Here is a 55,520-nt window from a genome sequence, read left to right on the forward strand (position 1 = left end):
TGCAGGACGCCGTCGCGGTGATCTACCATGACACGTTCGCCCCGGTGTTCCTGGGGCTCGCGCTCGTCTACGCCTGCGGGATCGTCTTCGCGCTGCTGCTGCCCGGAGGGCGCCTGTCCGACGAAGCGCCCGAGCCCCTCGCCGCAGTGTCCGACGCCGACCGACAGCCCGCGTGACCCCTCAGCCCGCCTGATCTCTCGACCCGCCCGATCTCTCAGCCCGCCCGATCTCGAAGGAGAGACCATGTCCGAGACCCCCACGATCGCCGTCGTCGGCAGCGGACCCATCGGCGCCGCGTACGCCCGCGTTCTGTTGGAGTCGCTTCCGCACGCGCGCGTCGTCATGTTCGAGGCCGGCCCGCAGGTGACGGAGCGCCCGGGCGAGAGCGTGCGCAACATCGTCGACCCCGACGAGAAGGCCCGCGCCCGCGAGCGATCGCAGGGACCTCAGGCGGGGGAGTTTCGCGACTCGCTCGGCATCCCGTCCGGCACGATCGTCGAGGGCATGTTCACCGCGCGCCAGGGCACGCACCTGCTCGACTTCGGCGGCGAGGGGTCGGCGCACGCCCCGACCTTCCCGGCGGCGGCCGCAGCGACGAACGTCGGCGGTCAGGGCGCGCACTGGACCTGCGCGATCCCGCGCCCGGCGTTCAGCGAGAAGCTCGACTTCATCGCGGACGACGAGTGGGAGGACCTCGTCTCGACCGCCGAGGAGCTGCTCCACAAGCAGAGCGCGGCATTCTCGGACTCGCCCGTGGGCGCCGCGATCCGCACGCTGCTCGACCGCGAGTTCGGGGCCGAGCTGCCCGAGGGCTACGGCGTGAGCACGCTGCCGGTCGCCGGCGATCCGCAGCCGGACGGCACCATGCGCTGGGCCGGGACCGACACGGTGCTGGGCCCGCTCATCGAGCCGGGCACCGACACCGCGGCCCGGTTCGAGCTGCGCGACCTGACCCTCGTCCGCCGCATCGAGCACGACGGCGCACGCGTCCGGGGCGTCTGGGTGGAGGACCTCCGCACGCACGAGGACGCGTTCGTCGAGGCGGATGCCGTCGTCGTCGCCGCCGACGCGTTCCGCTCTCCGCAGTTGCTCTGGGCCTCCGGCATCCGTCCGGCTCCCCTCGGCCGGTACCTCACCGAGCACCACGTCGTCATCGGCACCGTCGTGCTCGACGGCGAGCGGATGAGCGAGCTCGTCTCCGACGACGAGCTGCAGGCCGAGCTGGACCGCCGCGCGATGAACCCCGCCGATCCGGTGGCCGCGGTCAATCGCATCCCGTTCTCCGAACCCGAGCACCCGTACTCGGCGCAGATCATGTACGCCGAGACCCCGCCGTTCCCGCTCGACCCCGCGCACCCGGCCGCGGGCAACCGCTGGGGGTACATCAACATGGGCTTCGGTGTGCGGAAGTTCCCGCGCATCGAGGACGGCGCGATCGTCAGCGACGACGAGCTCGATTACCGCGGGCTGCCCAACTTCACGATCGAGTACGCGTTGACGGATCGGGAGGATGCCGAGATCGCCGAGGCCACCGAGCGGCTGCGGCGCGCGGGCGCGGCGCTCGGCTCGTTCATCGCCGAGCCGCGGCTGCTGCCGAACGGCTCGAGCCTGCACTTCATGGGGACGATGCGCGCGGGCACCGATCCCGCGACCTCGGTCGCCGACCCGTACTCCCACGTCTGGGGGTTCGAGAACCTCCTCGTCGGCGGCAACGGCCTCATCCCCACCGCGAACACGATGAACCCGACGCTGACGAGCGTCGCGATCGCCATCCGCGGCGCCCGTCGCCTCGCGGAGGAGTTGAACGCGTGAGGGGTCAAGATTTGTCGCTTCTCGCGACGCGAGGCGACAAATCTTGACCCCTCACGCGCGGGGATAATGGGGCGGATGGAGAGCTGGGAGACGCGCGAGTGGTTCCAGGAGTTCCTCGACGCGCTGAACCGCCACGACCCGGAGGCGCTGCGCGAGTTCCTCGCGCCGGACGTGCGCCGTGCGCACCTGCCCGCGGGGGCCGATGCGTGGGTGTCGGAGTACACCGACCTCGTGCGCGGCTTCCCCGACTGGCAGTGGCGTCGCATCCAGGTGCTCGTCGAGGACGACCGCCTCGCCGTCCACCTGCGGGGGAGCGGCGCCCACACCGGCGTCTTCCAGCACGTGCCGCCGACGCGGCGGCGCGTCAGCATCGCCTCGTTCGCGATGTACCGGGTCGTCCGTGGGCGCGTGGTCGAGGCATCCGGAACCGATGACGCCGGCGCGATCCGCGCGGCCGTGGTCTGAACGCGGGTCTGTCAAGCGACTGGCCCACGTCTCCGGCATGTGTACTTTCGGAACGGGGCCCCTGCCGGGGCGGAAGGACACGCCGAATGACTGTTGACGATCGCCCGGGTGCCGGGATCGTGTGGTCGCGGGTCGAGGAGGGGTTCCACGTCGCGAGTGCGCGCGGGGCGTTCCTCGGCTACATCGACCGCGAGGCCGATGGCACCTACTGGGCCTACAACGGGCGTTCCCGTCCCGTCGGCCGCTTCCCCGGGCTCGTCGCGGCGATGGCCGCCGTCACCCACGCGCACACCCAGGCGACGGCCGTCGCCGATCCCGTGATCGAACTGCGTCAGGTTCCGGACGCCCTCCCCGGATCGGCGGTGTCCTGATGCCTGACGACCTCTACTCGATGACGTACTCGAGTACGGCAACGGTGCCGTTCGACGACGACGACCTTGCGCGGCTCCTCGAGTCGAGCCGTGTCGCCAACATCGGCAGCGACCTGTCCGGGCTGCTGCTCTACCGCCGCGGGCGATTCCTCCAGGTGCTCGAGGGCCCCGAGTCCTCGGTTCGGGATGCGATCGACCGCATCGGCCGTGACCCGCGCCACCGGGACGTGCGGCTACTGGTGTCGGAGTCGATCGACGACCGCCGCTTCCCCGACTGGACGATGGGGTACGAGCCGCTCGGAACGTCGACATCGGCCCCGCCGGTGGGGTTCCGCGACAGCTTCGACGACCTCGATTCGACGGATGCCACGGTCACCGCGCGGGCGCTGGCCGAGCTGACGCTGTGGTTCCGGGTGCGCTCGGGGCGGCGCGCCGCGTAGCGGCGGAGGCCTCACCCGAGACGGGTTGCCGCCGCTTCGAGGCGGGTCTGCATGACTCGAATGCTTCGCCCGTCGGCACCGTGATGCTCGGCGAACCGCGGCATGGCCTCAAGGAGGGGGAGGAGCGCGTCGAGGTGAGTTCGAGCCTCGGCGGCGCTCAGCCCGAACGTCGACAGGGCTTCCTTCGTAAGGAAGTCGTTGACATCCAGGGTCGCGGCGCCGAAGAGGGCGAGTTCGTGATCATCGCCGTGGTCACGGGGTTCCGGGTTCACGTCGAATGCGGGAGAGAGTGCCCAACCGCCCCCTCGCCGGAGGAAGCCGTGGTTGCGCAGGTGATCGTCGAGGTTGCCGACCAGGACGCCGAAGACCGCACGCCGCCACAACTGTGTGACGTCCGCTCCGTGGGCGCGCGCGAAATCGGTGAGGTCGAGCCAATCACCGCCGTCGCCGTCCTGGGCCTCGAGCGCCGTCATCGCCGAGATGTACGGGATCCGGACCCCGCCCGCTCCCCGATCGAACCGGCGGAGGAAGAGGATCGTGCGGACGCTGCCGTCCACCGTGACCTGCTTCGTCCTCCGAACGGGAACGTCGATCCCCCAGCGGTCCATCGCGTCGAGCATGGATGCCTCCCATGCCATGACGTTCCAGTCATCGCCGAGGGGCTTGGGGAACTTCGCGAGCCACAGCTCTTCACCGAGCCGGACATTGGCCTTGGGTCGCGCCCCGCCCAGGGAGCCGGTCGCCCGAAACAGACGCCGCAGCGCGACCTCGTCGATGTCCGGATCGTCGCGTTCGATCTGGTCGGCGACGCGGATGATGTCGGACAGGTCCGCCTCAGCGGGCACACCATCACCGTCGGCGAGAGCCGTCCCGTTCCGCCAGAAGCGTGTCGCGCCCTGGCGTCCCTCGTCGTTCACCCCGAGCATCAGTGTGAGGTCGTCGAGGCGTCGGCCCGCGGCGCGGTTCTGCACCTTTCGTCCCCAGGTGTCGGGTGCGGAGTCGCTGAACGGGTTCGGCGGTCCGAGGCTCTGCGGGCCGGGGAACAGCCGAGAGCGGGGACGAGGGCGAAGGCGTCGCGGCGGCGCAGGTAGTCGGTGTCGTAGACGAACGTTCCGGACGTGCGCGCCCGGTACAGGGTTCCGGCGACGACATCTTCCCGCCCGAGCGTCGTCGTCACCATGTAGCCGTCAGCCATCGCCGCGGACTCGTACCCGTTGCGGCAGCTTCTCGTCGGCCATCAGCCGTCCGCGCGGGGTCTGGAAGGGATCGGTCGCGGTGACGACCGCGTCCAGCAGGCCGAGGACGCGCAGCACGCGCAGAGCGATCTCGAGTGTCGTGCCCTCGCCGTTCTCGAGCTTGCTGATCGTCTGGGGGTTGACCCCTGCCCGCTCGGCAACCATTTTGGCCGTCAGGTTCATCAGTTTCCGTTGATCGGCCACGTTCTGTCCGATCGTTCGCAGGCCGCGGGTGACGGGGACGGGGGTCGGGGTAGCCATGACCCCAACTTTACTTCGATCTTGACAGATCCAAAAGGACTTAAGAATTGTCCTCACCGTTCTTAAATGAGAACTCGGGTAGCGGCATCGCGGCGGTTTCAGAGGCCGAGCGCTCGGAGCTCGGCATCCATCCGCTCGGCGATGTGGGCGTAGCCGACGTCGTCCGGGTGGAGTCCGTCGCCGGCCATCCAGCTGTCGGCGTCGTCGGCGTAGTGCCCGTCGAGCCAGTGGCTCGCCCCGGCGATGTACTCGGCGCCGATCCGGTCCGCGGCGTCGTGCACCCAGCCGATGATGACGTCGACGGATGCCGGCCGGTCGGCGGTCCACCAGAACGGCTCGACCACGATGATGCGCGCGCCGGGGAGGCCCTGGCGCAGGCGGTCGAGGTCGCTGTCGATCGTCGCCCGGATCTCCGCTGCGGCACTGTCGTAGCTGAAGTTGTCGTTGAGGCCCATGGTCACGAAGACGATGTCGGGATCGTCGCGGATGATCTGTGCCGGGATGTCATCGAGCCCCGGCCCCATGCTGGCGCGGCGGTTGACGAAGCCGAGGCCGTTCTCGGCGCGGTTGATCTCGGTCCATCCGCGCTCGGCGCAGATGATCGTCGACCACCGCTTGTCGGACGAACTCGCGCCTGTCCCGCGCGTGTACGAGTCGCCGTAGAACGCGACCGTCGTGGCGCCCTCCGCGGGCGGCTGGGGCTGCGCCGGTGGCGCGCACGCCGTGAGGCCGAGCGCGAGAACGGCAGCGACCAGGATGCCGAGCGCGCGATACATGTGGAGGGGCTGACGGGAATCGAACCCGCGCTGTCTGCTTGGGAACTAGGGAGGTATCTGCTTGAGTGCGAAGTAACCGCACGGTGCCAGTCGCCCTCTACGGACGGTCCGAGCAGCCGCGGTCAGACGTGGGCCACGCGATGCGGTCTGAGTGGAATGTTATGGCACGCCGAGCGGCACGTTGGACCCTCGACCCCAAGACGCCAGCGGCGAGGCGCGCGGAGACCGGTAGGCCTCGTGCGCACTCAACCCTTGACTACCGGTGAGACTGCTGTGTAGGTTGCTGCCGAGAGGTCGAGATCGCGTCATGGCACCGCCTCTGAACCCCTGGCCCCGTGACCACTACGAATCGCGAGCAGCAGGTTACGTCCCTCGCGAGACCTGGCGGTAGGGCAGTCCTCATCTGTTTGAGAGGTATGCGCGCAACTGGACTCTGTCCCTGTGCCGCCTCTCACTATCCGCTGAGTGTGGCGTGAGCGCAGCCGGGCTCGTCCCTCTGCTGTCACTCTCGGCAGCCAGGAGTTCAGCTATGTCCACAAGTCCGCTCGCCACCTCATCGTTGCTCACGGTGGCGGAGGCCGCCCTATCCCTTCGCGTCAGCGAGTCCACGATCCGGCGTTTGGTCCGTAACCGCCGGATCGGCGTGGTCCATGTCGCGGCAGCCGTCCGGATCAGTCCGGACGAGTTGGCCCGTTTTCAGCGCGACAACGAACGGCCGGCGCTCTGATGGCTACGACCGAGGGGCAGACGCTCCGGGTGAGCGCCGTCGCGGAGGCGCTCGGTATCTCGGACGCCAGGGTTCGCCGGCTCATCCAGCGCGGTGATCTCGCGGTGGCGGGCCGGGACCCGATCGTCGTTGCGCCGAAGGAGGTAGAGCGGTGTCGTCGCGCTCTCCTCCGGTGCGATCTGCACCGCACACTGGATCCGGCTGTGCCGAAGGCGTGGGTGGCGATTCCGAGTCTGTTCGAGGTCGCCGCTGAGTTGGGGTTGCCGCGAGCTTTCGTTCTGCAGTTGATCTGGCTCGACTACCTGCCCCTCCGGCGGACCGAGACCGGGTTTGATATCTGCTCGACGTGCTTGGAGCGCTTTGCTGCGGCCCCGTACCGGAAGATGCTGGGTTTGCCGCGGGCGAGAAAGACAGCCGCGGGGCCGCAGAAGGTTGCTCCGGGGCCTGACTTGCTTGCGGTAGGGGGTGCGGGGCTACCGTCCGCAGCCTCGCAGAATGGCCGCGCCTCGTGAGCGAGCTACGTCGCCAGCGCGCGTCGGAGACGCATCGGAAGTACCCCTACTGGTGGAACGGTCGTCAGTGGGCACCGGCGACCGCATATCCCCGGTGGAACTCGATTCGGAACCTCGAGAGGTCAATCTGGCGTCCCACCAGATATGACGCGGAGTACCGAGTGCCGACGGCCTGGAACGGGCCGCGAGCTGTCTACAACTTGGTTCGGTTCATCGACGCGTTCCTACCTCCCGCGCCGGATGAGAATCACAGGCTCGCATTCAGGTGGGATCACGGCAAGCCACGGTTCCACTGGCGGGGGGTGCGTCTCGATCACCTGCATCGTCGTCGACCGTGGACAACCTTCCTATGTTGCAACGGTTTCACCGATGAGCAGTCTCAGCCCCGGCCTGTCCTCTGGCAGGAGCCCACCTTTTCCTTGCCGGACGGTGACCCGCGGTCTTACGTCTGGAATCCGCTGGCGCCGGTTGGTCACCCGGCCCACATCTCGGAGCCACCCACCCTTGGCTGGCGCGCAGACGGTGGCTGGTGCGACGAAGGGCAGGACTATCCGAAGGAGGGGACCCTGTCGCTGATCGAGCTGATGGGAGTTCCGGCCCCGTCGCTGTTCGAGCTGATGCCGATGGATGCTCCGAGAACGGGTTTAGGGACTTTCCCAGAAGATGACGTTCTGACAGAAGAACCCTGGGGCGGTAACTGGTGGCACAGGTGGGAGGCTCCCGACCTGTGCCTATGCGATTCGCGATGGCCATCACCCCAATGTTGGGTCGATCACGACCAGCGCTAGTACGACACGTGTGAATGCCCTAGCTCTGCCGGACTGCCATCGCCTACCCCGGGCGCATACCTAGTTCGCGGTGGACCCTTCCGGACGCGCCGTTATACGTGAGTATGACCAGCTGAATTGCCGGTTTTCGGCGTGTCCGGAGGGGTTGCTACGTGCTCCAGCCGATGAGACATGTGTCGGCTGCGGGGGTGATACCTGAGAGAGAGCCATAGTCCCTCCGAGCCCTGAGCGTCCCGCCCGCGGGCTTCCGGGGTCCCGGCGCCGCGCTGCCGTAGTTCCCAGTGAGGAAAGGAGTGAGATGCAGCGCAGAAACAACTGCCCCTGGTGCGTCCACACCCGGGCCATGGTCTGGGAGCAGCGGATCTGGCAGGGCGAGAACGTCGAGACGGTCGCGGCGGATACGCCGTTCAGTCTGGACGCGGCGCACCTTCACGTGCGGGACCACATGGGACTGGTGCTCTCGGCGGAGCCGCTCATCACGTCGGTGCCGTCGGTGTCGCAGGCCGCGCCGATCCCGGCCGCCCCCGCACCGGGCGCGCTCGCCTCCAGCGGGTCCGCACCGTCCGTAGCGGCCTACGCGGCTGATCTACTCAAGCTGGCATCGCAGGTGGTGGCCGCCGCTGACGTGGCCGCCGAGCACGGCTCCCTCGAAAGTGCAATGCGAGAGATCGAGATCCGGGCCTTGGCGCTAGACGAAGTCGCGGCCTCTCTCGGCGTCGACATCCACGAGGCCGAGCAGATGTTGAACGAGGTCACGGCCACCGTGCGAGGTGCTCTGCGAGCTGGTGCTGCCGGGCTGGGCAACGACCTTGAATTCCTCGCCGTCGCGATCCGCGAAGAGGGCGGACACCGCATCGCCAGCGACCTAGAACAGCGCATCCGCGCCCGCCAGCGAGCCTGAAGCCAAGGAGCAGAGATGATTCACCCCGACGACCTCCCGCCCCTCCGCACGACACCCATCGTCGAACCCCTCACCCTGAGCGCACCGCACGAGTATCCCTTCACGGTGCACTTCTTCTCCTCCAAGACCGTGCTGCTCACGGAGATGCGAGGGCACACGTTCGAGTTCGGTGACGAGCTACAGATCACCGCTGCGATCTACGAGCTATCCAAGGACCGCAACGGGCAGAGCTGGCTCGACCTCATCGATGACACCGACGCGCAGATCCAGCGGTGGGGGAAGGTGCGCTACGCGCGCGGACCCTGGCCCGACGCTCTTCCTCGTGTCCAGGCCGGCTCACCGGAGGAAGCCGACCTGATCGCCCACGAGTGGGCCGAGGCTTGGAAGCTCCCAACCGAGGAGGAGCGAAACGAGGCGCGAGCTGCTCTGTACCGCAAGTACGGTTCCCCGCCCCAGACAAGCCGGCACCTCGGGTTCCTACCGGGAGATGTCGAGTGACCAACAACCGCTCCACCAACGAGGCCTTTCGCCTCAAGGTGATGATCAACCTTCTCCAAAGCCATCTCCGAGTCCTCGTCCCCGACGACGAGCAATCGCCCTACCGCGCCCTCCTTGCCGACACGGATGCCCACACAGATATCGCTGGGCTCGCACCGTGGATCGTGCACGTCCGCACCTCTGCGAGCGGCGAAAAGCTCTCCGAGATCGTCACCGACGTCACCGACGCCGCCCGCGCGGCCGGGAGCGACTGGGCCGTTGCCATCATGAACCGGCGCGGGTACCCCGTCGAAGACAGCTACGCGATCATGCCGCTACACGTCCTCACACGCATCTTCCGCGGTGAGGCACCCCCACCCCTTCACCCCGGCACCGGCATCCCGGAGTGAAGGACAGAGGAGACAGGAGCTCCTCGAGCGGCGGCTGGACTTCTGCCCTCCGCAGCCCAGCCGCCGCTCACGCCTTCGCAGAAACCGAAGAAGGGTGCACCACCCAGGAGGCGATGCACCCTTCTTCTCTCTATGCAGAGATCAGGTCAACCGAACGATGTTCCCGCATCGACACCGGATGAGCCCGGGCCGGTACGAAGGCGAGAACGGGCCGAAGGTGCGTCGGCAGTGAGGGCAGGTGAGCGTCATGTAGCGCGTCATGATCGTCACCTACCGCGTCGGACGGATGATCTGGTAGGTCGTTCCGGGCCGCTGTCCCGGAGGGAACGGCTCACCCTGGACGCTGGTCACCTCGTTCGTGAGGCGGCCGCCCTGGAACTGGCCGTAGATCCCGCTCTGGGGGACGCTCTGACCGGGCCGGAAACTGGGTTTGCGAGTGGTCATATGACTACCCTTCTTTGCTTGGCCGAGCACCAAGAACCTCCACGGCGAGTCGATTGACCCGCCTGCATGTGGTGGTATTAGGGTAGAAGAACCATCACCTGGACAGTATTGGTGCCTTCGACCCCGAACCCGGTTCCCCCGGCTATCGGGGTTGTCGTGCTTCGGTACGAGAAAGTCTACCGGCGAGGTCTGTCGTTAAGAGCTACAAGTGGGGGCCGAAGTTACACTCGTGTGATTCGGGTCGTGACCCGGACGGGTTCTCCACAACTTCTCCACGACTTCGCTCACAGCTTCGCCCTCCCCGATCCCTTCTCTCGCCTGGGATCCGCGAAGTTATCCACAGGATCGACGTCAGCCGACCCCATCGCCAAAAATTAACCTGGCTCGGCGTGTCTTCGGCGTGTCGCGGGGTGCTTCCAATACGTTTATCGGCCCTCACCGGTTCCATAGATCGGCTTGAGTAGCTCGCCGAGGTCGACTTCGAGGGCCATCGCGAGCCGGTACCAAGTGATCAATGTGCCGCTCGTGGCGGCTCTGTTGGGGTCTCTGCCTGGGCCAATCCTCGGCTTGCCCGACTCCAACGCCACCAGCGTTGCGCGACCCACCCCGGCAGCGGCTGCGAGAGCGTCGTAGGACATGCCGCGGCTGCGTCGTAGCTGAGCTAGATGAACGCGAAGTGCAGCGAGGTCGGGTTCGGGAATCGGACCATCGCTTGGCACCTATTCACTCAACTGACACCCGGGCGCTGCTGTGTTATGTCTAGTCATCAGAAATGATGTCTAGTCGTCCTGATCCGAAGGAGCCTCATGTCAGGCGCAACACCAGGTCCTCCCGAAGGCTGGTATCTGAATCCCGAGTAGCCAGACACGCTTCGCTGGTGGGATGGTTCCACCTGGGGGCCGGTTGCTCCCAAGCCACCCCTGCCCCAAGCTCGCACATCGGTGAGTGCGCCCCATCCGCAGACGCAGGCCTACCTCTCGCCGCCCGCCCCACCGGCCCCGCGTGCGGTCCCAGGAACGCCGGCGCAGGGATCTCAGGCCTTCTGGCACGAGGGTCCGGAGGGGCCCCGTCCCTCTCTGCCCCCCAAGGTCAAGACTCTGAATAGCGCATGGGCCTTCGCCGCCGCTGCGATTCTCGTGCCCTTCATGATGGGCTCGCACCGCATGTATCTCGGTCGAATCGGAACGGGCCTACTGATGCTCGCTATCTGGCTGATTCCGTTCCTGGTGGTCACGTTCGAGATCGAGGAACTCCTCTTCCTCGTCGTCGTCGCTCCGCTGGTCGTATTCCCCTGGTGGGTGGTCGACGTCGTCAGGCTCCGTCGCTTGGTCGAGGACGCGAACTATCGGTGACTTCGTGTTAACCCCCAGTCGTTACCGTGCGCCTGTGGGAGTGATTCAGAGGCCAGAACCCGCTCGTCCGCCGGCTCATCGCTGCAATGCTCCCGACGGCGAGCCCTTCGGCACAGTCTGGCGGTGCGACGAATGTCGCCGCGCATGGGTTCTCGTGGGGTCTGGCCGATCGCAGCTTCCAGTATGGGTGCCAGCCATTCGAGGCCCATTCGGTCGTTGGGGTCCCGGCCTTGGGGCAGCTCTCGTCTCCTGGTTGGTAGTAGCCGGCCTAGCTGGGGCGGCGCTGGTCGTGACTTTGGCGATGATCGCGCTTCTATCCCGTGGACCGTACTAATGCGGGCGTCCTAATCCTTGCTTTTGAGAACGGCCGTCATCGGCCTTTCTCGCAACCGTCCGAAGTGCCCCCGCGTATCTAAATCCTGTATCCAAATTATTGCCGTCTCATCTGGGTTTTTCCTGACTTCTGATACCCCCCTAGGGTATAATTGGACGTGAGCAACCATCAGAGCATCGGCTACGTCCGAGTCAGCACGAACAAGCAGACCACCGACCAGCAGCGCGACGCCCTCGAAGCGGCCGGAGTCACCCGGATCTTCGAAGACGTGATGAGCGGCGCACGCTCAGACCGCCCCGGCTTGAAAGCCCTCCTTGAGTACGCCCGAGAGGGCGACACCATCACCGTTGTCGCACTCGACCGCCTGGGCCGCTCCATGACGCACGTCATCCTCACCATTGAGGAGCTGCAGGCCAGGGGCATCCTGCTTCGCTCGCTACGCGAGGGAGTCGACTTCACCCAGCCCGTCGGCCGAATGCTCGCCGGAATCTTCGCCAGCCTCGCCGAATACGAGCGCGCCCTCATCCGAGAACGAGCCGAGGCGGCCCGCGAGGCAGCCCGCCTGCGCGGCAAGCAGACCGGACGCCCCCGAGCACTGGACCAGGCGAAGGTCCGCCAAGCCTGGTCCCTCCGCGAAGCAGGATTCACACCCTCCGAGATCGCAGCGACGCTCAAGGTCAGCCGCGCCACCGTCTACCGGGCCTTCGACACCGCCAAGACCCTCGCCCACTGAACCGGGCGCTCAAGCGGGGAAGCGAAGCGACCACAAGGTAGCGCCGGGTAAACGCAGCCTGTGAATCGTTCGCCAAGGCGGACGCCCGACCCCGCTCACCTGTACAGACGTTGGGTGCCTTCTTAGCGCCCTTCGACTCTGAGGAGGAGACTGTGAAGCAGGAAAGCGCGAAGAAGGCTCGACGCCGCGCGTTCGGAAACGTGAAGCAGCTGCCTTCGGGCCGTTACCTCGCGAGATACACCGCGCCTGATGGTACAGCCAGGGCGGTGAAGGGGACCTTCACTACCAAGTCGGAGGCGGATTCGGCTCTCAACCGCATCCGCATCCAGCAGGAGGATCGGCTTTGGATCGACCCGCGCTCTCGGTCTCAAACGCTGAGCGAGTACCTTCCAACGTTTCTCGCTAACCGCAGGAATCGACAGGGTCAGCCGGTGGCACCCAAGACGAGGCAACTCGCGGACTGGCATCTTCGTGCCTTCATCCTCCCCGCTTTTGGAGACAGGCGTCTCGATCAGATCACGCGAGAGGAGGTGACCACCTGGCACGGCTCCCTCGAATGCGGCGCGGCCGTGAAGCGCCAGCTATACAGCCTTCTTCACGCCATCTTCACGATGGCCGCTAGTGACGGCCTGGTGCGCGAGAACCCGTGCCGCATTCGAGGTGCGGGGCAGGTCCCGGAGCCGAACCGGCCCTACTTCACACTCGCGCAGGCCGAGAAGGTCATCGAGGCTATGGAGGGCCCCGAGAAGCTCGTCGCGCAAATTGCCTTCCACGCTCAGTTGCGGATCGGTGAGGCGCTCGCGCTTCGATGGGCTGACGTCGACCTCGACGCCCGGACTCTACACGTTCGGCGTTCGGTGACAGAGAGCTACAACGCGCAGCACGAGGCAGCACCAAAGGGTGGGAGGTCCAGGTTCATCGGCATCGACGACGATCTGGTGACAATTCTGCGCGCCACTCCTCGCCGGCCGGCAAACGCCCGCGTCGCGGTTCGGTCGGACGGAGCTGTGATGCGCCATTGGCACGTCACCACGGTCTGGCAGCGAGCCCGAAAAGCCGTCGACCTCGAGCATTTCACGCTCCATGATCTCCGTGCCGCGGGTGCTACGGCGCTCTCGTATGAGGGAGTTCCTCTCCGAGCGGTGATGGATCACCTGGGCCACTCGACCACAAACGCGGCCCTGCACTACCAGCGCCGTGCGGAGACGCTCAAGCACGTCCAGGCGCAGGCGTTCGAGCGAGCCCTCGCCCGTTCCCGTGCTGAGCGTGACACAGCAGAGGCCACGGGGGATAAGAGCTCTGAGCTGCGGGGCGCTTATGGCACGTCTATGGCATGAGCCTCGGCCGCAACCCTCGGAACGAGGTAATCGAGCCCAGAGATACCAAGCGACGTTTGGGAATACATGTGGAGGGGCTGACGGGAATCGAACCCGCGCTGTCTGCTTGGGAAGCAGAAGTTCTGCCATTGAACTACAGCCCCGAGCGCCTGACGGCACTCCCGCCAGCATAACAGCGTCTCCCGTGGCATCCAGGTCGGGGTTCGTCTCCCGTGGGCGCCCAGATCACGTGACGTGGTCGAGCACGCACGCCGTGGCGCGGCATTGCGGGTGCACTCGCCCGGATCGCGTGATCTGGCGGACCCGCGCGACCCCACGCCCTAGGCTGGGCGCGTGCTGCTCTCCGATCGCGATATCCGTGCCGAACTCGCCGACGGACGCCTGGGGCTCGACCCCTTCGATCCGGCGATGGTGCAGCCGTCGAGCGTCGATGTGCGCCTCGACCGGTACTTCCGGCTGTTCGACAACCACAAGTACCCGTTCATCGATCCCGCCGAGGATCAGCCCGAACTCACCCGCCTCATCGAGGTGGAACCGGACGAACCGTTCATCCTGCACCCGGGTGAATTCGCGCTGGGCTCGACGTTCGAACGCGTCACGCTGCCCGACGACGTCGCCGCGCGCCTCGAGGGCAAGTCCTCGCTCGGGCGCCTGGGGCTGCTCACGCACTCGACCGCCGGGTTCATCGACCCGGGATTCTCGGGCCACGTGACCCTCGAGCTCTCGAACGTCGCGACGCTCCCGATCAAGCTCTGGCCGGGCATGAAGATCGGCCAGGTCTGCTACTTCCGCCTGACGTCGCCCGCCGAGAACCCATACGGGTCGGGTCCCTACGGCAACCGCTACCAGGGCCAGCGCGGCCCGACGGCGTCGCGCTCCGCGCTCAACTTCCACCGCACCGACGTCGGCACGACCGACGCCGGCTCCGCCGGGCGCTGAGCCCGAACACCGAACAGCCCCGTCGAGTCGACCTCGGCGGGGCTGTCCTGTTCTGCGTGATCGCGGTCTCGCGTCTGCGGTGCGGCGTCCGGCGATAAACGCGATTCCCGCGGAGAAACGCGTTGTGCACCCGTTTCCTGCCGCGAGAAGCGTATATCGATGGTCACTCGGATGCCGCGGGCTCACCGGATGCCGTCGACTCGCGGCCGCGGCTGAAGCCGGCGTCGAAGCCGCGCTCGTAGGCGCGCTGCGCCGCCCGGCGGTCGTCGTGGCCGTGGCCGTGGTGCGCGTGTCCGCCGCGGGGGTCGCATCCGCGACCGTGGCCGCCGCGGTGCCGCGGGTCGTGCTGCTCGGCGTCGGCGTGCGCGTCGGTATCAGGCTCGCCGCGCCAGCCCGGGCCGAACCCGGCGCCCGGACCGAACCCGGCGCCCGGACCGAAGCCGGGGCCGAACCCGGGACCGAAGCCGCGACCGAACTGGCCGAAACCGGGACCGAAGCCGCGCATGCCTGGCCCGCGCCCGCCGCGGCCGCGGGGGCCGAACGGCGCCGTGTCCGACTCGTCGAGACCGAGCGCCGCGGAGACCGCGTCGAGCGAGGCGACGAGACGTTCGAGCTCTTCGGCCGGCACGCCCGCGAGCAGCGCCGAGCGGTCGGCATCCAATCGGTCGAGGATCTCGCGACCCTCGGCGGTCAGGGCCCAGCCGTCGTCGGTGCGCTCGATCCACCCGCGCTCGGCGAGGGCGGCGAGGCGCTTGCCACCGCGGGCGAGGCGGTCGGCGATCCACGGGGCGTCGATGCGGCCGTCGATCGCGCGCAGCAGCAGGACGGTCTTGGGGTGGAGGTCGCTGTCGCGCAGCTGCGCGAGCAGGCGATAGTGCAGCGCGTGTCCGACCGTCGTGAGGCGGTGGGCGAGGCTGCGGGGATCCAGAGGTGTGGAGGTGTCCATGGGGTGTTCCTTTCGTGGGGCGGGATGTCCGCCGGTTACATGTCACGTGACAACGAATGTACTGTGACATGTATTCCGAATGCTTGTCAAGCGACATGTAAAATCACCGCATGACCGCCGACCCCGCCGACGAGATCGCCGCCGCCCTCGCCAAGATCCGTGGTCGTCGCCCCAGGCCGCCGTTCGGAGGAGGCTTCGGCGGCCCCCACCCGCACGACCACCGCGGTCACGGTCCACACGCGTTCCCCGGCGGGCCCCCGTGGGGCGAGCCCGGCCCGGGGAGGTTCGCCGGTGTCGCGCGCTTCCGCATGCTGGATGCCCTGCTCGCGGCATCCGGTCCGCTGTCGGTGAGCGAGATCGCCGAGGCCGTCGGTGTGGACCAGCCCCGCGCATCGCGCCTGGTTCAGCAGGGCGTCCAGATGCGACTCGTCGAACGCGAGCCCGATCCCGACGACGCCCGACGTCTGCGCGTCCGCCTCACCGCCGAGGGCGAGCGGCTCGTCTCGAGCCTTCGGGGCAGGCGGCGGGATGCCGTGCGCTCCGCGCTCGAGTCCTTCACCGACGCCGAGCGCGCCGACTTCGCCCGCCTCCTCGCGAAGTTCGCCGACGCCTGGCCGCAGGACTGACGCCGCGGCATCCCGGGCTGGCGATCGGCTCGCACGGCGGTGCGGGCCGGTCACAGCCCGGATGGTCCCGCGTCAGCGGATCGCGGCGCCCCGGTTCTGCACGGGGATCATCAGTGCCAGGCCCACGGCGAGGATCAGCACGATCCCGAGGATGCCGAGCCGCGTGTCGCCCGTGAGGCGCACGAACAGCGCGAAGAGCCCGGGCGCGAGGAACGACACCGCGCGACCGGTGGTGGCGTAGAGGCCGAAGATCTCACCCTCGCGACCCTCCGGCGTCGCCCGCGAGAGGTACGTGCGGCTGGCCGACTGGACCGGGCCGACGAACAGGCCGAGGCCGAGTCCCGCCACCCAGAAGAGCGGCTGCGAGGTGCCGATGAACAGGATCACCGTGCCGAGCACGATCAGGCCAACGAGCGAGAAGACGATCACGCGCTTGGGGCCGAAGCGGTCGTCGAGGCGCCCGGAGAACATCGTGCTGATGCCCGCGACGACGTTCGCGGCGACCGCGAAGTACAGCACTTCAGTGGACGAGAACCCGAACACCTGTGCCGCGATGATCGCGCCGAACGTGAACACTCCGGTGAGGCCGTCGCGGAACACCGCGCTCGCGACGAGGAACAGCAGCACCGGGCGGCTGTCGCGCCACAGTGACCGGAGCGTTCCCCACAGCACGACGTACGACTGGAAGAAGCCGATCCGCACCTTCCGGCTCTGCGCGGGGATCTCCGGCACGCGCACGAGCACCGGGATCGCGAACACCGCGAACCAGACCGCGGATGCCAGGATCGCCAGGCGGATGTTCCAGCCGCCGTCCTTGGGTACGGCGAGGAGGCCGGCGGCATCCGGATTCCCGAAACCCTGGATGAACAGGACCAGCAGGAGGAGGAGCAGCACGATGCCGCCGACGTATCCCATGCCCCAGCCGAAGCCGGAGACGCGCCCGATGTTCTCGCGCGTGGAGACCTGCGACAGCATCGCGTAGTAGTTGACGCTCGCGAACTCGAAGAAGACGTTGCCGACGGCGAGCAGCGTCGCGCCGAGGATGAGGTACGACGGCGTCCCTTCGACGAACACCATCGCGGCCATCGCCAGCACGATCACGCCGGTGTTGATGCCGAGCCACAGCTTGCGGCGTCCGGTTCCGTCGCTGCGCTGACCGAGCACGGGTGCGAGGAGCGCGACCACGATTCCGGCGATCATCAGGGCGTTTCCCACGAGGGCGGCGTTGTCGGCGAGTGCCTTGACCAGCTCCGGGTTGCGGTCGTCGTCACCCGCGGCAGCCACGATCGCCGGGTCGACGAAGTACGAGCTCGCCAGGTACGTGCTGAACACGAACGTCGTCACGACCGCGTTGAACGCCGCGGATCCCCAGTCCCACAGCGCCCACGCCAGGACCGGCCGCTTGCCTTCGACCGACGGGGCGGGAGGCGGTGGAGGTGCGGTGGGAGTGGACATGTCGCTCACGGTAAGACCCTTCGGTGAACGCGCGGATACGTCGGGCGCGCCCGCGCCGCCGCTGGCACGTGCGCTCAGGGTATGCCCTCGAACGGCCTCTGCTGCGGCCCCGAACGGGGGTTTCCCGGGGTGGCGGACTACCGTGGAGTCATGGCATCCGAATCCCCCGCCCTCTCCGCAGAGGCGGACACCGCCCCCGAGCAGCTCACGTTCGCCGATCTGGGACTGGATGCCGCCGTGCTCAAGGCCCTCAAGGACGTCGGCTACGAGACCCCGTCGGCCATCCAGGCCGCCACGATCCCCGTTCTGCTGCAGGGCCGCGACGTCGTCGGCCTCGCCCAGACCGGAACCGGGAAGACCGCCGCGTTCGCCCTCCCGGTGCTGTCGCAGATGGAGACCGGGCACAAGAATCCCCAGGCCCTCGTGCTGGCCCCGACGCGCGAACTCGCGCTGCAGGTGTGCGAGGCGTTCGAGAAGTACGCCGCGCATATCAAGGGCGTCTCGGTGCTCCCCGTCTACGGCGGTCAGGGCTACGGGCAGCAGCTGTCGGCCCTGCGCCGCGGCGTCGATATCGTGGTCGGCACGCCGGGTCGCATCATGGACCACCTCGACAAGGGCACGCTCGACCTCAGCGAACTGAAATACCTCGTGCTCGACGAGGCCGACGAGATGCTGAAGATGGGCTTCGCGGAGGACGTCGAGACGATCCTCGCCGACACCCCCGCCGACAAGCAGGTCGCGCTGTTCTCGGCCACGATGCCGGCGCAGATCCGCCGCATCTCCGCGCAGTACCTCAACGACCCCGAAGAGATCACGGTCAAGACCAAGACCACGACCTCGGCCAACATCACGCAGCGGTACCTCGTCGTGTCGTACCAGCAGAAGATCGACGCCCTCACCCGCATCCTCGAGGTCGAGAACTTCGAGGGCATGATCGTCTTCACCCGCACGAAGAACGAGACCGAGACCGTCGCCGAGAAGCTGCGCGCCCGCGGCTACACCGCCGCCGCGATCAACGGCGACGTCGCGCAGGTGCAGCGCGAGCGCACCGTCAACCAGCTGAAGTCCGGCAAGCTCGACATCCTGGTCGCCACCGACGTCGCCGCCCGCGGCCTCGACGTCGAACGCATCAGCCACGTCGTCAACTACGACCTGCCGATCGACACCGAGTCGTACGTGCACCGGATCGGCCGCACGGGTCGCGCCGGACGGAGCGGGGATGCCATCAGCTTCGTGACCCCGCGCGAGCGCCGCATGCTCACGGCGATCGAGAAGGCCACGCGTCAGCCGCTCACCGAGATGTCGCTGCCGAGCGTCGACGACGTCAACGCCACGCGTCTCACCCGCTTCGACGACGCGATCACCGCGGCTCTCGAGGACACCGCCGCGATCGCGACCTTCCGCGACGTCGTCGCGCACTACGTCTCGCACCACGACGTGCCCGAGGCGGACGTCGCCGCGGCGCTCGCCGTGGTCGCTCAGGGCGATACCCCGCTGCTTCTCGAGGAGGAGGCGATCGCGCAGCCGCGCTTCGACCGGGATCGCGACCGCGCGCCGCGCGACGGCGACCGCGACCGGGGCGACCGGGGCGACCGGCGCAGCAGCGACGGACGGTTCGCGACGTACCGCATCGCGGTGGGGCGTCGGCAGCGGGTCGAGCCGCGGCAGATCGTCGGGGCGCTCGCGAACGAGGGCGGCCTGCGCCGCAACGACTTCGGTGCGATCCAGATCCGCCAGGACTTCTCGCTCGTCGAGCTTCCGGCCGACCTGTCGCGCGACACCCTCAACCGGCTCACCGACACCCGCATCTCGGGTGTTCTGATCGATCTGCGCCTGGATCAGGGCGGCCGTTCCGCGAAGCGCAGCGACCGGCCGCAGCGCCGCGAGCGCGACCGCGACTGAGCCCGCGGCATCCCGTCCTCCGACGCCCTCGCGACCTGCCCGGTCGCGGGGGCGTCATGGCGTGCGGGGTGGCTCGCGGGGCCGGTGCGGGCGGTGCGTGTCCCACTTTGTGCGGTTTGGAGCTGATGCCGCCGCACATTGTGGGACATGCCCGTGTGGGCGGGCCCGGTGCGGGCGGTGCGCGTGCGGGCGGGGTCGGTGCAGGCGGTGCGTGTCCCACTTTGTGCGGTTTGGAGCGGCTGCCGCTGCACATTGTGGGACATGCCCGGTGGGCGGGGCCGGTGCAGGCGGTGCGTGTCCCACTTTGTGCGGTTTGGAGCGGCTGCGGCTGCACATTGTGGGACATGCCTACCCAGGCCGCCCACCCAGAAGTTGAGCCAATCCATATCAAGTCTGCTTGACGCCCGGAAGGGGCTGCGCTATCCTTGAGTCATCGCGGCTCAACCCGCGCAGCAGACTTCAGAAGCAACCCCGAGTCGTGGCATCCGCCCGGCTCATGATCAAGGAGACACATATGCCACGTGCAGTGGGAATCGACCTCGGGACGACCAACTCCGTCGTGAGCGTGCTCGAGGGCGGCGAGCCCAAGGTCATCGCCAACGCCGAGGGCTTCCGCACGACCCCGTCGGTCGTCGCGTTCACCAAGGACGGCGAGGTGCTCGTCGGCGAGACCGCGAAGCGCCAGGCCGTGACCAACGTCGACCGCACCGTCTCGTCCGTCAAGCGCCACATGGGCACGACCTGGACGTTCGACGTCGACGGCAAGAAGTGGACGCCGCAGGAGATCTCCGCGCGCATCCTCCAGAAGCTCAAGCGCGACGCCGAGGAGTACCTGGGCGACAGCGTGACGGATGCCGTCATCACGGTGCCCGCGTACTTCAACGACGCCGAGCGTCAGGCCACGAAGGAGGCCGGTGAGATCGCGGGCCTCAACGTCCTGCGCATCATCAACGAGCCCACCGCGGCCGCCCTCGCGTACGGCCTCGACAAGGGCAAGGAGGACGAGCTCATCCTCGTCTTCGACCTCGGTGGCGGAACCTTCGACGTCTCCCTCCTCGAGGTGGGCAAGGACGACGACTTCTCGACCATCCAGGTGCGCGCCACCGCCGGTGACAACCGCCTCGGTGGAGACGACTGGGACCAGCGCGTCGTCGACTACCTGATCACGCAGTTCAAGAACACGACCGGTGTCGACGTCTCGGGCGACAAGATCGCGCTGCAGCGCCTCAAGGAGGCCGCGGAGCAGGCGAAGAAGGAGCTGTCCTCGTCGACCTCGACGAGCGTCAACCTCCCCTACCTCTCACTCACCGAGTCGGGCCCCGTGTCGCTCTCCGAGACCCTCACCCGTGCGAAGTTCGAGGACCTCACCAAGGACCTCCTCGACCGCACCCGCAAGCCCTTCTCGGACGTCATCCGTGAGGCCGGCGTGAAGGTCGACGACATCGCGCACGTCGTGCTCGTCGGTGGCTCGACCCGCATGCCCGCGGTCGCCGAGCTGGTGAAGAAGGAGACCGGTCGCGACGCCAACAAGGGCGTCAACCCCGACGAGGTCGTGGCCGTGGGCGCAGCGCTCCAGGCCGGCGTCCTCAAGGGCGAGCGCAAGGACGTCCTCCTCATCGACGTCACCCCCCTGAGCCTCGGCATCGAGACCAAGGGTGGCATCATGACCAAGCTCATCGAGCGCAACACGGCCATCCCGACCAAGCGCAGCGAGACCTTCACCACCGCCGACGACAACCAGCCGTCGGTCGCGATCCAGGTCTTCCAGGGCGAGCGCGAGTTCACCCGCGACAACAAGCCGCTGGGCACCTTCGAGCTCACCGGTATCGCTCCGGCTCCCCGTGGCATCCCGCAGGTCGAGGTCACCTTCGACATCGACGCCAACGGCATCGTGCACGTGTCCGCGAAGGACAAGGGCACCGGCAAGGAGCAGTCGATGACCATCACGGGCGGCTCGTCGCTGCCCAAGGAGGACATCGAGCGCATGGTCCGCGAGGCCGAGGAGAACGCGGCCGAGGACAAGAAGCGCCGCGAGTCCGCCGAGACCCGCAACCAGGCCGAGACCCTGTCGTACTCGATCGAGAAGCTGATCAAGGACAACGAGGACAAGCTCCCCGCCGAGGTCAAGAACGACGTCCAGGCCGACGTCGACGCGCTCAAGACGGCGCTCGCCGGTGACGACGACGACGCGGTCAAGACCGCGTTCGACAAGCTCAACGCGAGCCAGGGCAAGCTCGGCGAGGCCATCTACGCCTCGTCGCAGGCTGCGGGCGAGCAGGCCGACCCCAATGTCGGCCAGCCGGGCAACGGTGAGACGCCGAACCCCGAGGAAGACGTCATCGACGCCGAAGTGGTCGACGACGAGACCGACGAGAAGAAGTAAGCGACAGAACTGATGGCACACAAGGACGACGAACAGCCCCAGGGCTCGGGCGCCGGTCCTGACGAGACGACGGGGCCGGAGGAGAACACCTCCGGCCCCGCGCCGTCGGACCAGACCCCGGATGCCGAGGGCCTCACGATCGACGACATCCTCGGCGCCGAGCAGACGCCGGAGGCCGCCGCAGAGGGGGCCTCTTCCGACAAGGAGGCCTCGCTGCTGATCGACCTCAAGCGCCTGCAGGCGGAGTACGCCAACTACCGTCGACGGACCGAGGAGCAGCGCGAGCGCGAGATCGAGCGCGCCAAGGGCGAGGCCGTGAAGGGCCTGCTGCCCGTCATGGACGACCTCGACCGCGCCGAGAAGCACGGCGACCTCGTCGAGGGCACCCCCTTCGCCGCGATCGGCGACAAGGTCCGTGCCGTGGCCGAGCGACTCGGCGTGGTGTCGTACGGCACCGCCGGCGAGCCCTTCGACCCGCAGCACCACGAGGCGATCTTCCAGGCGCCCACGCCCGGCGTGACCCAGGCCACCGTGCTCGAGGTCGTCGAGGTGGGCTACCGCCTCGGCTCCGTCGAGCTGCGACCGGCCAAGGTCGTCGTCGCCGTGCCGGTCGAGTAGGAGGACGCATGGCGAGTCAGGACTGGTTCGACAAGGACTTCTACAAGGTCCTCGGTGTCGACAAGGGCGTGAGCGCTGCCGATCTGAAGAAGACGTACCGCAAGCTCGCGCGCCAGTACCACCCCGACTCGAACCCGGGTGACGCGAAGGCCGAGGCCAAGTTCAAGGAGATCAGCGAGGCGTACGCCGTGCTGAGCGACCCCGAGCAGCGCGAGGAGTACGACCAGATCCGGGCCATGGGCTCGGGGGCGCGCTTCTCGGCTCCCGGGACGGCGGGCGGCGGTGGTTTCGACGACGTCTTCAGCCGGTTCGGGCAGCAGCGCGGGGGAGCGTCGGGCGGCTTCGAGGACTTCTTCTCGATGTTCGACCAGCAGGGCGGCGGCTTCGGCTCCGGCCGGTTCGGGCAGCCGTCGGGCGGGTTCCGCGGCTTCGGCGGCCCGCAGCGCGGCGCCGACGTCACGGCTCGCACGACGCTGGACTTCGTCACCGCGGCGAAGGGCGAGACGATCACGCTCCAGGGCGAGGACGGCGTGCCGTTCAAGGTCAAGATCCCCGCGGGCGTCGCCGACGGCCAGAAGATCCGGCTGCGCGGCCGCGGCCGCCCGTCCCCGGACGGCGGAGAGAGCGGCGACATCGTCGTAACGGTCGCGGTGCGGCCTCACCCGGTGTTCACCCGCGACGGGCTGAACCTGCGGCTGACGGTCCCCGTGACGTTCACCGAGGCGGCCCTCGGCGCGACGATCGAGGTGCCGACCCTCGGCGGAGACCCCGTGCGACTGCGTGTCGCCCCGGGCACCCCGTCCGGGCGGGTGCTGCGCGTCAAGGAGCGCGGCATCCATTCGTCCAAGGGCACCGGTGACCTGCTGGCCGAGGTCCAGGTGGCGGTTCCGAGCCACCTCGACGACGACGCCCGCGAGGCCCTCGAGCGTTTCCACGCGCTCGAACCGAAAGAGAATCCCCGCGCCGACCTGATGGCCAAGGCGCGGCAGTAACGCTGGACTCCTGGCATCCGTCACAATCGGATGCCAGGAGCAGGCGATCGACGAGAGAGGAGAGGCCGTGCCCGAGAAGGAAATCGATGAGGACGCGCCGATCTTCGCGATCGCCGTGGCCGCTGAGCTGTCGAAAATGCACCCGCAGACGCTGCGGCAGTACGACCGGCTCGGCCTCGTCGTGCCCGCCCGCACGCAGGGGGGATCGCGACGATACTCGAGCCGTCACGTGCAGCAGCTGCGCGAGGTCGCGCGGCTGTCGAACGAGGGCATGAGCCTCCCCGCGATCGCACGGCTGCTCGCGCTCGAGGAGCGCGTGCACGAACTCGCGCGCCGCGTCAGCGACCTGGAGCGGCAACTCATGGCGGAGCGCCAGGCGCGCCCCGGCGCGCGCGTGTTCGCCGCCGGAGCCACCGGTTCGGTCGTGACGCTGCGCCACGGTGCCCGCGTGCGCCGCGCGACCGACGTCGTGCTGTGGCGCCCGGGCGGGCTGCTCGACCCCGACGACTGACGCGCGTCTCGCCGCGGCGCTGAGGTTTCGCGTCCCGGCGCCGGGTCAGTGATTCGCGCAATGTCGGTTCGGATGGATGCCGTGGGGCTGAGGTTGTGCGGATCGCTGAGGTTGCGCGGCGCCACGTGACCCGCGTCTCGCCGCCGGTCGGACGATTCTCGGACGATTGTCGGATGCCTCTGTCCCCGGCCCCGCCTACAGTGAGGCATGTTCACCGGCGACGCCCCGGAACACACCCCCGGAGGGCGCTCGTCGAACATCCGAGCGGAGGCTGACATGCCATTTGTGACCACGACCGACGGTGCCGAGATCTTCTACAAGGACTGGGGCAGCACCGACGCCCAGCCCATCGTGTTCCACCACGGATGGCCGCTGTCGTCCGACGACTGGGACGCCCAGCTGCTGTACTTCCTCGACAAGGGCTACCGTGTCATCGCCTCCGACCGCCGCGGTCACGGCCGCTCGTCGCAGATCGGCACCGGCCACGACATGGACCACTACGCCAGCGACGTCAGCGCCGTCGTCGAGCACCTCGACCTGCACAACGCGATCCACATCGGTCACTCGACCGGTGGCGGCCAGGTCGCCCGCTACGTCGCGCAGTACGGTCAGCCGCAGGGTCGCGTCGCCAAGGCCGTGCTCGTCGCCGCCGTGCCCCCGATCATGCTGCAGAGCGACACCAACCCCGAGGGCACGCCGCTGTCGGTGTTCGACGGGTTCCGCGAGGCGCTCGCCGCCAACCGCGCGGAGTTCTTCGAGGCCGTGGCATCCGGCCCCTTCTACGGCTTCAACCGCGAGGGCGTCACCCCCTCGCGGCCCGTCATCGACAACTGGTGGCGCCAGGGCATGACCGGCAGCGCGCAGGCGCACTACCTCGGCATCAAGGCGTTCTCCGAGACCGACCAGACCGAAGACCTCAAGGCCATCACGGTCCCGGTGCTCGTGCTCCAGGGCGACGACGATCAGGTCGTGCCGTACAAGGCCGCCGCGCTCCTGCAGCATGAGCTGCTGCAGAACTCGACCCTCAAGATCTACGAGGGCTACCCGCACGGCATGCTCACGACGCATGCCGACGTCATCAACCCCGACATCCTGGCGTTCATCCGGGAGTAAGTCGGCTGCCGCACACGACGGCGCGCTCCCACCCGGGGCGCGCCGTCGTCGTTCCAGCGTGGGTGCGGCAGGGCCACGCGCGCCGACGCGGGCGTCCGTACCGTGGGCCGTACCCACTCGGACCGCACGTGAGGAGCCGCACGATGCACCCGCCGCAGATCGTCGACCAGTTGTCCCACGCGCTCGGGCGGCGCGTGACGATCCGCCGCGCCGACGAGCCCGCGGATGCCGCGGCCGACATCGCGTTCGGCGACGGCGCCGCGCTCCGGATCGGCGGCCGCACGCGCGCCCAGATCTCCGCGCGCGAGTGGGCGTTGATCGACGCCGCCGTGCACCTCCTCGACATGACGGTCGGGGCGAGTCCGGCCGCGCGGCGCGACCGCGTGTTCGCGAACCTCGTCGACGACGACTCGAGCGTGCGCCGCGACGCCCTGTGGGAGCTCCGCTCCCGCCGCTGGATCGACGGACGCGCGGACGGCATCGAGCTGCTCGCGGTCGTGCTCGACCCGGCACCGGAGCTGCGGATCGTCGCTCTCGGGCGGCGCCTGGCCACCGTCGTCCACGGTGCCCTGCAGTTCGTCGGCGCCCATCGCGGAGCCGCGATCTTCGTGGCATCCCGTTCCCTCGACCTCGACGCCCTGAACACGACGGTGGATGCCGAGGCCGCCGCGCAGGGCATGACCGCCCGGGGGTTCGCGCTGGCGGCGGGGTCGCCCGACGACGGCGACGTGGACGACGCGGTGTCGCGCGCGATCCGTTCCGCGCACCTGCGCGCGACGCTCCCCGACCAGGTGACGTCGGTGCGCGCCGAGGACCTCGGCGGCTGGGCGCTGGTGCAGACGCTGCCCCGGTCCCGCTCGCTGCTCGTGCAGGCGTGCCCGGCGGCGTTCGTCCTCGCGTCCGCGGAGGACCCGACGCAGCGGGACACCGTCGAGGCGTACCTGGATGCCGCCGGTCGCGCCTCGGTCGCGTGCCAGCGTCTGCACATCCACCGCACGACGCTGTACTACCGGCTCGAGCAGATGCCGGAGGTGGTCCGCGAGGCCCTGGCCGACGGCCTGCAGCGGAGCACGCTGCACCTGACCCTCAAGCTCCTGCGGCTGTGGGACGAGGAGCTGCGCCGCGGGGAGCCGGCGGCGGTGACGCCGGCCGCCCTGCCGCGCGAGCGCAGCGCGGAGCGACTGCGGGCGTAGGTCCGGCGCGTCGCTTCCGCCGGACGTGGGCAGCGGCGCGGCCGTGCGCAGCGCCCCGGGCCGCGGGCAGTGCCGCGGCGGACCGTCAGGCCGAGCGTGCGAGGAGCCGCGACGAGCGCGCCGCGAGGTCGCGCAACCGCTCCGGCTCCACGCGCAGGCGGCTGAGCTGCACGATGCCCTGCGAGGCGAGCACCGTCGTCTCGGCGGCGCGGCGCGCCTCCGCCGGCGTGAGGGCGATGTCGCGGGCGTCGGCGGTCGCGCGCAGCCGCGCGGTGAGCGCGGTCTCCATCTCGTCGATCGCGGCGTCGGCCACGGTGAGGACCTCGGGGAACCGATCGCCGAGCTCGGCGATGCTGTTGAGCATGAGGCATCCGCGGCGGTCCGGGTAGGAGAGGCAGTCGGCGACGACGCGATCGAGGTACTCCGCGGCGGCGGTCTCGAGGTCGGCGCTCGGTCCCGCCGGACCGCCGGAGGCGAGCTCGACGCGGGCCGCGCAGTAGCGGCCGAAGACGCGGAGGAACAGCCCGAGCTTGCTGCCGTAGCGCGCGTACAGGCTGCTCGTGCCGACGCCCGACGCCGTGGCGACCTCTTCGAGCGACGTGCGGTCGTAGCCGCGCGTCCAGAACAGCTCCTGCGCCGTGTCGAGCAGGCTCTGTTCGTCGTATTGCCGAGGCCGACCCATGAGGCAACGCTATCCCGTCGCCCCTGGGTGTTCTCAACGCACTCGTCCGGTTGCGACGCACTCGTGTCCGTTCGTGGAGCACGCGAGGAACCGCTCCCACCGAGAATTGGAGGGAGCATTCCACTACTCGCCGGAGGCTGATGTGCACGACATGGGGAGGCCATTGGCCGAGTTCCTCCGCGACCGCCGCGAGTCACTGACGCCCGAGCAGGTGGGGCTCCCGCGCGAGCCGCGGCGCCGTGTCCGGGGGCTTCGCCGCACCGAGGTCGCCGACCTCGCCGGCATCAGCAGCGACTACTACCTGCGCCTCGAACAGGGCCGGGGGCACCAGCCGTCTCGGCAGGTCCTTTCGGCGCTCGGCCGCGCGCTGCTGCTCGACGGCCCCGGCGAGGAGTACCTGCATCGCATCGCCGATCTCTCCGGCGACGCTCCGCCGCCCGCCGAGGCGGACGACCTCCCGGACGGCGTGGCCACCCTCGTCGAGCTCTACGCGGACACCCCCGCCTACGCCCTCAACGGCACCCTCGACGTCGTGGCCGTGAACGCGCCGGGGCGGCTGCTCGCCCCCAACCAACTGCGGATCGGGTCCAACCTCCTCGTCTCGGTGTTCGAGCACTTCCCCGACCCGCATTCGGAGCCGCACTGGCGCCGGACCGCCGAGACGCTCGCCGCCGCCCTCCGGTACTACGCCGATCCCCGCAGCCCGCGGCTGCGGACGCTCGTGGACGGGCTGTCGGCGAGCGATCCCCGCTTCGCCGCGATCTGGAGCCGCTGCGAGATCCGTCCGCACCGCAGCTCGTGGCCCATGGTGCATATCGAGCCGCACGGCTGGGTGGGCCTGCGCAGCGAGACCCTCGCCGTCCCCGGCACCTCGGGCTACACCGTCACGGTGTTCTTCGCCGAGCCGCGCACCCCGGGCGTCGCGGCTCTCCGCGATCTCGTCGCCCGCGCACGGGCGGAGGAGGGGGTGGATGCCGAACCCCTGGCATCCGTCCCGATCGTGCCGTAGACGCTCGGCGTGGGGACGCGGGTCTACGCCGCGGGCTCGTCGCCGGGGACGATCGCGACGCTCGGCGAGCGGAACCGCCGCTGATAGGCCGACGGCGTCGTGCGGTAGCGGTCGACGAACGCGCGTCGGAGGGCCGCGGCGGACGAGAAGCCCGCGGCCGCGGCGGACTCGGCGACCGTCCGTCCGTTCTCGAGCTGATTGACGGCGAGTTCCAGCCGCAGTGACGCGATGTACGCGCTCGGCGTGACGCCGAGCTCTTCGCGGATGACGCGGGTCAGGTGCCGCGGGCTGACGTTGACGTGCGCGGCGAGCTCGGTCACGGTCGTCGGCCGGGTCGGGTCGTTCGCGACGTACTCCGCGACCGCCTGCGCGAGGGGCGTGCGCGGAGCGGGGAGCTTCAGCGCCGCGGAGAACTGCGACTGTCCCGCCGAGCGGCGCATGTACACCAGCAGGTGCTGCGCGACGCTGCGCGCGACGTCGGTGCCGAGATCCTCCTCCAGCAGCGCGAGTGCGAGGTCGATCCCCGCCGCCACGCCGGCCGACGTGTAGATGTCCCCCTGGCGCGTGTAGATGCGCTCGGAGTCGACCTCGATGAGCGGGTAGCGGTCGGCGAGCATGTCGGCGAACTTCCAGTGCGTGGTCGCGGGGAAACCGTCGAGCAGGCCCGTCGCCGCCAGTCCGAACGCGCCGCTGCAGATCGACGCGACGCGGCGCGACCGCTGCGCGAGCGCCAGGATCGCCGCACGCAGCTCCGGGTCGTCGAAGACCGCCGGGGCCAGCTCGCTGCCGGGGATGATCACGGTGTCGAGCGGCCCGCTGTCGGCCGCCGCGCCATCGACGCCCAAGCGGAGCCCCATGAACGCCTCGACACCCTCACCGTTCGGCGAGAAGAACAGGATCTCGTAGGCGTCGGTCGCGAGGTTCGCCTCGGAGAACACCTCCGCCGGGCCGACGAAGTCCAATGCCTTCACCCCGTCGAACAGGAGGAAGCCGATGCGGCGACGTCCGGCATCCATGTCGTGTCCTCCGGGTGGTTCACGGGCGAGGGGATTCCACCACCCTCCCACCGATCGGGCCCGGGCACACGGCGATCTCTTCCGACAGGTGTCGCACGGGAGTCTCGACACCTGCCCCTGCCGGGTCCGGAACCCGGAGCGTACGGTGACCGGCACGGCATCCCCACCGCCCGCGAGAGGAACGCACCGACATGTCCGCATCCCCCACCATCGTCCTCGTCCACGGAGCGTTCGCCGACTCCGCGAGCTGGGCCCCCGTCACCCGTCTGCTGCTGGACAAGGGCTACACCGTGCGCGTGCCCGCCGTGCCCAACCGCAGTCTGCTCGGCGACGCCGAGTACATCCGCTCGGTCGTCGAGCACATCGACGGGCCGGTGATCCTCGCCGGGCACTCCTACGGCGGGGCCGTCATCACGGTGGCCGGCGTCGCCGAGAACGTCGTCGGCCTCGTCTACGTCTCGGGCTACGCGCTCGAGGAGGGCGAGAGCCTCGGCCAGTTGCAGGGCGGCTTCCCCGACTCCGACCTCGCCCAGCACCTCGTGTACACGCCGTTCCCGGTGGAGGGTGCCGAGGACGGCACCGACGTCTCGGTCGAGATCGCGGCGTTCCCCGACGTCTTCGCCGCCGGCGTCTCGCGCGAGACCACCGAGGTGCTCGCGGTGTCGCAGCGCCCGCTCGCGGCGCTCGCGTTCCGGGGAGGCCGCGCCCGTCGCCGCGTGGAAGACGAAGCCCGCGTGGGGCATCGTCTCGTCGGCCGACCACACCATCAACCCCGACGTCGAACGCTTCGGATACCAGCGCGCGGGCCTCCGTTCGGTCATCGAGCTCGACGCCCCGCACCTCGTGATGCAGTCCCACCCCGCGGAGGTCGCGAAGGTGATCACCGACGCGATCGCCGAACTGGGCTGAGGACTCGCCATGGCGTACGAGGGGAACGGCGCGGCGGCGCAGATCGACACCGCCGTCGCGCCGAGCGGCACCGGCTGTCTCGAGTGCGATCGCATCGGCGGCTGGTGGGTGCACCTGCGGCGGTGCGCCGCGTGCGGGCACGTCGGGTGCTGCGATTCCTCGCTGCACCGCCACGCGACCGCGCACGCCGAGGCCACCGGGCACCGGTACATCCAGAGCTTCGAGCCGGGCGAGGACTGGTGGTGGGACTTCGCCCTGGGCGAGGCCGTGCAGGGCCCGCCCCTCGCTCCGCCCACCTCTCATCCCGCCGACCAGTCCGTCCCTGGGCCGGCCGACCGCCTTCCCGAGGATTGGGAGGCGCAGTTGGATGCCGCCCGGCGCGGGGGCGCGTGAAGGGGTCGCCCCGCGCCGCCTCGGCGTGGCGCGGCGTCGGGGCGTGGCATCCGGTGCCCTGTTCCGGCGACCGGGGTCGGCTGCCGGCGCGGGGCCCGTCCTCGCGACCGGGGCCGGAGGCGCTCAGGCCGGGTCGAGGCGCAGGACCGTGGCCGACTCGCCGACGCGGAGGTCGTCGACGACGCGCAGCGTGCGCGCCACGTCGTCGACGGCCCCGATGACGGTGCCGAAGCGCTCGCGGTCGGCGCACACGGCGGTGACCGTGACGAAGTGCGCCCCGGTGTCCCACGTGTAGGTCGCGAACGGCGGGGTCCGTGCGTCGGTGGGGAGCGGCATCGCGAGCTTCTCGCCGACGCCGAGGTGCGGATTGCGGAACGACTCGGTGTCGTCGTACTCCATGGGCATCATCGCGCGGGCGGCGCGCAGCTGCGGCGTCGCCTCCTGCAGCTGCGCCATCACGACGAGGAGGTCGGGGTCGCTCCGCCACACCCACACGAGCACGCGCCCGGCGGCGCGGCGCATGAGGAGTGGCGCGGCCTGGCTCGCCACCCAGGCGAAAACACCGCTGCCGGGACGCTCGGTCGCGCCGACCGCGCGGTTCGCCTGCGTCAGCAGCATCCGGATCGCCGCCTTGCGGTGGCGCCTCCCGCGCAGGCCCAGCGAGCCGGTCACGGGGACCCAGAGTGCGGCGGAGGCGTCGGCCTGGAGTCGAGGCATGGCCCCAGCCTAGGAGGCCGGATGCCGGGATGCCGGGCCTGTCGTACGCCCTCGGCGGAAGCGCTCCCGCAATGTCGGAGGTTCGTGCCACTCTGGTTGTCGCGGTGGCCGCGCCGCACCGATCTGACACCCGGAGAACGCCGTGCTCGGAAAGCTCCTCATCCGCTATCTCTCGCGATACCGCTGGCTCCTCGTCGCGATCCTGCTCTTCCAGGCGGCGTCGGCCGTCGCGACGCTGTATCTGCCGCGCCTGAACGCCGACATCATCGATCAGGGCGTCGCCCAGGGAGACACGGGCTACATCTGGTCGCGCGGGGCGCTCATGCTGGTCATCTCGCTCGGCCAGATCGTGGCATCCGTGATCGCCACCTACTTCGCCGCGCGGGCCGCCATGTCCGCGGGGCGCGACATCCGCCGCGACGTGTTCGAGCGCGTGAGCGGGTTCTCCGAGCGCGAGCTGTCGCAGTTCGGCGCCGGCTCGCTCATCACGCGCAACACCAACGACGTCCAGCAGGTGCAGATGCTGGCGATGATGGGCGCGACGATGCTCGTGAGCGCGCCGCTCCTCGCCATCGGCGGCATCATCATGGCACTGCAGCAGGACGTCGGGCTGAGCTGGCTGATCGGCGTCGCCGTCCCGGTCCTGCTCGTGCTGGTCGCGCTGATCATCGCGCGCATGGTGCCGCTGTTCCGCAGCTACCAGACCAAGCTCGACGCCGTGAACCGCGTCATGCGCGAGCAGCTCACCGGCGTCCGCGTCGTGCGGGCGTTCGTGCGCGAGCGCATCGAAGAGGAGCGCTTCCGCGGCGCGAACACCGACATCCTCGTCGTCGGCCGCAAGGTGGGGTCGCTCTTCGTCCTGCTGTTCCCGCTCGCGATGCTCGTGCTGAACGTCACCGTGGTGGGCGTCATCTGGTTCGGTGGCATCCAGGTGGATGCCGGTGGTGTCGAGATCGGCACGCTGTTCGCCTTCATCCAGTACGTCGCGCAGATCCTGGGCGGCGTGCTCATGGCGAGCTTCATGACGGTGATGATCCCGCGCGCCGCGGTGTCGGCCGAGCGCATCGGCGAGGTCCTGGACAGCACCTCGACGCTCGAGCGCCCCGCGAACCCGGTTTCCGCGTTCCCCGCGCCCGGCGAGGTCGTGTTCGACGACGTCGCCTTCTCGTACCCCGGGGCCGAAGCGCCCGTGGTGTCGGGAATCAGCTTCACGGCCGCCCCGGGCGAGACGGTCGCGATCGTCGGTTCCACGGGTGCCGGCAAGACCACCCTCATCTCCCTCATCCCGCGCCTGTTCGATGTCACCGGTGGCGCGGTGCGGGTCGGCGGCGTGGACGTGCGCGAGGCCGACCTCGACGAGCTGTGGCGGGGCATCGGTCTGGTGCCGCAGCGTCCGTTCCTGTTCAGCGGCACGGTGGCATCCAATCTCCGCTTCGGGCGAGAGGACGCCACCGACGACGAGCTGTGGCGCGCGCTCGAGATCGCGCAGGGCCGCGATTTCGTGGCCGAGATGGAAGGTGGGCTCGACGCTCGTATCGCCCAGGGCGGCACGAACGTCTCGGGCGGGCAGCGGCAGCGTCTCGCGATCGCCCGGGCGATCGTCCACCGGCCGCGGGTCCTGGTGTTCGACGACTCGTTCTCCGCGCTGGACCTGACGACCGACGCCCGATTGCGAAAAGCACTGTGGGACGAATTGCCCGACGTGACGAAGATCGTCGTGGCGCAGCGCGTGTCCACGATCACCGCGGCCGACCGCATCGTCGTGCTGGAGGACGGCCGCATGGTCGGACTCGGCACGCACGACGAACTGGTGCAGACGAGCCCCACCTACCGAGAGATCGTCGAGTCGCAGCTGGGGGTGGAAGCATGAGCACGCCCGACGCCCTCACCGAGGAAGAACGCGCCGAACTCGAGCTCGCCGAACAGGCGCGCCAGGGTTCCGGCGACTGGAACAGCGTCGCGCCCGGCAAGGCCGCGGCTTTCGGCCCGAGCTTCCGTCGACTCCTCGGCCTCCTGCGCCCCTACGCGTGGGCCTTCGCCTTCGTCTCGTTCCTCGGGGCGATCGGGGTCGTGCTCGCGGTGCTCGCACCGCGCGTCCTCGGGAACGCCACGAACATCATCTTCGAGGGCGTGGTCTCGAAGTCCCTCGCCCAGGGCTTCCCCGAGGGGACGCCGAAGGACACCGTCGTCGAGGCCCTGCGCTCCGCGGGGCAGGGCGACGTGGCCAACATCGTGGCGGCGATGGACAACTTCCAGGTCGGTGCCGGCGTCGACTTCGACGCCCTGCGCATCGTGATCGTGACGGTGCTCGCGATCTACGTGGGCTCGTCGCTGCTCTCGTGGATCCAGGGCTACGTCATCAACGTGATCATGGTGCGCACGATGTGGCGCCTGCGCGAAGACGTCGAGGCCAAGATCAACCGCCTGCCGCTGTCCTACTTCGACAAGGTGCAGCGCGGCGAACTGATCTCGCGTGTCACCAACGACATCGACAACATCACGCAGACGATGCAGCAGTCGCTCTCGAGCGCCCTCACCTCGGTGCTGACGGTGCTCGGCGTGCTCATCATGATGTTCAGCATCTCGTGGCAGCTCGCGCTCGTCGCCCTGGTGTCGCTGCCGCTCATGGCCGTGATCTTCGGCGTCATCGGCCCGCGGTCGCAGAAGGCCTTCGGCGAGCAGTGGAAGAAGGTCGGTCGCCTCAACGCCCGCGTCGAGGAGTCGTTCTCCGGTCATGCGCTCGTGAAGGTCTACGGCCGTGAGAAGGACGCGCGCGAGAAGTTCGAGGTCGAGAACGAGGAGCTGTTCGAGGCGAGCTTCCGGGCGCAGTTCCTGTCCGGCATGATCATGCCCGGCATGATGTTCGTCGGGAACCTCACGTACGTCGGCATCGCGGTCCTCGGGGGTCTGATGGTCGCGGGCGGGCAGATCCGCCTCGGCGACGTGCAGGCGTTCATCCAGTACTCGCAGCAGTTCACGCAGCCGCTGTCGCAGCTCGGCGGCATGGCGGCGGTCGTGCAGTCCGGCACCGCTTCGGCCGAGCGCGTGTTCGCGCTGCTCGACGCCGACGAGCAGGACCCGGATGCCGCGGACGCTCCCGCCCACGTCGAGGGGCGTGGCGTCATCGAGTTCGAGTCGGTCCGCTTCTCGTACACGCCCGACCGGCCGCTCATTCGCGACCTGTCGTTCCGCGTCGAGCCGGGGCAGACCGTGGCGATCGTCGGCCCGACCGGTGCGGGAAAGACCACGCTGGTGAACCTCATCATGCGGTTCTACGAGCTCGACGGCGGTCGCATCCTGCTCGACGGGCAGGACATCGCCGAACTCCGTCGCGACGACGTGCGCTCGCGCACCGGAATGGTGCTGCAGGACCCGTGGCTGTTCGCGGGAACGATCCGCGACAACATCCGGTACGGCCGCGAGTCGGCGACCGACGACGAGATCGTCGAGGCCGCCGTCGCCACCCGCGTCGACCAGTTCGTGCACTCGCTGCCCGAGGGCTACGACACGGTGCTCGACGAAGACGCGGCGAACGTCTCGGCGGGCGAGAAGCAGCTCATCACGATCGCTCGTGCGTTCGTGGCGCGGCCGTCCGTGCTGATTCTCGACGAAGCGACGTCGTCGGTCGACACGCGCACCGAGCTGCTCCTGCAGCAGGCGATGGCGGCCCTCCGCGAGGGCCGCACGTCCTTCGTCATCGCGCACCGGCTCTCCACGATCCGCGACGCCGACCTCATCCTCGTGATGGAGCACGGCGACATCGTCGAGCAGGGTTCGCACGACGAGCTCATCGCCGCGCACGGCGCGTACTGGCGGCTGTACCAGTCGCAGTTCGAGGCCGCCGCGGGCGACGACGCGACCACGCCCGAGGCGGATCCGGCCGCGGCGCGCACCTGATGCCGTCGGGCGCCGCGGCCGATCGTCCCGCCGCGGCGTCCGACGTGCCGTCACGCCCGCCGCTGCGTATCGCTGGGTACGCTGCGGCGCCCGCCGTGCCGTCACGCCCGCCGTCGCGCCCCGCGCCGCGTAACCCGCCGTCATCCCGGGCCGGATCGTCGCGGCATCCAGGGGACCGAAAAACCCCTCGGGTACAGTTGGAGCGCGCATGCACCGCACAGTGCGACCCGTTCCGCCGCACAGATAGGCCTCACCACCCGTGACCACTCCTGCGACGCCCGCTCCCTCGTCCTCGGATGACCGCCCGCTCAGGGTGCTGATCGGAGCCGATACCTTCCTCCCGCACGTCAACGGTGCGGCCCGCTTCGCCGAACGCCTCGCGGCCGGCCTCGTCCGACGCGGACACGACGTCCACGTCGCGGCCCCCAGCGTCGGCCACGGCAACGCCGGCGTCTTCACCGAGGTGATCGAGGGCGAGCCGATGACGATGCACCGCCTCCCCGCCTACCGGTTCCTCCCGCACGACTGGCTGACGTTCGTCCTGCCGTGGCGGTCGAAGCACTACGCCCGGCGCGTGCTCGACGAGGTGAAGCCCGACGTCGTGCACATCCAGTCGCACATCGTGATCGGGCGCGGTCTCGCCCGCGAAGCCCGCAAGCGCGGCATCCCGCTCGTCGCCACGAACCACGTGATGGCCGAGAACATCCTCGACTTCACGACACTGCCCGACTTCCTCGACCGCATCTTCGTCAAGCTCGCGTGGGCCGACGCGAAGCGCACGTTCGCGCTCACCCGTGCGGTCACCACACCCACGCGCCGGGCCGCAGACTTCCTCGAGTCCACGCTCGACATCGACGGCGTCATCCCGATCTCCTGCGGTATCGACCGCGCGAATTACACCGCCGACCTCGAGCCGCGGGACGCGAACCGCATCCTCTTCGTCGGGCGCCTCACGACCGAGAAGGGCATCGACGTCGTGCTCCGCGCGCTCGCGAAGCTCGACCCCGCTCTGAACGCGACGTTCGACATCGTCGGCGGCGGCGACCAGCGCCGCAACCTCGAGCAGCTGGCCGCCCAGCTCGGCATCGCCGATCGCGTGACCTTCCACGGGCACACGTCCGAGGAGGAACTGCGCGCCCTCTACACCCGCGCGAGCGTTTTCGCGATCGCCTCGATCGCGGAACTGCAGTCGATCGCGACGATGGAGGCCATGGCATCCGGTCTGCCGATCGTCGCCGCGAACGCCGTCGCCCTCCCGCACCTCGTGCACGACGGCGAGAACGGGTACCTGTTCGAGCCCGGCAACGTGGAGGAGCTCACCGCCCGCCTGACCGACGTCCTCACCGCCGCACCCGAAGAGCGCCGCCGCATGCAGCAGGCGTCGCTCGACGGCGTGCGCGTGCACGACATCGGCCGCACCCTCGACACGTTCGAGGCGCTGTACCGCGGACGGCCCCTGCCGGAGTGACCCCGTGCACGTGGTGATGTTCGCCGACCAGCACGTCGAGTCGCTGGGCGGCGCACAGGTGTCGATGCGGTTGCAGCGGCGGTTCCTCGAACGCGCGGGGCACACCGTGACGATCGTCGCGCCGCGCCTGCACCGGCCGGCTCCCACCGACCCCGCCTACGTGGACCTCCCGTCGTTCCCGGTCACGCCCGACCGCGAATACGCGCTGTCGTGGCCCGGCATCCGGACCGATCGCTTCGTGGATGCCGCCCTCGCGGGGCGTCCGCCCGTCGACGTCGTGCACGTGCAGGCCGACTTCTGGGGCGCGTTCATCGGCCACCGGTACGCCGCGCGCCACGGGCTCCCCGTCGTGCACACGATGCACAACCGCGTCGACGTCGGCATCGAGGCGACCGCGCCGTTCCCGAGGCTCGTGCTGCGGGTGCTGAACGCGTGGGCGCGGCGGGCGCTGCGGCCCGCGCTGCTGCGGGCGGGCGATGTTCGCAGAATCCCGCGTTCTTCGCAGGATTCGGCCGAAATGCTGCGAGATTCGGGGGATTCTGCGACATTTGCGCGCGAAGCGCCCGACGGCTGGGCGTACCTCCGCCGCCTCGCGCGGCTGTCGACCGCTGTCACGGCTCCGTCCGCCCACTTCGCGCGGCGTCTCGAAGCCCACGGCGCCGTCCCCGGCGCGTCGGACGACCGGGCGGTCGATGTCGTGTGGAACGGGATCGACGACGACATCCTCGACGCGGCTCTCACGGCGGGACCGGGGGAGCGTCGGCCCGGGCGTCCGCGCTTCGTCTGGATCGGCCGGATGAGCCCCGAGAAGCGCCTGCTGCCCTTCCTCGAGGCCGTCGCCGCGTCGGGAATCGACGCCGACGTCGAGATCATCGGCGGCGGTGCGCAGCTCCGCGCGGCGCGGCGCCTCGTGGAGCGTTCGCGGCCGGTGGCATCCATCCGCTTCTCCGGACGGATGCCGTACGCCCAGACCCTCGCGCGGCTCGCGGAGGCGGACGCCGTCGTGCAGACGTCGATCGGCTTCGAGACGCAGGGGATGACGGTGTTCGAAGCGGCGTCGCTCGGGACTCCCGCGGTGGTCAGCGACCCCGACATCGCCGCGGAACTCGGCACCGGAGTCTGGAGCGTCGCGGATGCCACGGTCGCGGCGCTCGCGGAGACGCTGCGGCGCGCGTCCGCCGACATCGCCGCCGGCTCCCCGGTCGCGGTGGATCCGACGATCGGGGAGCGCTTCCGGCAGTCCTCGCGCACCGCCGCGATGGTCGCGGTCTACGCGCGCGCCGCTCGGCGCTGACGCCGCGCGACCGGGGTGGCAGCGGCCTTCGCCGCGGGCGGTTCGGGAGCGGCGCGGGGTGCGGTGCGCTCGGCGCCGCCGGGGAGGCGGCGCGGGTCGGTGGGCACGCGGCCGTAGCCGTCGGTGTACATGAGCCACACGGTGGAGACGATCCCGATGAGGGAGAGGATGCCGAGAGCGATGAGGTATGCCATGGCAGAGAAACTACGTCTGTACGAATCATGCCCACGAGTGGCATGATGGACGACGTTCGAATCTTTTCTGCCACACGGAGGATCCATGCGTTCCGTCGCCGTCGTCGTCCAGCCCGGCTTCGCGCCGTTCGAGTTCGGCCTCGCGTGTGAGGCGTTCGGCCTCGACCGCAGCGACGACGGCATCCCGAACTTCGACTTCCGGATCGTGAGCCCCGACCCCGGTGTCGTGCCGTCGAACATCGGCTTCTCGATCAACGTCGAGAAGGGCCTGGATGCCGCGGACGACGTCGACATCCTCGTGCTGGCGCCCGTGCCGCGAGAGCAGTGGGGCGCGATCGATCCGCGCGTCACCGAGCTCGTGCGGCGCGCCGACGCCCGAGGTGCGTGGTTGCTGAGCGTGTGCAGCGGGTCGTTCGTCCTCGCCGCCGCGGGAGTGCTCGACGGGCGTCGGGCGACCACGCACTGGCGCTACGCGCAGACCATGGCGCGCATGTACCCGAAGATCGAGGTCGATCCCGACGTGCTCTACGTCCAGGCCGGCAACATCATCACGAGCGCGGGAACCGCCGCCGGGCTCGACGCGTGCCTGCACCTGCTGCGCCAGGAACTCGGCGCCGAGCTCACCAACCGCATCGCGCGGCGCATGGTGGTGGCGCCGCAGCGCGACGGCGGGCAGGCGCAGTTCATCGCCGCGCCGCTCCCCGTCGACACGTCGCTCTCGCTCGCGCCGGTGACCGAATGGATGCTGCAGAACCTCCACGCCGACCTGTCGGTCGAGCGGCTCGCGGCGCGCGCGCACATGTCGCCGCGGACGTTCGCCCGCCGCTTCAAGGCCGACTTCGGCGCGACGCCCGCGGCGTGGCTCGCGCGGCAGCGGCTGCTGCACGCGCAGCGGCTCCTCGAGGAGACGAACCTCGGCCTCGACCGCATCGCGTCGGAGTGCGGCTTCGGCTCGGCCGCTGTGCTGCGGCAGAACTTCGCCCGCACGATGGGCCTCACCCCCACCGCGTACCGCGCGCGCTTCTCGTGCGCCGACGACGTGATCGCGGCATCCCGCGAGGCCGTCCCGGCCTGAGTCCGAGTGGCGAGCCCGTGGGGGAGGCGGTCACAGGGAAACGGCCCCACCCGAGGGTGGGGCCGTCTCCCTGCGCTCAAGACGCGGGGGTGAAGAACGGATTGCTGGGTGTCGTGCGTGCGGCGATGACCTCCTCCGTCGCGGGCAGCGACCGTGCGCCGTTGCGGATCGCCTCGCGGGCCGCCTGGCGGTTGTTGCGATAGACCTGCTCGGCGTCGGTGGCCGCGGGGTTGACCCACACGGCCGCGATGACCGCGTGCGAATCGGCCCACTCGGCCGGGATCTCGCCGTCTGCGACGGCGTCCGCGATTCCGGATGCCACCCCCGCCTGCGCCGGTCCCCAGATCAACAGCCCGTGGGCGTCGCTCTCGGGCGCGGACTTGGTGACGAAGAGCGTGAGCGGCTTCACCGGCAGCGACGGGCGGAGCACGGCGACGAAGGGAACGTGTCCGGCGCTGGGAGTCGCCAGAGCCGTCGCCCAGGCCGTCCCGGCCGGTCCGTCGCGATGCCCGAGCACCGTGTTGATGTGGGCGGCGTGCGCCCCCTCGCCGACGAAGCTCTCGCCGATCTGCACGTCGACGGTCATCAGATGAGCCCCTGCTCCTTCAGCCAGTCGGTCGCGACGTCTTCCGGGTCGTCGCCGTCGACGTCGACCTTCGCGTTGAGCTTCTGCATCTCCTCGGTGGTGAGCAGCGGCGAGATCTCGGCGATGACGTCGGCGATGGCCGGGTACTTGTCGAGGGTCGACTGCTTCAGGGTGAACGCTCCCTGGTAGACGGGGAAGAATTCCTTGTCGTCCTGCAGGACGACAAGGTCGAGAGCGGGGATGCGTCCGTCGGTCTGGAAGACCTCGCCGAAGTTGCAGTCATCGCCCTTCTGCGTGGCGGTGTAGATGACGCCCGTGTCCAGGAGTGCGACATTCGAGTCCGACACGTTCAGGCCGTAGGCGGCCTTCAACCCGGGCCAGCCGTCGTCGCGCGTGGAGAACTCGCTCTCGATGCAGAACGTCTGCTCGTTCGCGGGCAGCTTCGCGACGTCCGAGAGCGTCGTGACCCCCAGTTCCTTGGCCTTGTCGGCGCGGATGGCGAAGGCGTACGTGTTGTTCAGGGGCGCGGGGTCGAGCCAGGCGATGCCCTTGGCGGCATCCGCCTTCTTCGTCGCGTCGAACTGCGCCTCGGCCCCGGGAACGGGTGCCGTGTTGCCGTTATAGGTGATCCACGACGTGCCGGTGTACTCCCAGTAGCCGAGGAACTCGTCGTTCTCGAGGGCCTGACGCACGTTCGCCGACCCGACGAGCTTGGTGTTGGCCTCGACGTCGGCGCCGCGGGCGTTGAGTAGCGCGGTCGTGATGTGGGCGAGGATGTACTGCTCCGAGAAGTCCTTGGAACCGATCTGACCGGTGAGGCCTGCGAGTTCATCGCTCCCGCCCGCGGCGGAACCGGTGGAACCGGAACCCCCCGAGCAGGCGGTGAGGGCGAGGGCGCCGAGCGCCGCGACGGCGGTCAGCGAGAGAAGCGGGCGACGCTTCATTGTGTCTCCTTGGGGTGTGGTGCGGTGAGTGGTGCAGGTGGAACGGCGGGGATCAGATCCCCTTGGGGGTGAGCAGGTCTTCGGCGAGGCCGGCGATCCAGTCGATGAGCAGGGCGATGCAGGCGACGAGGACGGCTCCGACCACGAGCACCGGATAGCGCTGCAGCTTCAGGCCGTTGACGATCATGTCGCCGAGGCCGCCGGCGTTGATGAACGTGGCGATGGTGGCGACACCGACGCAGAACACCAGCGCGGTCCGGAGTCCGGCGAGGATCACGGGCACGGCGAGCGGGAGCTCGATCCGCACGAGCACCTGGGCGGGTGTCATCCCCATCCCGCGCGCGGACTCGCGGATCGCCCCGTCGACCTGCTCGATGCCGATCATCGTGTTGCGCAGCACGGGGAGGAACGCGTAGATCACGAGCGCGACCAGCGCCGTTGTGTACCCCGTCTGCCAGATGATCGCGAGCAGGATGACGACACCGACTGCGGGAGTCGCCTGGCCGATGTTGGCCAGGGCCAGGACGAACCCGCGCACCGCGCGCGACGGGGTCTTGGCGAGCAGGATGCCGACGGGGATCGCGAGCACGGCCACCAGCGCCGACGCGGCCACCGTAAGGCTGAGGTGCTCGCCGATGCGGAGGAACAGGTAGTCGGCGTTGAGCGTGCGCTGCTCGATCGAGTCGAGGGTCAGGGACGACAGCCACAGGAGGAGCACCGCCAGGATGACGACGACGATCGCCGGCGTGAGGAATCGGCGCCAGATGCGCTTTCCCCGCCGCGCCCCGCGGGCAGCGGCCAGGCGCGCAGCACCGATGCTCTGGGTCTCGGTCGTGACGGTGGTCATTGTGCGCCGCCCGAGCGCGGGGAGAGGTCGTCGACCTCGACGCCGAGCGCGGCGGAGATCCGCTCGACCGTGAGCGTGCCGCGCGGCCGTCCGCCGCCGTCGACGACGGTGACCGTGGGCGAGCCGTGCAGCACGAGGAGATCCAGCGCGTCGCGGAGGTTGTCGGTCGGTGCGACCGTGACCGACGTGGCATCCGTCACGGGTCCGAGGGGGGCATCCGCGACCCGGATGAGGGCGAGGCGCTTGAGCGCTGCGCCGCGCCCGATGAAGGACCGGACGTAGTCGTTCGCCGGGGAGGCCAGGATCGCCGCGGGGGTGTCGAACTGCTCGATCCGGCTGCGTTCGGACAGCACCGCGATGCGGTCGCCGAGTCGGATCGCCTCGTCGAAGTCGTGGGTGACGAAGATGATCGTCTTGCCGATGGATTCCTGGAGCCGGAGGAATTCCGCCTGCAGGCGTTCGCGGGTGATGGGGTCGGTCGCGCCGAAGGGCTCGTCCATGAGCATCACGGGCGGGTCGGCCGCTAGAGCGCGGGCGACGCCGACACGCTGCTGCTGGCCGCCGGACAGCTGACGCGGGTACCGGGCGGCGAAGTCTCCGCTCAGCTGAACCGTCTCGAGCAGTTCCTCGACGCGGTCGGCGGTGCGCTTCTTCGACCATCCGAGCAGCTTCGGGACGACGGCGATGTTCTCGCCGATCGTCATGTGCGGGAACAGTCCGATCTGCTGGATGACGTAGCCGATGTGCCGGCGCAGTTCGTTGGGGTTGAGCGAGAGGACATCGCGACCGTCGATCGAGATGGTCCCGGAAGTGGGTTCGATGATGCGGTTGATCATCTTCATCGTGGTCGTCTTGCCGCACCCGGACGGGCCGACGAACATGATGAGTTCGCCGGGGTCGACATCCATCGAGAACGCGTCCACGGCGGGGGTCGACTGACCGGGGTAGACCTTCGTCACGCCGTCGAGGCGGATGCCGACTCCCGAGGACGCGTGCGCGCCGGTCGTGCGGGAAGTGGTGGTGGTGTCAGACACGGAGCCCCCTTGAAGTGGTGACGCGGGTGATGAGGACGAAGGCGGCATCGATGAGGAGCGCCAGGACGATGACGCCGAGGGTTCCCGTCAGGGCGAAGTTCAGGGCGTTCTTCGAGCCGAGCGACGAGAGTCCCTTGAAGATGAACTGGCCGAGGCCGGGCCCGGCGACGTAGGCGGCGATCGCCGCGATGCCGATGGTGAGCTGGGCCGCCACGCGGATGCCGGTGAGGATGATGGGCCACGCGATGGGCAGTTGCACCGAGAGAAGGATGCGACCGGGCGACATGCCCATGCCCTTCGCGGATTCCATGATCGCCGGCGGCACCTCGCGAAGACCCACGACGGTGTTCCGCACGATCGGCAGGAGCGAGTAGAACACCAGCGAGAACACCGTGGGCGTCCATCCGAGGCCGAGGACCGGCGTCAGAAGTGCCAGCAACGCCAGCGAGGGGATGGTCAGGGCGACACCGGCGGCGGCGATCGTCACCGATCGTGAGACCGGGCGGTTCCAGACGGCGATGCCGATCGCGATGCCGATCACGGCGGCGATGACGATGCTCAGCGCGACGACGGCGACGTGCTGCAGCACCAATTCGGCGATGTCGTCGCTCCGGCGACTCCAGAAAGTGAGGAGTCCGCCGAGGTCGAAGTCGGACATGCGTCGCACTCCTCTCCTCATCGAGATGGGCCGCGGATCACGGCTGCGGCTGACTGTAGGACGGGGGGTTGATTATCTTCAACCGACGTTGCGCATATGGCAAACGCTAGACGGCGGGCCCGACCGGGGTGAAGCCGATCGACCGCGAGAGGTCTTTCGCGCTGGAGGCGACGAAGCGTGCAAGGCCCTCCAGGCGATCCCCGATGCGGGTCTTGGGTGCGCTCACGTTCAGGGCGGCGACGATGCGACCGGTGAAATCCCGCACGGGGGCGCTCGCTCCGACGACCCCGAGTTCGAGTTCCTCGTCGAGCAGCGCGTACCCCGTCGCGCGGATGCGGGCGAGCTCGGCGCGCAGGCTCGTCAGGTCGGAGACCACCTGGCGATCCGCCGGTGGGCTCGGGAGGACGGAGAACCCCGCCGCGTGCGGGGGAACGGGTCCGACGATGGCCTGATCCTGACCGTGCTCGGTGTACCACCGCTCGAGGGAGTCGTCGTCCCAGTCGCTCAGCAGAACGCGTCCCGACGGGGTGCGCCAGGCCGCCGTCGTGATGCCCTCCCACCCGGTGGTGCGGAATTCGTGCGGGCTGAGCTCGCTCGCGATCGTCAGGACGTTGCCCCCGCGGAGCACGCAGAGGTGCGTCGTCTCGCGCGCCCGCTGGGCGACGCGGCGCAGGATCGGCTGCGACTCCCGCGTCAGGGTGCTCTCCAGAGTGAGCGCGGCCATCGCGTAGAGGCGGGCGCCGAGGCGGTAGGCCAGGGTGTTCTCGTCGCGGTCCACCAGCCCGGCGTCCGCGAGGGTGGCGAGGCTGCGCGACACCACGGCCTTGTCGCGACCCGTGATCTGAGCGACGCGCGACACTCCGAGGCCTCCGCCGGTCACCGCCTCCGCCGAGCCGAGGATTTCGAGGATCTCGATGTCGCGGGCGAGTCCGGACGAGTTGCGGCGCGGCGCCGGCGCGTGATCGGTCATGGCGGCAACCCTAACCCGGTTGCCATATGCGCATCAAGGGATGCTCTTACGGCATCCTCGATCTATGGTGGCCGTGCGGTCGCCACTGGCGGGCTCGAAGACGAGAGCCGCAGGAGCGCTCGCCCCCGATCCACGATCTCAAGGACTGATCCCGTGACGAAGCGCACACTCACCGTCGGATTCATCGGCCTCGGCAGTATGGGCAGCGGAATGACCCGCAACCTGCAGGCCGCCGGCTTCCCCCTGGTCGTCACCGACGTGCGGCCCGAAGCCGCCGCGGAGGTGGTGTCGCGCGGCGCCGTCTGGGCGGAAACTGCGGCCGACGTGGCATCCCGGTCCGATCTGGTCATCACGATGCTGCCCACCCCGCGGCACGTGGACCAGGTGCTCCGTGGGCCCGAGGGCCTCCTCGGCGCGCTGCCCGAGGGTGGCACGTGGGTCGACATGTCGACCTCGGTTCCCGAGGTGGCCGACCGGGCGCGCGCCGATCGTCCTGACCTGCACATCCTCGACGCGCCGGTGAGCGGCATGTCGGTGGGTGCCGCGAACGGCACGCTGCAGATCTTCATCGGCGGGGATGCGGCCGATGTCGAACGTCTCCGCGAGGTGTTCGAGGCGATGGGCGAGCCGGAGCGGATCCTGCACGTGGGGGGCCACGGTGCCGGGTACGCCGTCAAGCTCATGATCAACCAGCTCTGGTTCTCGCACCTGATCGCCACCGCCGAGGTGCTGGCCGTCGGAGTGAAGGCCGGCGTCGACCTCGACGTGCTCCGCCGTGCACTGGTCGCGAGCCCCGCCAACAGCAACTTCGTCGAGCACGACGTGCTCTCGATCCTCGACCACGGCGACTACGACGAGGGTTTCGCCCTCGCCCTGGCGTGCAAAGACCTCGGGCTGTCGGTCGACCTGGCCCGCTCGGTCGGGATGCCGTACGAGCTCTCCGGCCTCGTCGACCAGCAGTTCCGTCGCGCGAAGGCGATGTACGGCGACCGCGCCGGCGAGATGGCCCCGTTCCGCCTCTACGAGGACCTGCTCGGCGAACCGCTGCGTCGCGCCGCCGCGGCCGCGGAGGTCGCGCGATGACCGACGAGCGCGCGTTCATCGCCTCCCTCCCCACCGACCTGTTCGTCGACGGCGCCTGGCGGGCCTCGTCGAACGGCGACCGCTTCGACGTCATCGACCCCTCGACCGGCGACGTCCTGACGACCGTCGCCGACGCGGGCATCGCCGACGGTGACGCGGCTCTCGCCGCCGCCCACCGCGTACAGGAGTCGTGGGGGAGGACCGCCCCGCGCGAACGCGCCGAGATACTCCGCCGTGCTTTCGAGCTCGTGACCGCCCGAGCGGAGGACTTCGCCCTCGCCATGACCCTCGAGATGGGCAAGCCCCTCGCGGAGGCGCGCGGCGAGGTCGCGTACGGCGCGGAGTTCCTGCGGTGGTTCAGCGAGGAGGCGCCGCGGATCTCGGGCCGCTACTCTACGGCTCCCGACGGCCGCAACCGCCTGCTCGTCGTGCAGCGCCCCGTGGGTCCGTGCCTGTTCATCACGCCGTGGAACTTCCCCCTCGCGATGGCCACCCGCAAGATCGCGCCGGCGATCGCGGCCGGCTGCACGATGGTGCTGAAGCCGGCCGCGCTGACGCCCCTCACGGCGCTGCTGCTCACCGAGGTCCTGCGAGAAGCGGGACTGCCCGACGGCGTGCTCAATGTCATCCCGACGACCCACGCGGGTGCGGTCACCGGTCCGCTCGTGCGCGACCCTCGGCTGCGCAAGCTCTCCTTCACGGGGTCGACCGGCGTCGGCCAGCGTCTGATCGCCGACTCGGCGGCCCAGGTGCTGCGGGTGTCGATGGAACTCGGCGGCAACGCCCCCTTCCTCGTCTTCGAGGACGCCGACCTGGATGCCGCTGTCGACGGCGCCGTGCTCGCGAAGATGCGCAACGGCGGCGAGGCGTGCGTCGCAGCCAACCGCTTCCTCGTGCACGAGTCGGTCGCGGCGGAATTCACCCGCCGCTTCGCGGAGCGGATCGGGGCGTTCGTCCCGGCTCGCGGCACCGATCCCACCTCGACCGTCGGGCCCCTCGTGGATGCCGCCACCCGCGACAAGGTTGCCTCCCTCGTCGACAGCGCCGTCGCCCAGGGCGCGCGCGTGGCCGTGGGCGGTTCTCCCATCCCGGGACCCGGGTACTTCTACCAGCCGACCGTCCTCGTCGACGTGCCCGCCGACGCCGACATCCTCCGTGAGGAGATCTTCGGCCCCGTCGCCCCCGTCCTCACCTTCCGCGATGAAGAAGAGGCGATCCGACTGGCCAACGACACCGAGTACGGACTCGTGTGTTTCGCGTACACCCGTGACCTCGATCGCGGCCTCCGCCTCGCGGAGCGCCTCGAGACGGGCATGCTGGGCGTGAACGCGGGAGTCGTTTCCAACCCCGCCGCCCCTTTCGGTGGCGTCAAGCAGTCAGGGCTCGGCCGCGAGGGCGGAGCCGAAGGCATCCACGAATATCTCGAGACCGTCTACGTCGGCATCGCCGACCCGTTCGCCTCCCGGAGCGCCTGAGCATGGACATCAGCGAATTCACCACGGACTTCTTCTCGCTCGCGGGGAAGACCGCGATCGTGACCGGCGGGAACGGCGGACTCGGCCGTGCCTTCTCCCTCGCGCTCGCCGCGGCCGGAGCGAACGTGTTCGTGCCCTCCCTCGCGGATGACGACGGAGAGACCGCCCGGTTGATCGAGGCGCACGGGCGCGAATACGCCTTCGTGCAGTCCGACATCACCGCCGCCGGAGAGCCGGGCCGGGTCGTGCGCGCGTGCGTCGAGCGGTTCGGCGGCGTCGACGTGCTGATCAACTCGGCGGGGATCAACCTGCTGAGCGAGGACGTCGTCGCGTTCGACCGCGCGAAGTGGGATCCGATGATCGCGGTCAACCTCACCGCCGCGTTCGACTTCGCTCGTGCTGCCGCCGCGGTCATGATCCCGAGGGGTCGCGGAAAGATCATCAACATCGCGTCGCTGTTCTCGTTCCTCGGCGGGCGTCAGTCACCGGCGTATGCGGCATCCAAGGCCGGCATCGTGGGCTTCACGAAGGCCTACGCCGATGAACTGGGGGAGTTCGGCATCCAGGTCAACGCGATCGCGCCCGGATACTTCGCGACCGCCCTGACCGAGAAGACCCGATCGGATGCCGGGGCCAACCGCCGCATCGTCGATCACGTCCCGGCCGGCCGATGGGGCGACCCCGCCGACCTCATGGGAGCCGTGGTGTTCCTCTCCAGCCGCGCCAGCGACTACGTCACCGGGCACACGCTCGTCGTCGACGGCGGCTACCTCCTGCGCTGACCCGACCACACCGATCCAGGAAGACCGACATGGCCGATTCCCGTTCCCCTTTGACCCGTTCCGACATCGCCGCGCGCCTCATCGAGCTTCTCGGCGCCGACGCCGTCGACACCCGCGACACCGAGCTGCGCGAGGCCAGCGTCGATCGCTTCAAGAAATACTCCGCCGTGCACGGCATCTTCGACGGTCCGTTCCCCGCGGCTATCGCCTATCCGCGGTCGACCGACGACGTCGCGGCGGTCCTGCGGTTCGCCGACGAGAACCGCATCGCCGTCGTCCCGCGCACCGGCCGCACGGCCACCGAGGGCGGCCTCGAGACCGTCGTCGCCGACACGATCGTGCTCGACGGCTCCCGGATGGATGCCACGCTGAGAATCGACCCCGTCGACATGATGGTGACTGTGCAGTGCGGCGTGCCGCTGCAGCGCGTCGAGGACGAGCTGCGCGCGCAGGGCTTCACCACCGGCCACTCGCCGCAGTCGAAGCCGCTCGCCCAGTACGGCGGTCTCGTGGCGACCCGGTCGATCGGGCAGTTCTCGACGCTGTACGGCGGGATCGAAGACATGGTCGTCGGACTCGAGGCCGTTCTCGCCGACGGCACCGTGACGCGTATCAAGAACGTGCCGCGTCGGGCCGCCGGTCCTGACATCCGCCACCTGATCATCGGGAACGAGGGCGCATTCGCCTTCGTCACCGAGGTCACCGTGAAGATCTGGCCCTACACGCCCGAGAACAACCGCTTCTTCGGCTTCCTCACCGACGACTTCGGTGCCGGCATCGAGCTGCTGCGCGAGCTCGTGACGCAGGGGTACCGCCCGTCCGTCGCGCGGGTGTACTCGCCCGAAGACGCGCGACAGCACTTCGCGCACTTCCACGAGGGGAAGAGCGTCGTCATCCTCGTCGCGGAGGGGCCCCGGCGGCTCGCCGAGGCGACCGCGGAGGCGATCGCGGAGGCGGCGGAGGGGAAGCCGCTGGAGCGCGTCGACGATGCCCTGATCGAGCAGTGGTTCGACAACCTCAACTGGGGGCAGGACAAGATCGACCGCGAGAAGCGGGAGATGCTCGAGAAGGCGCACCTCGGCTACACGACCGAAGTGTCGGTCGACTGGTCGCGGGTCGTGGAGCTGTACGAGTCGGTCATGAGCCGCGTGCGCCGCGAGTTCCCCCGCGCCGCCGACCTCACGATGCTCGGCGCGCACTCCTCGCACAGCTACCAGACGGGTACCAACCTGTACTTCGTGTACGACTACGACATCCGGTGCGAACCCCGCGAGGAGATCACCGAGTACCACGAGCCGCTCAACGCGATCGTGGTCGAGGAAGCGCTGCGCCTGGGCGGTTCGATGGTGCACCACCACGGGATCGGCAAGTACCGCACGCCGTGGACCGCGGAGGAGCACGGCAGCGCCCTGGTGCTGCTGGAGCGGGTGAAGGCCGCGCTCGACCCGCACGGCATCATGAACCCCGGCACGATCTTCGCGTTGGCGGACTGATGCCCGTCGTCGTCGCGATCGACAACGGATCGCAGTCGACGAAGGTGCTCGTCGTCGACGAGACGGGGCGCGTCCGGGCGCAGGCGCGCGTCGGACTGCGCCCGTATGCGACCCCCGCGCCGGGGCTCAGTGTGCACCCGGACGACGACGTGTGGGATTCGATCGTGCGCGCCTGCCGGGTGGCGATGGAGCGTTTCGATGGCGACCCCGACGAGATCGTCGGCGTGGGGCTGTGCACGATCCGGTTCTGCCGCGCGCTGCTCGGCGCCGACGGGACGCTCGCGGAACCCCTGCTGAGCTGGATGGACGAGCGGGTCGCCCGACCGCACGTCACCTGTGCCGACGTGGCGCATGTCGTGACGTCGTCGGGGTACGTCGCGCACCGGCTCACGGGCGAATTCCGCGACGCCGCGGGCAATTACCAGGGGCTGTGGCCGATCGATCAGCGCACGTGGCGGTGGTCGCATGCTCCGGATGCCACGGCCACCACTGGCATGGACCGCGCGCTGCTGAGCGAGCTCGTCGACCCGGGTGCGGAACTCGGACGCGTGACCCCCGCCGCCGCGGCGCTGACCGGGCTGCCCGAGGGCGTTCCCGTGTTCGCGACGTCGAACGACAAGGCCGTCGAGGCGCTCGGTGCCGGTCTGGCATCCGATGAGGACGTCCTGCTGTCGTTCGGAACGTACATCGCCGCGATGACCGTGGCCGACGCCCCCGGCGCGGGCGCCGCGCACTGGGTCAACTTCGGCGCCCGTCCGGGGCAGTACCTCGCCGAGTCGACCGGCATCCGTCGGGGCATGTGGACGGTGAGCTGGCTGCGCGACCTGCTGCACCCGCACGCGCCGGAGGACGACCTGTACGCCTTCGACCGGAGCCTCGGCGCGGAGGCCGAAGCCGTCGCCCCCGGATGCGACGGGGTCGCCGCCGTGCTCGACTGGCTCGCGCCGGGCGACGAACCGCATCGCCGGGGGGCGTTCGTCGGGTTCTCGGGCGCTCAGGGGCGCGGGCATCTGTATCGGGCGGTGCTCGAGGCCATCGCGTTCACGATGGCCGACCACATCGAAGAGATGGAGCGCGAGCGGGGCCCCGTTGCGGCGGGCGTCATCGTCACCGGGGGCGGGGCGCAGTCGCCGTTGCTCGTGCAGATCGTCGCCGACGTCCTCGGGCGTCCGGTGCGCCGCGCGCTCGTCGACGACGCTGCGGGCATCGGCGCGGCGATCTCGGCCGCGGTCGGGGCGGGTCTGCACCCCGACTGGGATGCTGCGGTCTCGGCGATGGCCGGAACCGGTGCGCCCGTCCTCCCCGGCGAGCACGCGGACGTCTACCGTGCTTTGCGGCCCTGGCACCGTGGCATCCGGTCGCGGGTCGCCGACCTGTCGGACTGGATGGTGACTGCCCGTCGGTGACCCCGGGTTTCGCGGTGCCCCGTCCCTCACGGGACGGGGCACGGCTGCGTTCCGGGGTGTGTTCCGCCGGGCCTGACGGCCGCGCCGCCGCCGTGCGTTCCGAGGTCTGTTCTCCGCGAGACTTCATCGCGCCGACATCTCCCTTGCAGCCTGCGCCGCACTCGTCAGCGCGATGAAGTCTCGCGGGGAGGGGGAGGGGCGACCGGGGGGCATTGCCGGGAAGGGGGCGCGCTGCTAAACTTGAGCCAACGCAACTCAAGTTTGCGACAGACTTCCAGGAGCCGCACCATGAACGCCACTCAGCAACCCGGACAGGAGGACGCGCGCAGCGCGCTCGAGCAGTTCGGCATCAACCTCACCGACCGCGCCCGCCAGGGCAAGCTCGACCCCGTCATCGGTCGCGACAGCGAGATCCGGCGGGTCAGCCAGGTGCTCACGCGCCGCACGAAGAACAACCCCGTCCTCATCGGCGAGCCCGGCGTCGGCAAGACCGCCGTCGTCGAGGGGCTCGCGCAGCGCATCGTCGCGGGTGACGTCGCCGAGAGCCTCAAGAACAAGGAACTCGTCGCCCTCGACATCTCGGCGCTCGTCGCCGGCGCGATGTACCGCGGCCAGTTCGAGGAGCGCCTCAAGAGCGTGCTCAAAGAGATCACCGAGTCCGACGGCCGGATCATCACGTTCATCGACGAGCTGCACGTGCTCATGGGCGCGGGCGGCGGCGAGGGATCCGTCGCGGCATCGAACATGCTCAAGCCGATGCTCGCGCGCGGCGAGCTGCGCCTGATCGGCGCGACCACGCTCGACGAGTACCGCGAGTTCATCGAGAAGGATGCCGCTCTCGAACGCCGCTTCCAGCAGGTGTACGTCGGCGAGCCCACGGTCGAGGACACCATCGCGATCCTCCGCGGCCTCAAGGAGCGGTACGAAGCGCACCACAAGGTCGCCATCGCGGACGCGGCGCTGGTCGCCGCGGCATCCCTCTCCAACCGCTACATCCCGTCGCGGCAGCTCCCCGACAAGGCCATCGACCTCATCGACGAAGCCGCGTCGCGCCTGCGCATGGAGATCGATTCGGCCCCTCTCGAGATCGACGAGCTGCGCCGCCACGTCGACCGCCTCAAGCTCGAAGAGCTCGCGCTGAAGAAGGAGAAGGACGCCGCCTCGAAGGAGCGTCTGGCGACCCTGCGCGAGACCCTCGCCGCCGAGCAGGCGAAGCTCGACGAGCTGCAGGCGCGGTGGGAGCGCGAGCGCGCGTCCCTGAACCGCGTCGGCGACCTGAAAACGCGGCTCGACGCGGCCCGAGTGGATGCCGAGCGCGCCCAGCGCGAAGGCAACCTCGAGAAGGCGTCGCGGTTGCTGTACGCCGACATCCCGGCGCTCGAGCGCGAGCTCATGACCGCCGAGCGCGAGGAGCCCGCCGGTGACCGCATGGTCAACGAGCAGGTCACCGACGAGGACATCGCGGCCGTGATCGCCGCCTGGACCGGCATCCCGGTCGGCCGCCTCCTACAGGGCGAGACCGAGAAGCTGCTGCACCTCGAGCGCGAGCTCGGCAAGCGCCTGATCGGGCAGAAGGATGCCGTGAAGGCGGTGTCCGACGCGGTGCGGCGCTCGCGGGCCGGCATCAGCGACCCGAACCGCCCGGTCGGTTCGTTCCTGTTCCTCGGTCCGACCGGTGTCGGAAAGACCGAGCTCGCCAAGGCCCTCGCCGATTTCCTCTTCGACGACGAGCACGCCATGGTGCGCATCGACATGTCGGAGTACGGCGAGAAGCACTCCGTCGCGCGGCTCGTCGGTGCCCCTCCGGGGTACATCGGCTACGAACAGGGCGGTCAGCTGACCGAGGCCGTGCGTCGGCGCCCGTACAGCGTCGTCCTGCTCGACGAGGTCGAGAAGGCGCACCCCGAGGTGTTCGACATCCTGCTGCAGGTGATGGACGACGGTCGACTGACCGACGGCCAGGGCCGCACGGTCGATTTCACCAACGTCATCCTGATCCTGACCTCGAACCTGGGCTCGCCGATCCTCATCGACCCGACGCTGTCGATCGAGACCAAGCGCGAGCAGGTGCAGGCGCTGGTGCGCCAGGCGTTCAAGCCCGAGTTCGTGAACCGCCTCGACGACATCGTCATCTTCCAGGCGCTCACCGAGGACGATCTCGCCCAGATCGTGGAGCTCGCGGTCGACGCGCTGCACAAGCGGCTGCGCGAACGCCGCCTGACGCTCGCGGTCACGCCCGACGCCCGGTCGTGGCTCGCCGAGCGCGGGTACGACCCGGTGTACGGCGCGCGTCCGCTGCGGCGCCTGATCCAGTCCGAGGTGCAGGACCGCCTCGCGATGGCGATCCTCGCCGGCGGGGTGCGCGACGGCGATCTGGTGAAGGTCGACGTCGCGAGCGACGGCGAGTCGCTGGTGCTCACGAGCGCCGGTCCCGCTGACGAGCAGGGCGACCTCGACGACGACGTCCTCGAGGCGGAGATCATCGAGTAGCGCCGGGCTCGGGCTTCCCGCCCCGGCGTCGCGCCGCGTCCCGCCCGGCGTTGCGCCGCTCCCCGCCCGGGGCTCCGGTGCGTGAAGTACCCGGCCCCACCTCGGCACGGGGTGGATGTCGGATGCCGCGCCGGGTCGTGGCATCCACGGGTGAAAAGTCTTGACGGAGCACTTCACTTTTGGAAGTATCGCGGCCATGAGCCTCTTCCTCACGTGTCCCGTCGAGTCCGTCGAGCGGGCGACCGCGTTCTACACCGCCCTCGGGTGGACGCTCAACGAGCAGATGTCCGACCACAACGTCTCGTGCTTCGCCATCGCACCCGAGCAGTACGTCATGCTCGGCAGCCGCGAGATGTACGCCGCCGTGGGCGGCACCGAGGATCTGATCGGCGGGCCCGACACCCCGTCGAAGATCACCGTGTCGTTCGACCTCGGCAGTCGCGAGGCCGTCGACGAACTCGTCGAGCGCGCGGGTGCGGCCGGCGGGCGCATCGGCGACACCGACGACTACCCCTTCATGTACCAGCGCCAGTTCGACGACCCGGACGGCTACCACTACTCGCCGTTCTGGATGAAGCCGGACGCCGAAGCTTCCGAGTGAGCGACCTCGCCGCGGCTCTCGACGTCGTCGGTGCGCGGTGGGCGTTGCTCATCGTCGAGCGGCTGCTCGACGGTCCCCAGCGATACGGCGATCTGCAGCGCGACCTCGGCATCGGCACGAACATCCTCGCCGTCCGCCTGCGGGAACTCGAGGAGGCCGGTGTGCTCCGCCGCCTCCCGCTGAAGCACAACACCCGCGCCTACGCCCTGACCGAGCGGGGTGAGGCGCTGCGCCCCACGATCGAGGCGCTCGGCCTGTGGGGTGCGGCCGAGGCCCAGATCACGTGATCTCGCCGAGATCACCCGACGTTGCACGCCAGGACGGGTGATCTCGGCCGCATCACGTGATCTGGCGCCCCCTGCCCCCGCCACACGCGACCGCCCCCGCACCGCGATGCGCGGATACGGGGGCGGAGAGCGGATGCCGGGAGCCGGCGGGGCGTCAGGCGTCGAGCAGAAGCGACTCGGCGATGGGGCGGCGCGTGCGGGGCGCGGATTCGCGGGCGCGCACGGACTCGTCGGCGGCATCCAGGTCGCCGAAGGCACCCACGGCGATGACGGTCACCGGCGTGAAGCGGGGGTCGATGCCGAACGCGCTGCGCAGCTCTTCGCCCGAGAAGCCGCCCATGGTGTGGGTGGCGAGGCCGCGGGCGTGCGCCTCGACCGTGAAGAACGCGGCCGACTGACCGGCGTCATAGGTCGCCCACGGGAGGGCGTTGCCCTCGGCGTCGGCGGTCTCGGCCAGGACCACGATCAGCGCGCCGGCGGCCGGGGCCCATCCCTGGTTGAACCCGACGAGCGACTCGACGATCTTCGCGTGGGCGTCGGTTCCGCGGCGGCCGACGATGAAGCGCCACGGCTGCGTGTTGTTGACGGACGGCGACCAGCGGGCGGCCTCGAAGGCGGCGCGCAGGGCCTCCTCGTCGATGGGGGCTTCGGCGTCGAAGACGCGGGTGCTCCAGCGCTCGGCCAGGACGTCGAGGATCGGGACGTCGGTCTGCGCGGTGCGGTCGAGAACGTGGGACATGGGGGTACTCCTCGGGGGTGAGAACGATGCCGGGGCTCCGTTGACCCAGTCCATCGAACGCGGTCGGGCCCCCGGATGTTCCCGTGTGACGGAGAAAGTCACAGCCCCCACGAGGTCGGACCCGCGGTTCCGGCCGGGTACTCGTCGAGCGGCACCTTCCCCGCGCGCCACGCGTCGATGACCGGCTGCACGATGCGCCAGCACTGTTCGGCGGCGTCTCCGCGGACGGCGAGCATGGCATCGCCGTCCAGGATGCCGGAGAGCACCTCGCCGTAGGCCTTCAGGCCGCCCTCGCCGAGGTCTGCCGCGAGCGTGACACGTTCGAGCTCGAGCGGGTCGTCGGCGCCGTTCACGTTCAGTCCGAGGCTCATGGTGTCGGGGCCGAGCGAGAACGTCAGCACGGACGGGTCGCTCTCGCCGACGAAACCGTCGGGCAGGTGCCGCACGGGCTTGAAGGTGACGGTCACGGCCGGGTCACCGGCACCCGGTCCGAGGGCTTTGCCCGACCGCAGCACGATCGGTACGCCCTGCCAGCGGGCGGTGCGCACCTCGACCGTCATCTCGGCGAGCGTCTCGGTCTGCCGCGACGCATCGACGCCCGGCTCGTCGACGTAGGACGTGAAGTGCCGGTCGCCGATCGTGCCCTCGGTGTACCGCGCGCGGCGGGAGTTCTTCACCGGGTCGTCGCCCCACACGTGGGTCGCGCGCAGCACCGCGGACGTGGCATCCCGCAGGTCGAGCTGGTCGAGGGAGGACGGCGGCTCCATCGTCACGAACGCCATGACCTGCAGCAGGTGGCTCTGGATCATGTCGACCAGCGCGCCCGCGTGGTCGTAGTAGCCCGCGCGCCCCTCGAGCCCGAGCTTCTCGGGGAAATCGACCGTGATCCCCGCGATGTCGTCCGCCGACCACACGCTCTCGATGAGCCGGTTGGCGAAGCGCACGCCGAGGAGGTTGAGCACCGTCGACCGGCCCAGGAAGTGGTCGATGCGGAACACCTGGTCCTCGGGCACGAGCTTCGCGACCTGCTGGTTGAGCGCGTGGGCGCTCTCCTCGTCGGTGCCGAACGGCTTCTCGAGCGCGAGGATCGTGCCCTCGGGGATGGTCACGTCGGCCAGGGCCACGCACGCCTTCTCGGCGACGGCGGGCGGAACGGCGAAGTACAGCGCGGGCCGGCCTTCGGCGGCATCCAGGATCTCCTGAAGATCGGAGGCCTTCGTGATGTCGGCCTGCCCGTAGGTGGTGTCGGCCACCTTGTCGAAGGCCTTCTCGGCGCCCATCGTCGCGAACGACGCCCGTACGGTGTCGCGCCACTTCTCGTCGGTCCAGTCCTCCATGCCCGCGCCGTGCAACCGCACCGAGCGGTTCGGCTCGCGTGTGAGCAACTGCCCGAGAGCGGGCAGCAGGAGACGCGAGGT

The 55,520-nt window shown here is 69.6% G+C and carries 57 protein-coding genes, 1 tRNA gene and 1 pseudogene (2 of these 59 running past the window's edge); 39 read left to right on the forward strand and 20 right to left on the reverse strand.

Annotated elements, in window-relative coordinates:
* The 5 genes from AVW09_RS16555 to AVW09_RS16575 form a co-directional block, all read left to right on the forward strand.
* Positions 1-176: the 3' end of an MFS transporter gene (locus tag AVW09_RS16555; RefSeq protein ID WP_063259089.1), read on the forward strand. 1,324 nt of this gene lie to the left of the window's left edge; 176 of the gene's 1,500 nt are visible here — the last part of the coding sequence; its start codon lies off the left edge, out of view; the stop codon is at positions 174-176.
* A gap of 67 nt (positions 177-243) precedes the next feature.
* On the forward strand, positions 244-1,812 hold the full coding sequence (locus AVW09_RS16560; RefSeq protein WP_063259090.1) for a GMC oxidoreductase: 1,569 nt from the start codon (positions 244-246) through the stop codon (positions 1,810-1,812).
* A 75-nt stretch (positions 1,813-1,887) separates the two neighbouring features.
* Positions 1,888-2,277 (forward strand): ester cyclase, encoded by a 390-nt coding sequence (locus AVW09_RS16565; protein WP_063259091.1) that lies wholly within the window; start codon positions 1,888-1,890, stop codon positions 2,275-2,277.
* An 86-nt stretch (positions 2,278-2,363) separates the two neighbouring features.
* Entirely contained in the window at positions 2,364-2,648 is a 285-nt protein-coding gene (locus AVW09_RS16570; RefSeq protein WP_197462678.1) for a hypothetical protein, read from the forward strand.
* Positions 2,648-3,088: a BLUF domain-containing protein gene (locus tag AVW09_RS16575; protein WP_063259092.1), complete on the forward strand. Its 441-nt coding sequence runs from the start codon at positions 2,648-2,650 to the stop codon at positions 3,086-3,088. The genes AVW09_RS16570 and AVW09_RS16575 overlap by 1 nt, the downstream gene beginning before the upstream one ends.
* Positions 3,089-3,099: 11 nt before the next feature.
* On the opposite strand, the gene AVW09_RS16580 is transcribed toward AVW09_RS16575, so the two are convergent.
* The 3 genes from AVW09_RS16580 to AVW09_RS16590 all read right to left on the reverse strand — a co-directional run bounded on the left by AVW09_RS16580 (position 3,100) and on the right by AVW09_RS16590 (position 5,360).
* Entirely contained in the window at positions 3,100-4,059 is a 960-nt protein-coding gene (locus tag AVW09_RS16580) for a type II toxin-antitoxin system HipA family toxin (RefSeq protein WP_063259093.1), read from the reverse strand.
* Between the two features lie 216 nt (positions 4,060-4,275).
* Positions 4,276-4,584 carry a helix-turn-helix domain-containing protein gene (locus AVW09_RS16585; protein WP_063259094.1) on the reverse strand — a complete coding sequence of 103 codons (309 nt, stop codon included), beginning with the start codon at positions 4,582-4,584 and terminating at the stop codon, positions 4,276-4,278.
* Positions 4,585-4,682: 98 nt separating this feature from the next.
* Positions 4,683-5,360 carry an SGNH/GDSL hydrolase family protein gene (locus AVW09_RS16590; RefSeq protein WP_063259095.1) on the reverse strand — a complete coding sequence of 226 codons (678 nt, stop codon included), beginning with the start codon at positions 5,358-5,360 and terminating at the stop codon, positions 4,683-4,685.
* Positions 5,361-5,889: 529 nt separating this feature from the next.
* On the opposite strand from AVW09_RS16590, the gene AVW09_RS16595 reads away from it, so the two are divergent.
* The 5 genes from AVW09_RS16595 (at position 5,890) to AVW09_RS16615 (ending at position 9,175) form a co-directional block, all read left to right on the forward strand.
* Positions 5,890-6,087: a helix-turn-helix domain-containing protein gene (locus tag AVW09_RS16595; RefSeq protein ID WP_063259096.1), complete on the forward strand. Its 198-nt coding sequence runs from the start codon at positions 5,890-5,892 to the stop codon at positions 6,085-6,087.
* On the forward strand, positions 6,087-6,599 hold the full coding sequence (locus AVW09_RS16600; RefSeq protein ID WP_063259097.1) for a helix-turn-helix transcriptional regulator: 513 nt from the start codon (positions 6,087-6,089) through the stop codon (positions 6,597-6,599). The genes AVW09_RS16595 and AVW09_RS16600 overlap by 1 nt, the downstream gene beginning before the upstream one ends.
* A 1,131-nt stretch (positions 6,600-7,730) precedes the next feature.
* Positions 7,731-8,288 carry a hypothetical protein gene (locus AVW09_RS16605; RefSeq protein ID WP_156496149.1) on the forward strand — a complete coding sequence of 186 codons (558 nt, stop codon included), beginning with the start codon at positions 7,731-7,733 and terminating at the stop codon, positions 8,286-8,288.
* Positions 8,289-8,303: 15 nt separating this feature from the next.
* Entirely contained in the window at positions 8,304-8,786 is a 483-nt protein-coding gene (locus AVW09_RS16610) for a hypothetical protein (RefSeq protein WP_063259099.1), read from the forward strand.
* Positions 8,783-9,175, forward strand: a complete 393-nt coding sequence (locus tag AVW09_RS16615; RefSeq protein ID WP_063259100.1) for a hypothetical protein — start codon at positions 8,783-8,785, stop codon at positions 9,173-9,175. The genes AVW09_RS16610 and AVW09_RS16615 overlap by 4 nt, the downstream gene beginning before the upstream one ends.
* A gap of 270 nt (positions 9,176-9,445) precedes the next feature.
* Here AVW09_RS16615 and AVW09_RS18120 read toward each other — a convergent pair whose 3' ends face one another.
* On the reverse strand, positions 9,446-9,619 hold the full coding sequence (locus AVW09_RS18120; RefSeq protein WP_197462679.1) for a hypothetical protein: 174 nt from the start codon (positions 9,617-9,619) through the stop codon (positions 9,446-9,448).
* Positions 9,620-10,044: 425 nt separating this feature from the next.
* Positions 10,045-10,338 carry a helix-turn-helix transcriptional regulator gene (locus AVW09_RS18490; protein WP_063259101.1) on the reverse strand — a complete coding sequence of 98 codons (294 nt, stop codon included), beginning with the start codon at positions 10,336-10,338 and terminating at the stop codon, positions 10,045-10,047.
* Positions 10,339-10,815: 477 nt separating this feature from the next.
* On the opposite strand from AVW09_RS18490, the gene AVW09_RS16625 reads away from it, so the two are divergent.
* The 3 genes from AVW09_RS16625 to AVW09_RS16635 all read left to right on the forward strand — a co-directional run bounded on the left by AVW09_RS16625 (position 10,816) and on the right by AVW09_RS16635 (position 13,375).
* Positions 10,816-10,971, forward strand: coding sequence for a hypothetical protein (locus AVW09_RS16625; protein WP_156496150.1), 156 nt, complete (start codon positions 10,816-10,818; stop codon positions 10,969-10,971).
* A 491-nt stretch (positions 10,972-11,462) separates the two neighbouring features.
* Entirely contained in the window at positions 11,463-12,038 is a 576-nt protein-coding gene (locus AVW09_RS16630) for a recombinase family protein (protein ID WP_231901874.1), read from the forward strand.
* Between the two features lie 152 nt (positions 12,039-12,190).
* Positions 12,191-13,375, forward strand: a complete 1,185-nt coding sequence (locus AVW09_RS16635) for a tyrosine-type recombinase/integrase (protein ID WP_156496151.1) — start codon at positions 12,191-12,193, stop codon at positions 13,373-13,375.
* A gap of 69 nt (positions 13,376-13,444) precedes the next feature.
* Here the strand turns inward: AVW09_RS16635 and AVW09_RS16640 are convergent.
* A tRNA-Gly gene (locus tag AVW09_RS16640) sits at positions 13,445-13,518 on the reverse strand.
* Between the two features lie 190 nt (positions 13,519-13,708).
* On the opposite strand from AVW09_RS16640, the gene dcd reads away from it, so the two are divergent.
* On the forward strand, positions 13,709-14,314 hold the full coding sequence (gene dcd / locus AVW09_RS16645; RefSeq protein ID WP_063259105.1) for a dCTP deaminase: 606 nt from the start codon (positions 13,709-13,711) through the stop codon (positions 14,312-14,314).
* 163 nt (positions 14,315-14,477) lie between these two features.
* On the opposite strand, the gene AVW09_RS16650 is transcribed toward dcd, so the two are convergent.
* On the reverse strand, positions 14,478-15,260 hold the full coding sequence (locus AVW09_RS16650) for a MarR family winged helix-turn-helix transcriptional regulator (RefSeq protein WP_063259106.1): 783 nt from the start codon (positions 15,258-15,260) through the stop codon (positions 14,478-14,480).
* A gap of 110 nt (positions 15,261-15,370) precedes the next feature.
* Here AVW09_RS16650 and AVW09_RS17405 point away from each other — a divergent pair, with 110 nt between their 5' ends.
* Positions 15,371-15,886 carry a MarR family winged helix-turn-helix transcriptional regulator gene (locus AVW09_RS17405; protein WP_082823052.1) on the forward strand — a complete coding sequence of 172 codons (516 nt, stop codon included), beginning with the start codon at positions 15,371-15,373 and terminating at the stop codon, positions 15,884-15,886.
* 72 nt (positions 15,887-15,958) lie between these two features.
* Here the strand turns inward: AVW09_RS17405 and AVW09_RS16660 are convergent, their stop codons facing one another.
* Positions 15,959-17,341, reverse strand: a complete 1,383-nt coding sequence (locus AVW09_RS16660; protein ID WP_063259144.1) for an MFS transporter — start codon at positions 17,339-17,341, stop codon at positions 15,959-15,961.
* 150 nt (positions 17,342-17,491) lie between these two features.
* On the opposite strand from AVW09_RS16660, the gene AVW09_RS16665 reads away from it, so the two are divergent.
* The 7 genes from AVW09_RS16665 (at position 17,492) to AVW09_RS16695 (ending at position 26,053) form a co-directional block, all read left to right on the forward strand.
* The gene (locus AVW09_RS16665) at positions 17,492-19,243 is read left to right on the forward strand and encodes a DEAD/DEAH box helicase (protein WP_063259107.1); all 1,752 of its coding nucleotides are present in this window, start codon (positions 17,492-17,494) and stop codon (positions 19,241-19,243) included.
* Between the two features lie 514 nt (positions 19,244-19,757).
* A complete protein-coding gene (dnaK, locus tag AVW09_RS16670) occupies positions 19,758-21,626 on the forward strand; it encodes a molecular chaperone DnaK (protein WP_063259108.1) in 1,869 nt (622 codons plus the stop codon).
* A 12-nt stretch (positions 21,627-21,638) separates the two neighbouring features.
* A complete protein-coding gene (locus AVW09_RS16675; RefSeq protein WP_022879418.1) occupies positions 21,639-22,244 on the forward strand; it encodes a nucleotide exchange factor GrpE in 606 nt (201 codons plus the stop codon).
* An 8-nt stretch (positions 22,245-22,252) separates the two neighbouring features.
* The gene (locus AVW09_RS16680) at positions 22,253-23,236 is read left to right on the forward strand and encodes a DnaJ C-terminal domain-containing protein (protein ID WP_063259109.1); all 984 of its coding nucleotides are present in this window, start codon (positions 22,253-22,255) and stop codon (positions 23,234-23,236) included.
* Between the two features lie 67 nt (positions 23,237-23,303).
* Positions 23,304-23,747: a heat shock protein transcriptional repressor HspR gene (locus AVW09_RS16685; protein ID WP_063259110.1), complete on the forward strand. Its 444-nt coding sequence runs from the start codon at positions 23,304-23,306 to the stop codon at positions 23,745-23,747.
* Positions 23,748-24,023: 276 nt separating this feature from the next.
* A complete protein-coding gene (locus tag AVW09_RS16690; protein ID WP_063259145.1) occupies positions 24,024-24,860 on the forward strand; it encodes an alpha/beta fold hydrolase in 837 nt (278 codons plus the stop codon).
* Between the two features lie 143 nt (positions 24,861-25,003).
* Positions 25,004-26,053 carry a helix-turn-helix domain-containing protein gene (locus AVW09_RS16695; protein WP_063259111.1) on the forward strand — a complete coding sequence of 350 codons (1,050 nt, stop codon included), beginning with the start codon at positions 25,004-25,006 and terminating at the stop codon, positions 26,051-26,053.
* Positions 26,054-26,138: 85 nt separating this feature from the next.
* Here the strand turns inward: AVW09_RS16695 and AVW09_RS16700 are convergent, their stop codons facing one another.
* Positions 26,139-26,735 carry a TetR/AcrR family transcriptional regulator gene (locus AVW09_RS16700; protein WP_063259112.1) on the reverse strand — a complete coding sequence of 199 codons (597 nt, stop codon included), beginning with the start codon at positions 26,733-26,735 and terminating at the stop codon, positions 26,139-26,141.
* A 151-nt stretch (positions 26,736-26,886) separates the two neighbouring features.
* Between AVW09_RS16700 and AVW09_RS16705 the strand changes: the two genes are divergently transcribed.
* Positions 26,887-27,744: a helix-turn-helix transcriptional regulator gene (locus tag AVW09_RS16705; RefSeq protein WP_063259146.1), complete on the forward strand. Its 858-nt coding sequence runs from the start codon at positions 26,887-26,889 to the stop codon at positions 27,742-27,744.
* Between the two features lie 23 nt (positions 27,745-27,767).
* On the opposite strand, the gene AVW09_RS16710 is transcribed toward AVW09_RS16705, so the two are convergent.
* Positions 27,768-28,760: a GlxA family transcriptional regulator gene (locus tag AVW09_RS16710; protein ID WP_063259113.1), complete on the reverse strand. Its 993-nt coding sequence runs from the start codon at positions 28,758-28,760 to the stop codon at positions 27,768-27,770.
* A gap of 191 nt (positions 28,761-28,951) precedes the next feature.
* Between AVW09_RS16710 and AVW09_RS18295 the strand changes: the two are divergent.
* The 3 genes and pseudogenes from AVW09_RS18295 to AVW09_RS16720 all read left to right on the forward strand — a co-directional run.
* Positions 28,952-29,176 (forward strand): annotated as a pseudogene (locus AVW09_RS18295) (alpha/beta fold hydrolase); the annotation flags it as partial.
* A gap of 148 nt (positions 29,177-29,324) precedes the next feature.
* On the forward strand, positions 29,325-29,669 hold the full coding sequence (locus AVW09_RS18495) for an alpha/beta fold hydrolase (RefSeq protein WP_442922758.1): 345 nt from the start codon (positions 29,325-29,327) through the stop codon (positions 29,667-29,669).
* A 9-nt stretch (positions 29,670-29,678) separates the two neighbouring features.
* Positions 29,679-30,062 carry a UBP-type zinc finger domain-containing protein gene (locus tag AVW09_RS16720; protein WP_063259114.1) on the forward strand — a complete coding sequence of 128 codons (384 nt, stop codon included), beginning with the start codon at positions 29,679-29,681 and terminating at the stop codon, positions 30,060-30,062.
* Positions 30,063-30,185: 123 nt separating this feature from the next.
* On the opposite strand, the gene AVW09_RS16725 is transcribed toward AVW09_RS16720, so the two are convergent.
* A complete protein-coding gene (locus tag AVW09_RS16725; protein ID WP_022879408.1) occupies positions 30,186-30,779 on the reverse strand; it encodes a hypothetical protein in 594 nt (197 codons plus the stop codon).
* Positions 30,780-30,921: 142 nt separating this feature from the next.
* On the opposite strand from AVW09_RS16725, the gene AVW09_RS16730 reads away from it, so the two are divergent.
* From AVW09_RS16730 to AVW09_RS16745, 4 genes are all read left to right on the forward strand, one after another.
* Positions 30,922-32,649 carry an ABC transporter ATP-binding protein gene (locus AVW09_RS16730; protein WP_063259115.1) on the forward strand — a complete coding sequence of 576 codons (1,728 nt, stop codon included), beginning with the start codon at positions 30,922-30,924 and terminating at the stop codon, positions 32,647-32,649.
* On the forward strand, positions 32,646-34,676 hold the full coding sequence (locus AVW09_RS16735; protein WP_063259116.1) for an ABC transporter ATP-binding protein: 2,031 nt from the start codon (positions 32,646-32,648) through the stop codon (positions 34,674-34,676). Before AVW09_RS16730 ends, AVW09_RS16735 begins: the two co-directional genes overlap by 4 nt.
* A gap of 259 nt (positions 34,677-34,935) precedes the next feature.
* Entirely contained in the window at positions 34,936-36,144 is a 1,209-nt protein-coding gene (locus tag AVW09_RS16740; RefSeq protein WP_063259117.1) for a glycosyltransferase, read from the forward strand.
* Positions 36,145-36,160: 16 nt separating this feature from the next.
* Positions 36,161-37,438 (forward strand): glycosyltransferase, encoded by a 1,278-nt coding sequence (locus AVW09_RS16745; RefSeq protein WP_442922759.1) that lies wholly within the window; start codon positions 36,161-36,163, stop codon positions 37,436-37,438.
* On the opposite strand, the gene AVW09_RS16750 is transcribed toward AVW09_RS16745, so the two are convergent.
* Entirely contained in the window at positions 37,414-37,632 is a 219-nt protein-coding gene (locus tag AVW09_RS16750) for a hypothetical protein (protein WP_063259119.1), read from the reverse strand. The two genes, AVW09_RS16745 and AVW09_RS16750, sit on opposite strands and share 25 nt — an antisense overlap.
* Positions 37,633-37,717: 85 nt before the next feature.
* Here AVW09_RS16750 and AVW09_RS16755 point away from each other — a divergent pair, with 85 nt between their 5' ends.
* Positions 37,718-38,707, forward strand: a complete 990-nt coding sequence (locus AVW09_RS16755; RefSeq protein ID WP_063259120.1) for a GlxA family transcriptional regulator — start codon at positions 37,718-37,720, stop codon at positions 38,705-38,707.
* A 76-nt stretch (positions 38,708-38,783) separates the two neighbouring features.
* Here AVW09_RS16755 and fae read toward each other — a convergent pair whose 3' ends face one another.
* The 6 genes from fae to AVW09_RS16785 form a co-directional block, all read right to left on the reverse strand.
* The gene (gene fae, locus AVW09_RS16760; protein WP_063259121.1) at positions 38,784-39,293 is read right to left on the reverse strand and encodes a formaldehyde-activating enzyme; all 510 of its coding nucleotides are present in this window, start codon (positions 39,291-39,293) and stop codon (positions 38,784-38,786) included.
* On the reverse strand, positions 39,293-40,237 hold the full coding sequence (locus tag AVW09_RS16765) for a glycine betaine ABC transporter substrate-binding protein (RefSeq protein ID WP_063259122.1): 945 nt from the start codon (positions 40,235-40,237) through the stop codon (positions 39,293-39,295). Before AVW09_RS16765 ends, fae begins: the two co-directional genes overlap by 1 nt.
* A 52-nt stretch (positions 40,238-40,289) precedes the next feature.
* Positions 40,290-41,084, reverse strand: a complete 795-nt coding sequence (locus tag AVW09_RS16770) for an ABC transporter permease (RefSeq protein ID WP_082823054.1) — start codon at positions 41,082-41,084, stop codon at positions 40,290-40,292.
* Positions 41,081-42,118: an ABC transporter ATP-binding protein gene (locus AVW09_RS16775; protein ID WP_063259123.1), complete on the reverse strand. Its 1,038-nt coding sequence runs from the start codon at positions 42,116-42,118 to the stop codon at positions 41,081-41,083. The genes AVW09_RS16770 and AVW09_RS16775 overlap by 4 nt, the downstream gene beginning before the upstream one ends.
* Positions 42,111-42,776 carry an ABC transporter permease gene (locus tag AVW09_RS16780; protein WP_063259124.1) on the reverse strand — a complete coding sequence of 222 codons (666 nt, stop codon included), beginning with the start codon at positions 42,774-42,776 and terminating at the stop codon, positions 42,111-42,113. Before AVW09_RS16780 ends, AVW09_RS16775 begins: the two co-directional genes overlap by 8 nt.
* 106 nt (positions 42,777-42,882) lie before the next feature.
* Positions 42,883-43,746: an IclR family transcriptional regulator gene (locus AVW09_RS16785; protein ID WP_063259125.1), complete on the reverse strand. Its 864-nt coding sequence runs from the start codon at positions 43,744-43,746 to the stop codon at positions 42,883-42,885.
* Positions 43,747-43,899: 153 nt separating this feature from the next.
* On the opposite strand from AVW09_RS16785, the gene AVW09_RS16790 reads away from it, so the two are divergent.
* From AVW09_RS16790 to AVW09_RS16825, 8 genes are all read left to right on the forward strand, one after another.
* Positions 43,900-44,829, forward strand: coding sequence for an NAD(P)-dependent oxidoreductase (locus tag AVW09_RS16790; protein WP_231901870.1), 930 nt, complete (start codon positions 43,900-43,902; stop codon positions 44,827-44,829).
* On the forward strand, positions 44,826-46,304 hold the full coding sequence (locus AVW09_RS16795) for an NAD-dependent succinate-semialdehyde dehydrogenase (RefSeq protein WP_063259126.1): 1,479 nt from the start codon (positions 44,826-44,828) through the stop codon (positions 46,302-46,304). The genes AVW09_RS16790 and AVW09_RS16795 overlap by 4 nt, the downstream gene beginning before the upstream one ends.
* Before the next feature lie 2 nt (positions 46,305-46,306).
* On the forward strand, positions 46,307-47,086 hold the full coding sequence (locus tag AVW09_RS16800) for an SDR family oxidoreductase (protein ID WP_063259127.1): 780 nt from the start codon (positions 46,307-46,309) through the stop codon (positions 47,084-47,086).
* A 29-nt stretch (positions 47,087-47,115) separates the two neighbouring features.
* Positions 47,116-48,579 carry an FAD-binding oxidoreductase gene (locus tag AVW09_RS16805; protein WP_063259128.1) on the forward strand — a complete coding sequence of 488 codons (1,464 nt, stop codon included), beginning with the start codon at positions 47,116-47,118 and terminating at the stop codon, positions 48,577-48,579.
* Positions 48,579-49,985: an FGGY-family carbohydrate kinase gene (locus AVW09_RS16810; RefSeq protein WP_063259129.1), complete on the forward strand. Its 1,407-nt coding sequence runs from the start codon at positions 48,579-48,581 to the stop codon at positions 49,983-49,985. The genes AVW09_RS16805 and AVW09_RS16810 overlap by 1 nt, the downstream gene beginning before the upstream one ends.
* A gap of 288 nt (positions 49,986-50,273) precedes the next feature.
* A complete protein-coding gene (locus tag AVW09_RS16815; RefSeq protein ID WP_082823055.1) occupies positions 50,274-52,475 on the forward strand; it encodes an ATP-dependent Clp protease ATP-binding subunit in 2,202 nt (733 codons plus the stop codon).
* 196 nt (positions 52,476-52,671) lie between these two features.
* The gene (locus tag AVW09_RS16820; RefSeq protein ID WP_063259130.1) at positions 52,672-53,076 is read left to right on the forward strand and encodes a VOC family protein; all 405 of its coding nucleotides are present in this window, start codon (positions 52,672-52,674) and stop codon (positions 53,074-53,076) included.
* The gene (locus tag AVW09_RS16825; protein ID WP_063259131.1) at positions 53,073-53,363 is read left to right on the forward strand and encodes a winged helix-turn-helix transcriptional regulator; all 291 of its coding nucleotides are present in this window, start codon (positions 53,073-53,075) and stop codon (positions 53,361-53,363) included. The genes AVW09_RS16820 and AVW09_RS16825 overlap by 4 nt, the downstream gene beginning before the upstream one ends.
* Before the next feature lie 154 nt (positions 53,364-53,517).
* Here AVW09_RS16825 and AVW09_RS16830 read toward each other — a convergent pair whose 3' ends face one another.
* Both AVW09_RS16830 and AVW09_RS16835 read right to left on the reverse strand, forming a co-directional pair.
* Positions 53,518-54,102: a nitroreductase family protein gene (locus tag AVW09_RS16830; protein ID WP_063259132.1), complete on the reverse strand. Its 585-nt coding sequence runs from the start codon at positions 54,100-54,102 to the stop codon at positions 53,518-53,520.
* A gap of 98 nt (positions 54,103-54,200) precedes the next feature.
* Positions 54,201-55,520 carry the 3' portion of a glucose-6-phosphate dehydrogenase gene (locus tag AVW09_RS16835; protein ID WP_063259133.1) on the reverse strand. It continues 48 nt past the right edge of the window, so the window shows 1,320 of its 1,368 coding nt (coding positions 49-1,368); the start codon falls outside the window, past its right edge; its stop codon occupies positions 54,201-54,203.

Source organism: Microbacterium sp. T32, assembly GCF_001619615.1.
Lineage (GTDB): Bacteria > Actinomycetota > Actinomycetes > Actinomycetales > Microbacteriaceae > Microbacterium.

Bases quoted from the DNA above. Each gene is read 5' to 3' on its own strand.
- AVW09_RS16560 (WP_063259090.1), top strand. From the start codon at position 244: ATGTCCGAGACCCCCACGATCGCCGTCGTCGGCAGCGGACCCATCGGC.
- AVW09_RS16565 (WP_063259091.1), top strand. From the start codon at position 1,888: ATGGAGAGCTGGGAGACGCGCGAGTGGTTCCAGGAGTTCCTCGACGCG.
- AVW09_RS16570 (WP_197462678.1), top strand. From the start codon at position 2,364: ATGACTGTTGACGATCGCCCGGGTGCCGGGATCGTGTGGTCGCGGGTC.
- AVW09_RS16575 (WP_063259092.1), top strand. From the start codon at position 2,648: ATGCCTGACGACCTCTACTCGATGACGTACTCGAGTACGGCAACGGTG.
- AVW09_RS16585 (WP_063259094.1), bottom strand. From the start codon at position 4,584: ATGGCTACCCCGACCCCCGTCCCCGTCACCCGCGGCCTGCGAACGATC.
- AVW09_RS16590 (WP_063259095.1), bottom strand. From the start codon at position 5,360: ATGTATCGCGCGCTCGGCATCCTGGTCGCTGCCGTTCTCGCGCTCGGC.
- AVW09_RS16595 (WP_063259096.1), top strand. From the start codon at position 5,890: ATGTCCACAAGTCCGCTCGCCACCTCATCGTTGCTCACGGTGGCGGAG.
- AVW09_RS16600 (WP_063259097.1), top strand. From the start codon at position 6,087: ATGGCTACGACCGAGGGGCAGACGCTCCGGGTGAGCGCCGTCGCGGAG.
- AVW09_RS16605 (WP_156496149.1), top strand. From the start codon at position 7,731: ATGGTCTGGGAGCAGCGGATCTGGCAGGGCGAGAACGTCGAGACGGTC.
- AVW09_RS16610 (WP_063259099.1), top strand. From the start codon at position 8,304: ATGATTCACCCCGACGACCTCCCGCCCCTCCGCACGACACCCATCGTC.
- AVW09_RS18120 (WP_197462679.1), bottom strand. From the start codon at position 9,619: ATGACCACTCGCAAACCCAGTTTCCGGCCCGGTCAGAGCGTCCCCCAG.
- AVW09_RS16625 (WP_156496150.1), top strand. From the start codon at position 10,816: ATGCTCGCTATCTGGCTGATTCCGTTCCTGGTGGTCACGTTCGAGATC.
- AVW09_RS16650 (WP_063259106.1), bottom strand. From the start codon at position 15,260: ATGGACACCTCCACACCTCTGGATCCCCGCAGCCTCGCCCACCGCCTC.
- AVW09_RS17405 (WP_082823052.1), top strand. From the start codon at position 15,371: ATGACCGCCGACCCCGCCGACGAGATCGCCGCCGCCCTCGCCAAGATC.
- AVW09_RS16660 (WP_063259144.1), bottom strand. From the start codon at position 17,341: ATGTCCACTCCCACCGCACCTCCACCGCCTCCCGCCCCGTCGGTCGAA.
- AVW09_RS16665 (WP_063259107.1), top strand. From the start codon at position 17,492: ATGGCATCCGAATCCCCCGCCCTCTCCGCAGAGGCGGACACCGCCCCC.
- dnaK (WP_063259108.1), top strand. From the start codon at position 19,758: ATGCCACGTGCAGTGGGAATCGACCTCGGGACGACCAACTCCGTCGTG.
- AVW09_RS16675 (WP_022879418.1), top strand. From the start codon at position 21,639: ATGGCACACAAGGACGACGAACAGCCCCAGGGCTCGGGCGCCGGTCCT.
- AVW09_RS16680 (WP_063259109.1), top strand. From the start codon at position 22,253: ATGGCGAGTCAGGACTGGTTCGACAAGGACTTCTACAAGGTCCTCGGT.
- AVW09_RS16690 (WP_063259145.1), top strand. From the start codon at position 24,024: ATGCCATTTGTGACCACGACCGACGGTGCCGAGATCTTCTACAAGGAC.
- AVW09_RS16695 (WP_063259111.1), top strand. From the start codon at position 25,004: ATGCACCCGCCGCAGATCGTCGACCAGTTGTCCCACGCGCTCGGGCGG.
- AVW09_RS16700 (WP_063259112.1), bottom strand. From the start codon at position 26,735: ATGGGTCGGCCTCGGCAATACGACGAACAGAGCCTGCTCGACACGGCG.
- AVW09_RS16705 (WP_063259146.1), top strand. From the start codon at position 26,887: ATGGGGAGGCCATTGGCCGAGTTCCTCCGCGACCGCCGCGAGTCACTG.
- AVW09_RS16710 (WP_063259113.1), bottom strand. From the start codon at position 28,760: ATGGATGCCGGACGTCGCCGCATCGGCTTCCTCCTGTTCGACGGGGTG.
- AVW09_RS16720 (WP_063259114.1), top strand. From the start codon at position 29,679: ATGGCGTACGAGGGGAACGGCGCGGCGGCGCAGATCGACACCGCCGTC.
- AVW09_RS16725 (WP_022879408.1), bottom strand. From the start codon at position 30,779: ATGCCTCGACTCCAGGCCGACGCCTCCGCCGCACTCTGGGTCCCCGTG.
- AVW09_RS16735 (WP_063259116.1), top strand. From the start codon at position 32,646: ATGAGCACGCCCGACGCCCTCACCGAGGAAGAACGCGCCGAACTCGAG.
- AVW09_RS16745 (WP_442922759.1), top strand. From the start codon at position 36,161: ATGTTCGCCGACCAGCACGTCGAGTCGCTGGGCGGCGCACAGGTGTCG.
- AVW09_RS16750 (WP_063259119.1), bottom strand. From the start codon at position 37,632: ATGGCATACCTCATCGCTCTCGGCATCCTCTCCCTCATCGGGATCGTC.
- AVW09_RS16755 (WP_063259120.1), top strand. From the start codon at position 37,718: ATGCGTTCCGTCGCCGTCGTCGTCCAGCCCGGCTTCGCGCCGTTCGAG.
- fae (WP_063259121.1), bottom strand. From the start codon at position 39,293: ATGACCGTCGACGTGCAGATCGGCGAGAGCTTCGTCGGCGAGGGGGCG.
- AVW09_RS16765 (WP_063259122.1), bottom strand. From the start codon at position 40,237: ATGAAGCGTCGCCCGCTTCTCTCGCTGACCGCCGTCGCGGCGCTCGGC.
- AVW09_RS16770 (WP_082823054.1), bottom strand. From the start codon at position 41,084: ATGACCACCGTCACGACCGAGACCCAGAGCATCGGTGCTGCGCGCCTG.
- AVW09_RS16780 (WP_063259124.1), bottom strand. From the start codon at position 42,776: ATGTCCGACTTCGACCTCGGCGGACTCCTCACTTTCTGGAGTCGCCGG.
- AVW09_RS16785 (WP_063259125.1), bottom strand. From the start codon at position 43,746: ATGACCGATCACGCGCCGGCGCCGCGCCGCAACTCGTCCGGACTCGCC.
- AVW09_RS16795 (WP_063259126.1), top strand. From the start codon at position 44,826: ATGACCGACGAGCGCGCGTTCATCGCCTCCCTCCCCACCGACCTGTTC.
- AVW09_RS16800 (WP_063259127.1), top strand. From the start codon at position 46,307: ATGGACATCAGCGAATTCACCACGGACTTCTTCTCGCTCGCGGGGAAG.
- AVW09_RS16805 (WP_063259128.1), top strand. From the start codon at position 47,116: ATGGCCGATTCCCGTTCCCCTTTGACCCGTTCCGACATCGCCGCGCGC.
- AVW09_RS16810 (WP_063259129.1), top strand. From the start codon at position 48,579: ATGCCCGTCGTCGTCGCGATCGACAACGGATCGCAGTCGACGAAGGTG.
- AVW09_RS16815 (WP_082823055.1), top strand. From the start codon at position 50,274: ATGAACGCCACTCAGCAACCCGGACAGGAGGACGCGCGCAGCGCGCTC.
- AVW09_RS16820 (WP_063259130.1), top strand. From the start codon at position 52,672: ATGAGCCTCTTCCTCACGTGTCCCGTCGAGTCCGTCGAGCGGGCGACC.
- AVW09_RS16830 (WP_063259132.1), bottom strand. From the start codon at position 54,102: ATGTCCCACGTTCTCGACCGCACCGCGCAGACCGACGTCCCGATCCTC.